This window comes from Corynebacterium sp. HMSC05H05 (assembly GCF_001807265.1).
GTDB lineage: Bacteria > Actinomycetota > Actinomycetes > Mycobacteriales > Mycobacteriaceae > Corynebacterium.
In genome coordinates, this window is record NZ_KV788411.1 from 1 (window position 1) to 54,524 (window position 54,524).

Genomic DNA, 54,524 nt, shown 5'->3' on the forward strand with positions numbered 1-54,524 from the left:
CTTCACCACAAATCCAGCCATTGTTCAACAAACCTACGGTCAGTGGTCCAAAGGACCCGAAGATCTGTCGCCGCGGACCCGCTTGAGCACATTCTCAGCAGATATCAAACACATGGGCACGCCCACCCCAGGCGTCGTGGTCGCCCCAGCGTACATCAGCGAGTCCAGCTTCCGGCTTGTGTTGGTGCCGCGCAGGAACGCGGACTGCCGCAGCGTGTGCGCGGGCCCGATGGACCCGCCGGACCAGGCGTTGTAGCGCTCGGCGAAGTCTGCGGGACCGAGCGTGTGCTTGACGACGATCCTCCGGCCCAGCCCCGCAACCCCACACCTTGACGCAATCTGCTCGATCGCCGCGTCGGTGATCCGCTGCACCTGCTCCGAGGCCTCGCCGCGGTACATGTCGCCGTGGCCCACCGAGGGATCCGCGGGCACCGGCACCAGCACGAACAGGTTCTCGTGGCCGGCAGGCGCCACAGACGGATCCGTCGCTGACGGCTTGGACACGTAGATGGACTGCGACGCCCCCAGCGGCCGGCTGGCAACGGGCCCATTAAATACAGCATCGAAGTCGTCGGACCAGTCGTCGCTGAACAGGAAGTTGTGGTGGGCCAGCTCCGGGATCTCGCCTTCAACGCCCAGCATGACCAGCACCGTGCCCAGGCCGGGGTCGCGCGGGGCGAACCAGGACTCGTCGTAGGTGCGCTGCTTCTTCGGTAGCAGGCGCGTTTCGGTGTGGTGGAGGTCCGCGGCGGAGATGGTGATGTCGGCGGGGAGCCTTTGGCCGTCGATAAGCACAACGCCCTTGTCCTCGATAACGACCACTTCGCTGTTGAAGCGGAACCGCGCGCCCTGGTCGACGGCGAGGTTGAACAGCGCGTCCATAACCGCGGCGAAACCGCCCTGCGGGTACAGCACACCCTGGGTCAGGTCGGTGTGGCTGAGCAGGTGATACATGCTCGGCGTGCGGCTCGGGTGCGAGGAGAGGAACACCGACGGGTACGTGAGCATCTGGCGCAGGCGCGTGTCCGTGAAGCGCTTGGCCACAAACCTGTCCAGGGGTTCGGCGAGGTAGCGCGCCAGGCGCCCGTACTGGCCGCGGATGCGCTTCATAGGCTCAAGGGAGCGGAAGTTGGTGTAGAGGAAGTTTTCGATGGCCAGATCGTAGGTTTCCTCGGCGCTGTCCAGGTACTCCAGGAGCTTCGCGCCCGCGCCCGGTTCGAGCTGCTCGAAGAGCTTGGCGGCGTTGTCGCGGCCGGAGTGGACGTCGATGGGCTCGCCGCTCTCCGGAAAGAGGCGGTAGGCGGGGGCGAGGGGCTGCAGGTCCAGGAGCTCCTCGGTGCGTGTGCCGAAAAGGCCGAAGAAGTGGTCGAACGCGTCCGGCATGAGGTACCAGCTCGGGCCGGTGTCGAAACGGAAACCGTCGATGGTCTCGCTGCCGGCGCGCCCGCCGTGGGTGGGCAGCTTTTCCACCACGGTGGTGTCGATGCCCTCGCGGGCCAACAGCGCCGCGGTGGCCATGCCTGCCACGCCGGCGCCGATCACGATGGCTGACTTCGGTTGCTGTTTCATTGCTTCCTTGCGTTTGCGAGCGCTTTTGCCGTGAGCGCGAACTTAATGTGGTTGGGCACGCTGACCCTGGTGGTTTGCAGCTCGGCCGCCGGGGTGGCGGCGATGCGGGCGTTGAGCTCCCGGAACAGCGCCTCCGCGGCGGCCACTCCCCCGCGCGCCGCGGGCGGCAGCAGCGGGATGGATTTGTGGGCGCGGTCCAGCTCGTCGGTGATTTGGCTGGTGAGGGTGGACTTTAGAGCGTCGTCAAGCGGGGCGTCGAAGTACGCCCGGCCGAGTGCGCGGCTATCCTCGCCCAGGTCGCGCAGGAAGTTGACCTTCTGAAACGCGCTGCCGAGCGCGCGGGCGCCCTCCTCCAGCTCGCGGCGGTACGGGGTATCGCGGCCGCGCATGAAAATGTCCAGGCACATCAGGCCGATCACCTCAGCAGAGCCATATATATAGGTATCCAGCTCTTTTTGCGTGAATGTGGTCTGGGTCAGGTCCGCGCGCATGGAGGCGAAAAAGGCCTTCACGTGGTCCGGGTTGAGGCGGCACTCACGGAACGTGCGCGCCCACGCGTGCAGCACCGGATCCGTGTGGAAACGGTGGGCCGGCGCGTGCAGAACCTGCTCTTCGTATAGGTCAAGGGCGGTTTCCGGGCACTCGTTGGCCTGGGTTGTGGTGCCGTCCACGATCTCGTCCGCGATACGCACCATGGCGTACAAGTTCCGGATGTGCGTGCGCTCCGGCCTCGGCAACGTGCGCACGGCCAGGGAAAAACTCGTGGAATACTGCGCAATCACCTGCGCCGCCGCCTTGTCCGCCATGGCGTCGAAGCGGGAGAGGTAGGTGTTCACGCCTTGGCAGCTTACCGTGCGGGAACTGCGCTACTCCTTGGACTTGTCGTACGAGGCGTTGGCGATGATCCCCTCTGCCTCATCCTGCGACAACCCCTCCCCGCGCAGGCTGACCATCTCCATGGTGGAGACGTTGCCGGTCTCCGAATTCTCCGCGGAGAGGAACAGCCCGTCCCAGTAGTCGCCGTCGTCGTCCACGGCCTCGAAGTAGCTCACGATCGCCTTATCCGCGCCGTCCACCTCGGCGTCGTCCGTGCCCCTCGGTTCGATCTGAGTGTCACCCGCAAAAATGTTGCCGTACAGCGCAATCGAATTGGTCGCGTCCGCCTCCGGCGCCACACCCGTGTCCTTGGACAGGCGGATCTGCACCGTCATCGCGTCCTCGCTGTCGCGCGCGCCCACCACCCACGGGTCCTTGATGGAATCCGGGTCGCTGGAGCTATCAAACTCCGACCAGCCCTCCGGCACCCGAACCGTCAGCGGGCCGGAGCTGACCTCCAGCACGCCGGGGTCTTGCGCTTCTTGCGTTTCCCCTGCCCCACACGCCGCCGCACCCAACGACAGCGTTGCGGCGGCAACGGCGGAGAGAATCTTTCGCTTCACGGCGGGCCTCCCATGGTGGTTTTGCCCGCGATAGTACTTAAGGGGCTGCTTCCCCGCCGGGATTCTCACTTTCACACTTTGGCTACCTGCGGATTCGTAGTTTGATTCGCAGTGTGAGAGTTGAAAGTGTGAAAGTCCTACCACAGAGCAACCGTCGCAAAGCAAAAAGCTCCCTCCGCAACCGGAGGGAGCAATCTGTGGAGCATAGGAGAATCGAACTCCTGACATCCTGCTTGCAAAGCAGGTGCTCTACCAACTGAGCTAATGCCCCGCGTACCCAAGGGTACCGTGGGCCTAGCAAGAATCGAACTTGCGACCTCATCGTTATCAGCGATGCGCTCTAACCGACTGAGCTATAGGCCCTGGGAACGAATAGGAATATTACAGAGCACCCACAACAGCTCCAAATCGCCAGCGTAAGGCACATAAATGGGCAATTGCTTATCGACGTTTCACGCGCAGGCAGGCGAACCCAACCGGCGTTTTGCAAAAGTCGGCGGCGGGGGAATGTGACCTGGGATTTTGCGGCCTCGAACGCGCCGACACGCCGACTTTTGCAAAAGCTGGGCGCGGACCAATAGTTGGGGTCACCGGGATTGTCCGCAATGCGGAGTCCCGCGGCCTGGGAGACCCCTACTTGGCCCGGTTGGACATGGTGAAGCTGACGCCGCCAACCAGGTCCGCGATGGCGTTGTACATGACCACCGTCAGCGGGGCCATGATCACCTGGAACAAAAAGCCCACCAGGCCGAACAGGCCCGCTGCGGACATGGCCAGTTTCATGTCCACCACCTGGTCGCCGCCGACGCCGCCGATCAGCGAGTTGATGGACTCGATGACCCCGGCGCGCTCCAGCCCGAAATAGACCAGCAGGCAGGCCGCCATCCAAGCGATGAAGCCCAGAAAGGCCAACAGCGTTGCCACTTTGAAGGTGGAGCCGGCGCCGATGTTGCGCACGGTCACTTTGCGGACGGCCACGGGCTACTCCTTGTCCTCGCCTGCGTCGGCGGAGCTGTCGTCGCTAAGCGCTTGCTCAATGGTCTTCTGGCCGGTGGCGACTGCGGTGGCTTCCTCCTCGCCTTCGTCCTCGACGTTGCGGTCGATGGCGAGCAGCTCGACGCCGTCGGCGAGGTCCACCAGCCGCACGCCCATAGTCGCGCGGGACGACGGGCGGATCTGGTCGACCTCGGTGCGGATCACGCCGCCGGCGGAGGTGATGGCGAAGATCTGGTCGTCCTCGGCGACCGAAAGTGCGCCGATGAGCTTGCCGCGCTTCGGGCTGTACTTGAAGGTCATCACACCCATGCCGCCGCGGCCCTGCGCGTTGTACTCCTCGATGGCAGTGCGCTTGCCGTAGCCGCCGGAGGTGGCCACCAGCAGGTACTCGCCGTCCTTGGCCACAGTCATGGCCAGAAGCTGGTCGTCGCCCTTGAAGCGCATTCCCTTCACACCGGCGGTGGCGCGGCCCATCGGGCGCAGCTGCTCGTCGTCGGCGGAGAAGCGGATGGACTGGCCCTGCTCGGACACCAGCAGCAGGTCGTCGTCCTCGCCGACCAGGGAGGCGCCGATGAGCGCGTCGCCCTCGTTGAGGTTGATGGCGATCAGGCCGGCGGAACGGGCGGACTCGTAATCGGTCAGGCGGGACTTCTTCACGCGGCCGTCGCGGGTGGCCAGGACCAGGTACGGGGCGTCCTCGTAGGTCTGGATCTGGATGATCTGGGCGATCTTCTCCTCCGGCTGGAACTCCAGCAGGTTGGCCACGTGCTGGCCGCGGGCGGTGCGGCCCGCCTCAGGCAGCTCGTAGGCCTTCAGCCGGTAGACGCGGCCGAAGTTGGTGAAGAACAGGATCCAGTCGTGGGTGGAGCAGATGAAGAAGTTCTTCACCACGTCGTCCTGCTTCAGCTCGGCGCCGCGCACGCCCTTGCCGCCGCGCTTCTGGCTCTTGTAGGCGTCCACCTTGGTGCGCTTGGCGTAGCCGGTGGAGGTGATGGTGACCACCACGTTTTCGCGGGCGATGAGGTCTTCTTCGGTGACGTCGCCGGTTGCGGCGACGATTTGGGTGCGGCGCTCGTCGCCATACTTATCGACGATCTCCTTGAGCTCGTCGCCGACAATCTCGCGCTGACGCTCCGGCTTGGCCAGGATGTCCTTGTAGTCCGCGATCTGCTTCTCGATAGCGGCCAAGTCGTCGATGATCTTCTGGCGCTCCAGGGCCGCCAGGCGGCGCAGCTGCATGGCCAGGATCTCGTTGGCCTGGATCTCGTCGACGTCGAGCAGGTTGATCAGGCCCTGGCGGGCGTCGTCCACGGTCGGCGAGCGGCGGATCAGGGCGATGACCTCGTCCAGCATGTCCAGCGCCTTAACCAGGCCGCGGAGGATGTGGGCGCGCTTTTCGGCCTCGTCCAGGCGGTACTGGGTGCGGCGGACGATGACTTCGATCTGGTGCTTGACGTAGAAGCGCAGCATCTGGTCCAGGCGCAGGGTGCGCGGGACGCCGTCGACGATCGAGAGCATGTTGGCGGAGAAGTTCGTCTCCAGCGCGGAGTGCTTGTACAGGTTGTTCAGCACCACGCGCGGCACGGCGTCGCGCTTGAGCGTGACCACGATGCGCATGCCCACGCGGTCGGAGGACTCGTCCTCAATCTTGGAGATGCCCACCATCTTGCCGGCGGTGACCTGCTCGGCGATGTTGTGGATGAAGTTGTCCGGGTTGACCTGGTAGGGCAGCTCGGTGATCGTGATGACCTGGCGGTTGCCAATCTCCTCGATCTCGGTCACGCCGCGCATGCGGATGGAGCCGCGGCCGGTGGTGTAGGCGTCCTTGATGCCCTGGTCGCCCACGATCAGGCCTGCCGTGGGGAAGTCCGGGCCCTTCACGCGCTCCATCACGGCGTCGAGGGTTTCCTTCTCCTCGGCGTCGTGGTTTTCCAGGATCCAGTAGATGGCCTCCGCCAGCTCGTTGAGGTTGTGCGGCGGGATGTTGGTGGCCATGCCGACGGCGATGCCGTTGGAGCCATTCATCAACAGGTTCGGCACGCGCGACGGCAGGACGGTCGGCTCCTGGGTCTTGGAGTCGAAGTTCGGCGCGAAGTCCACGGAGTTTTCGCGGATGTCGCGGACCATCTCCATGGCGATCGGGGTGAGCTTGCACTCCGTGTATCGCATGGCGGCCGGGCCGTCGTTGCCCGGCGAGCCGAAGTTGCCCTGGCCGTCCACGAGCGGGTAGCGCATGGCCCACGGCTGCGCCATGCGCACCAGGGTGTCGTAGATGGCGATGTCGCCGTGCGGGTGGTAGTTACTCATGGTTTCGCCGACGGCCTTCACGCTCTTGACGTAGGAGCGCTCGGGGCGGAAACCGGCGTCGTACATCGCGTAGATCACGCGGCGGTGCACCGGCTTCATGCCGTCGCGCACCTCGGGGAGCGCGCGGCCCACGATCACGCTCATGGCGTAATCGATGTAGCTGGTCTGCATCTCCTCGTTGATGTCGATTGGTTGAATGCGGTCCAAGCCGCCAGTGGTGTCATCAGCCATATGTTTGAGTCTAGCGGGCTTCTCACGCCGCGACGGAGCAGCGACGTGGTATCAAAGTGGTATGGCTATGACGCTCCGCTTGACCGCAGACGAGGACAAGGCGCTTGTTTTGTTGGCGTCCGCATGGGGGTGCTCGAAGCAGGAGGCCGCGCGCCGTGCGGTGGTCACCGCAGCATCGCGATTGCTTGACGACGCCCACGTCACCGACCTCGCCCGCACCCTCATCCCCACCTACGCCGGGATGGAATCGCGGATCCGTCAGGCCCGTTCATGAGGCGTCTCTCCGGCGAGCAGCTCCTGGCCGTCGCGGACGAGTACTGCGCGTTCCACGGCTGCCACGTCCGTTCCTTCGCAGCCCTGGCGGCCAGCGCCGCCGTGCCCGGCTCCCGGCTCCACGGCGTGCCGGTGTTCGACTCTGTGGAGGCGGCCGCTGCCGCGCTGGCTGAGACGATCCGGGCGCTGCAGCCACTCTCCGGGACCAACGCCGGGTTCGCGGAGGTCGCCGCCGAGGTGTACCGGCGCTGGGCCGAGTGAGGATTTGTAAAAGTCGGCCGATCGGGGTGCGCCGATGTCGATACTTGCAGGTCGCGCCCAGGCGGCTCGCCGACTTTTACAAACATCAGATGAAGCCGTCCCGCCGAAGCAGGTCTTCCGTCACCGCCGGGATTGAACGCAGCGTGCCGGTGGCGAAACGCAGCGGACGGATCTGCAACAGCTGGAGTTCGATGTTGATCTCGGCGTCCTTGACCCGCTGCTGCTTTGTCCAGTGGTGAATGCCGTCGTACATGAAGCCGTACCGGGGCTCCAGAAGTGCGGCGTCCAGGGTAGTGACAAGCCTGTTTCCTCGGCGCACCGGCAGCTGCTCCCGGAAAGTGAGGCCGTGTTTGTCCGCGAGCCTCTTCAGTATCAGGCGCATTTCTGTTTCTTTCGGGGAGTCTGCCAGGGCGCTCGAGGTGCTGATGACGGAGGCTAACCATCGGTCGTCGATAAGCTTGTGGCCTGCAAGAATCAGCGACTCTGGAGAGATGGCAAGAAACCGTCGGGCGGCATCCACAAGCTGCACGGCCCTGACAAAGACAGGGTCGTCCTCGACCGTTTCGACCTCCCACCCCGCCTCTCCGCGGCGGAGCGCCTTCAACGCCTGGATCGTCGCCAGCGGGGGTGTCGCCAGCTGCACAACCTCGCCGTTGAAAAACACGCGCCAGACGTCCTGGGGTTTGGGGCTGCCGCGAACCATCCCCGGCCTTGTGCTGGTGGCCAGGACTTTCCGGCCGATTTTGGGGTTGATGAGGACGGTGTCGCACATGTCTACCAGCGCGGGAAGGCCGAACAACGCCAGCGCCCCGAAACCGGACAGGGTTGTCCCCGGGTGAGAGAGCGCGTGTGCGGCGGCGCGGCAACTCGCGGGGACGCGGTAGACCACGCGCCTGGGATGAGAGGTTGCCGCCGCCGTAGCAATGGGGCCCGGGATGAGCATGTCTGTGGGCACGGAAAAGTACTGGTTAACCGGGTGCACCGGCAATCCGGGCAGGGGATCCCGCATGATCGCGTGCCCAACAGTGATGTTCATACCGTTGTAAAGGCCCATACCTTTTGGACGGTGAAAATGGTGGTTTGGATCCCTGGACGGGCAAAAATTTCGGGAGCTTTGCAAAAGTCGGCGAAAGCCCTTCCCCCGACCTGGGATTATCTACCTGAACACCCGGCGGACGGACGAGTTTTACAAAATCCGTCCAGTACAAGGCCCGCAGAATCCCCCACCGCCTAACATGTTCCCCATGAAGAAAACCGTTGCGGCGCTGGCGGCCGCCGCCCTGCTCGCCGCCCCCTCCCCCGCCTTTGCGCAGGACACGGCCATTTCGCAGCTGTCCTCGACGAGCTCGAAGGGGTCCTCCAAGCCGAATTACCGCCCGGACTACGACAAGGACGTGAACCCGCCCGAAAAGCGCGCGCTGGAGGGATCCTACACCGGCTCGGCGCCAATCTCCCTGGCTATCGCGTTTGCCGCGACGGCTGTGACGGTGCAGCTCATCGTGGATTTCGTGCCGCAGGCGCGCGAGGCGGTGGACAACCTGGCGGAGCAGTTTAATCTGACGCACGTGCCGGGCTCGTCGGAAGGCAACCGCCTGATTCCGGCGAAGGAGATCACGGCGTTCGTGCAGTCCTACGCGGACCAGTACCTGCCGCAGCTGCCCCAGCGTTAGCTCCGCCACACGGCCTGTGTTACGGTTGTGCCCGTTGTGGTTGCAGTGAACCCACGAGAGCCATGTGACTGACGTGGCAAAAGAGGTGCTGCGGTGGAAGAGCTGCAACCGAAAACGGCCGGTCCTGCACCGGCCGTTTTTCCCGTTAAACTGGCCTGCATGACTGATCTTTCCCAGCTGCTTGACGCAGCCAAGCGCCCCCAGGTCGTCCAGGAGATCACCTCCCTGGTGGACGACACCATCGCCCGCCAGTCTGGCCTCACCGGCATGGCCCTGAAATCTGCCGTCGCGGCAGGTAAGAAGGCCGACGCGGACGCTATTTCCAAGGGCGTGAACAAGTTCCTGCCGCAGATCGTGGACGAGCTGAACCCGCACTGGTCCGATTACAAGAACAGCGGCGAGCAGGACTTCGGCCGGTTCTTGGCGGGCCGTGAGGATGACGTCGTCAAGGCAATGCTCGATGCTGGCGACAAGCAGGCGGATTCCATGCCCGGCGCCATCAAGAAGGTGTACTCCACCCTGCGCGGCAAGGCCGCGAAGATCGTGGGCCCGTCGTTGCCGCAGCTCGGCGAGATCGTGGAGCGTTTTGCCTAACGACGTCTAAAGCCACCAACGCCCCAGCGAAACCATTCGCCGGGGCGTTGTTGTGTTTGGCGCTTACACGTCCAGGAAGCGCACGTCCTTCGCCTTGCGGGTGATGAAGCTGCGGCGTGCCGCGACGTCGTCGCCCATGAGGATGGAGAACAGCTCGTCGGCGCGCTGTGCGTCCTCGAGCTCCACTCGGCGCAGGATGCGGGTCTCCGGGTCCAGGGTGGTCTCCCACAGCTCCTTGGCGTTCATCTCGCCCAGGCCCTTGTAGCGCTGGATGCCGTCGTCGGTGTTGATCTTGCGGCCGGCCTCCAGGCCCTCCGCCAGCAGCTCATCGCGCTCGCGGTCGGAAAACGCGTAGCCCGGCTCGCCCTTGCCCCACTTCAGCTTGTACAGCGGCGGGTTTGCCAGGAAGACGTGGCCGTTTTCCACCAGCTCCGGCATGAAGCGGAACAGCAGGGTCAGAAGCAGGGTGGCGATGTGCTGGCCGTCCACGTCGGCGTCGGCCATGAGCACGATCTTGTGGTAGCGCAGCTTGGCGATGTCGAACTCGTCGTTGATGCCAGTGCCCAGCGCGGTGATGATGGCCTGGACCTCGGCGTTTTTGAGCACGCGGTCCATGCGGGCCTTCTCCACGTTCAGGATCTTGCCGCGCAGCGGCAGGATGGCCTGGTACATGGAGTCGCGGCCGCCCTTGGCGGAGCCGCCTGCAGAGTCGCCCTCCACGATGAACAGCTCGGACTTGGACGGGTCCTTGGAGCGGCAGTCCGCGAGCTTGCCGGGCAGGCCGCCCAGGTCGGTGGCGGACTTGCGGCGCACCAGGTCGCGGGCCTTGCGGGCCGCCTGGCGGGCCTGGGAGGAAGACACCGCCTTGTTCACGATGACCTTGGCCTCGGCCGGGTTGGCGTCGAACCAGTCGGAGATGTTCTCGTTCACCGCGCGCTGGACAAAGCCCTTGACCTCGGTGTTGCCCAGCTTGGTCTTGGTCTGGCCCTCGAACTGCGGGTCGGCCACGCGCACGGAGACCACGGCGGCGAGGCCCTCGCGGCAGTCGTCGCCAGTGAGATTTGGCTCCTTGTCCTTGAGCAGCTTGTGGTCGCGCGCATAGCGGTTCATCAAGCTGGTCAGCGCGGCGCGGAAGCCCTCCTCGTGGGTGCCGCCCTCGTGGGTGTTAATCGTGTTGGCGAACGTGTGCACGGACTCCTTGAAGGAGCCGTTCCACTGCATCGCCACCTCGGCCTCCAGGCCGTCGCCCTTCTGGTCGAAGCCGATGATGGTCGGGTGGATGGCCGTCTTGGACTTGTTCAGGTGCTTGACGTAGTCGACCAGGCCGTCCGGGTAGTAGAAGGTGACCTTCTTCTCGCGCTTCTTCTTCACGTCCGGCGCGACTTCGTCGCCCGGCTCCACCGTGTCGCCGTCGCCGTCCTGGTCCACCTCGGAGGCGTCGACGGTCTCGGTGGTGTCGTCGAACGAGTCGCCGTCGATAGCCGCTGCGGTGTCGCCCTCCTCGGCGATCGCCTCGAGCTCCAACTCCTCGTCCGTGACGCGCTGGTCCGTCAGCGTGATGGTCAGGCCCTTGTTCAGGAAGGCCATCTCCTGCAGGCGGCGCGAGATGGTGTCGTAGTTGAAATCGACGGTCTCGAAGATCTCCGCATCCGGCCAGAACCGGATGGTGGTGCCGGTGCCGCGGGCGTTGCCGCCCTCCTCCAGCTCCTCCGGCACTGCCATCTCAAACTTCTGGTACCAGTGCTTGCCGTCGCGCTTGATGTCCGCCTCAACGCGGGTGGACAGCGCGTTGACCACGGAAATGCCCACACCGTGCAGGCCGCCGGAGACCGCGTAGGACTCCGAGTCGAACTTGCCGCCGGCGTGCAGCTGTGTCATGACCACCTGCACCGTCGGGGCGCCGGACGGGTGCATCTCCACCGGGATGCCGCGGCCGTTGTCCACGACCTCGACGCCGCCGTCTTCAAGCAGGGTGACGTCGACGCGGTCGGCGTAGCCCGCCATCGCCTCATCGACCGAGTTGTCCACGACCTCCCACACCAGGTGGTGCAGGCCGCGCACACCGGTGGAACCGATGTACATGCCCGGGCGCTTGCGCACCGCCTCGAGGCCTTCGAGGATGGTGATCGATGACGCGTCGTAATGGGGTTGCTGCTCTGCCACTTTCGGGAAGCTCCTCCATGCGTGAATGTGGGCCGAATGTGTCATTCAGGCCCGTTGAACCTGTCCCATATTACACGGTGAGGGGGCCATAACGGGGAGGTGTCCAACGCGCGAGAGGGCGTTTCACGCGCGTTTTTCGCCCACCCCTACCCGTACGTGTCGCGGGGCCCGCGGCCCTTCACGTGCAGGGGCCCGTACCGCCAACTCTTCGTTTTCGGCCCGTACACGTGCAGCTTGGTCACCACGTCCGGCCCAACCTTCGCCGCGATGGCCGCGAGCACCTCGCGCTGCATGTACTTCATTTGCGTGGCCCAGGCGGTGGAATCGCAGCTGACGTGCACTTCGCCGCCCTTGATCATCTCCACGTGCGTGTGCTGGCCGATCTTCTCGCCCACCAGCTCGGTCCAGTTCCCCATAACCCAGCCGTGCGCCATCTTCTCGGTCCAGTCGCGTTTGCGGATTTCGGTGCCCAGCAGGTTGGAAAAGGAGGAGATTTTGTAGCTGCGCGGCAATGCGCGCCCGTCCAGGCCGGTGGGGATTCCCCGCACATTTGCTTTGCGACGTTCCTCCGGCACACCCGGACCAGTCTCCAGCCCCGGCACCGTGATGCTGGCCTTTGGTCCGTCGTGAAGCGATGGTCTGTTGCGCCTGGGGACGGTGCCGGTGCCCTGGCGGGACAGGTCCGGCAGGCGGCCGCCGCGCTTGCGTGCGGTGGCGCGGACGGTGTCGAAGCTGCGCTTAATCAGATCGCTCAATGGCGCTCACCCCGTCCTGCATGGTCACAGCAAAGCGTGCGGCGACGGCGTCGTCGAGGTTGCCGGGCAGGTCGTCGCCCACCGCCGCGGTGACCAGGACCTGCTCCGCGTCGGCGGCGACGTGGACGAGGCGCTCGCGGCGCTTAGCGTCGAGCTCGGCAAAGACATCGTCGAGGATCAGCACCGGGTCGGTGCCCTCGCTGGCTAAGAGCTGGTATTCGGCCAGGTGGAGCGCCAGCGCGTAGGACCAGGTTTCGCCGTGGGAGGCGTAGCCCTTCGCGGGTTGGTCGCCGAGCATGAGCGCGAGGTCGTCGCGGTGCGGGCCGACCAGGGTGGCGCCGCGGTCGATCTCGTCCTTGCGGCGACGTCCCAGCTCGGCGAGCATCGCGGCCTCGAACACCGCCGGGTCTCTTGCCGGCCCGCCGTTGAGCTCGGTGACCGCCCGGTCGAGCGTGGAGCTGTACGCCACCGACGCGGGGCGCGACTCCGGGGCGACGGACTGGTAGGCCTCGGTGATCCGGTCGGCGAGGTCGTCGACGAGGCTGAGCCTTCCCGCCACCACCTGCGCGCCGAGCGCGGCGAGCTGGCCGTCCCACACGTCCAGCGTGCTCAGCGCGCTGGCGCCGTCTTCGTCCTGGTAGCCGCGGCGCAGCGCCATGTTCGAGCTTTTCAGCAGGGCGTTTCGCTGCCGCAGCACCTTTTCGTAGTCCGCGCGGGCGCCGCCGAGGCGGGGTGCTCTTAAGGCGGCGAGGTCGTCCAGGAACTTGCGGCGCTCCGCCGGCTCGCCCGTGATCAGGCGCAGATCCTCCGGGGAGAACATCACCACCCGCAGCACGCCCAACAGCTCGCGGGCGGATTTCAGCCGGGTGCGGTTGATCTGGGCCTGGTTCGCGCCGTGCGCCTTGATCAGCAGGTGCGTGGTCAGCGCGCGGCCGTCATTGACCGTGGTTGCGGACACGCGGGCATTCTCGGCGCCGGCGTGGATGAGCGGAGCATCCGTCGATACGCGGTGGCTCGACAGCTTCGACGAATAATGGACCGCCTCGACGATATTGGTCTTGCCGTGGCCGTTGCGGCCCGCGAAAACGGTCACGCCCGGCTCAAGCTTGAGATTCAGCTCGGGCCACGAGCGGAAATCACGCAGATCAAGCTCGCGGACGTGCATAGGCTAGCCCGGAAGGCGAACCGGCATGAGCAGGTAAGTGAAGTGCGTGTCCGGGGTCGGGAACGTGCCGTCCTCGCCGCGCTCCGGCAGCTGATCCGGCTGCGGGATCATGATCGCCGGGCGGGAGGCCTCCGTGAAGCCGAACACGACGCGGTCGGTGCCGATGACCGAAAGGCCGTCGCGAAGATAGCCCGCATTGAACGCGATGAGCAGCTCATCCACGCCGGTGAACGCGGCCTGGAGCGTCTCCTGGGCGGCGCCCGAATCCGCGCCGGAGGAGAACAGCGTCAGCTCGCCCTCCTTGAAGTGCATGCGCAGCTGCGCGTTGCGGTCCGCGACTAGGCTCACGCGGCGGATGGATTCCAGCAGCGGCGCGACCTCCACCGACGCGATCGCCGTGTGCGTCTTCGGCAGCAGCGGCGCGACGTTCGGGAAATCCGCATCGAGCATGCGGGTGGTGGTTTCGCGGTTGCCGGTGTGCAGGCCGAACAGGCCGTCGCCGCCGATGTTGTCGGCCGCGCCAGCCGCGAGCTCCACCGGGTCGTCGATAGAAGTGTCCAGCGTGCGCGCGTTATCCAGCAGCGTCTTGGCCGGGATGAGCAGGTCGGCCTTGACATCCGGGCTGGTCGGCTCCCAGGTCAGGTGGCGCTGCGCCAGGCGGAAACGGTCCGTGGCGGTGAGGGTGACATTCTCGCCGTCGATCTCCACGTGGATGCCGGTGAGCATCGGCAGCGTGTCGTCGCGGCCGGCGGCGGAGGCCACCTGGGTCACCGCGCCCGTGAGCGCCGCCGGGGAGATGCGGCCGGTGACCTCGGGCAGGTGCGGCAGCTGCGGGTAATCGTCCAACGCAATGAGCGGGAGCTCGAAGCGGGAGGAGCGCGCCTTCAGCGTCATCACCTTGGAGTCGGTGGAGACCTCGATGGCGTCGTTCGGCATGGTGCCCACGATGTCCGCGAGCAGTTTGCCGGCAACCGCGACTCGGCCAGGCTCGTTCACCTCGGCGCCGATGCGCACACGGGTGGAGACCTCGTAGTCGAAGCCCGCGAACTCCAGGCCGTTGTCGTCGGCCGTAATTACAACCGCGCGCAGCACCGGCTGCGTCGACTTGGTGGGCAGGCTGCGCGCGACCCACGCCGCGGCGTCCGCGAGCTCATCCTTATGGACGCGAAACGACACATTGTTGTCCATGACTGCGCAGTCTCCTTTGGCATTTTTGGCATTTCGGGCAGAGCCAGATCGGACACCACTCTACATTTGTGATTCGCCTGCGCGCACTCTGCCTATCGACGTCCACCTCCCGGATCGCAGACGTCATTCTGGGCCGCGGCGAGATTGCACACCCTCTCTTTCTCCAGATTGAATTACAAGAAGTAAAGAGGGGAACAACAGTAGGTGTTGGGGAATCTGTGGATTGGGCCGGTTCTGCGCCGGTCGCACGGCGTGTCGGGTGTGTGATTTGGGCTGTGGATAACTTGTGGATAAGTCGGGGCTTCTGTGGATAGTTTTTCGGGGTCGTTGAAATTACACAAACGGAACCGCGTTCTTCCACCGGTTATGCACACCCTGTCCCCAGGCTCAGCTTTTGTGATGGCGGTTACATTGTGATCTACTTGGCCAAACAACATTGGTGTAATTACACAGGTGTGGATAGGACTGTGGAGAGTGGTACGGAAGTGATTGTTGTTTCCTGACCACGCGCCAAAACCACAAACCCTGGGATCGCGCGATGTTTGAGCATTCCAAGGGTTTGCCGAAATGTGGATCCCGGGACCGTGTTCCCCTCGCCTAGCGCCCCCAATCCACGGATCCAGCTATCAGCACCTCGATTTTCGCCCCCAGGAGCCGAATAGCTGGGTCCTTGTAGCTGGAAACTCGCGCGGGGGTGGGCGAAACCGCCAAAACAGCCCGAGAACCCCCGAACCCCCGGCCCGCCTACCGCGAGCGGGTGCGGGCGCGGTTCTTGATCACCTGCGTGAGTTCCTGGATCTCGTCGTAGGTGCCGCGGTTTTCCGTCATTTCCTTGCGGATCTTGCGGTCCGCGTACATGACGGTGGTGTGGTCCTTGCCGCCGAACTCGTCGCCGATCTTGGGCAGGGACAGCTCGGTCAGCTCGCGGCACAGGTACATCGCGATCTGGCGCGCGTGGGCGACCTGCCTGGTCTTTCCGGCGCCGGTGAGCTGTTCCTGGGAGACCTGGAAGTACTCGGCGGCGGCGTCCTTGATGCCGTCGGCGGTGATGTTGACGTCGCCTTCGTCGGGCAGGATGTCGCGCAGTGCGACCTGGGCGACTTCCATGGTGATCGGTTCGTTGATCAGCGACGAGTACGCCGAGACACGGATCAGCGCGCCTTCGAGTTCGCGGATGGAGGACTCGAATTGGGAGGCAATGAGCTCGAGCACGGCGTGGTCGACCTGGGTGCCGTCGGCCGCCGCCTTCTTCATCAGGATGGCGATGCGGGTTTCCAGGTCTGGCGGCTGCACGTCGGTGATTAGGCCGCTGATGAAGCGTGTCCTCAGCCGGTCCTCGAGTGTGGTCAGCTCCTTCGGCGGCCGGTCGGAGGACAGGATGATCTGCTTGTTTGCCTGGTGCAGCGCGTTGAAGGTGTGGAAGAACTCTTCCTGGGTTCCTTCTTTGCCTTCGAGGAACTGGATGTCGTCGACCATCAGGATGTCCAGGTTGCGGTAGCGCCGCTTGAAGGATTCTTGGCGGTCGTCGCGCACGGAGTTGATGTAGTCGTTGGTGAATTCTTCGGAGGAGACGTATTTGATGCGCAGGCCCGGCTGCAGCACGCGCGCGTAGTTGCCGGCGGCGTGCAGGAGGTGGGTTTTGCCCAGTCCGGATCCGCCCCAGATGAACAGGGGGTTGTAGGCCTTGGCGGGATTTTCGGCGACGGCGACGGCGGCGCCGTTGGCGAAGCGGTTGGACGAGCCGATGACGAAGTTTTCGAAGGTGTACTTCGGGTTCAGGCTGGCTTCGCGGTCCGGGTCGTGCGCGGGTTTCTCGCGGGGGATGCGGCGGTCCACGGTGGGGTGCGCATTTGCTTCTCGACGCCGCCCCGCCACCTGTGCAGCATGCATCTGCGCCAATTCGTCCAGTCCCATGGGGATCTGCTCCCCCGGCGCCGGCGCTTCGGCGTGGGATTGGGTGGGCTGCCAGCTCGGCTCCGGCGACGGTGCCGGCGGCTGAACAGGCTGAACAGGCTGGGGCTGAGGTTCGGGCTTGGGCGCAGGTTCCGGCTCGGGTGCGGCCACGGACACGGCCAGGGCGTAGGGCTGGCCGGTGTGGGAGGACAGCAGTGCCGTGATGTGGGGAGCCAGGGACTCCTCAATGACATTTTTGGCGGCTTGGTGGGGTGCGGAGAGTAGGGCGTAGCCGTCGACAAGCACGACCGGCTTCATCAGCCGCAGGTAGGCGCGCTGCTGGGGGGTAAGCGTGGGTACGGACGAGGTGGCCTGCTCCGAGAGGCGCAGCAGCTCGTCGACGACGCCGCGCCACAGGTCCTCGAGGTGTTGGTCCGCCAACGTCGTCTCCAGTCTGTTCCTGTCTACACGTGCAATTCACAACTTCGCTCGCCCGCTCGGCGCGCTGCCACCTGCTGTTCCACAGAGTTATCCACAGGTGTGGATACTCTAGCAGTGGCGGTTGTCCACAAGGCTTGCACGCCCTGTGGATAACTTAGTGTGAAGTTGTGCAGGTCTGTGACCTGCCTAAACAAGACGTTTTGGGTGAAAGTCTCAACCGGTACTTCACAGTTATCCACAGGCCTGTGCATCCCCAGGCTGTGCGATTGTGGTGATTGCTTCATTGTTACCCGCTCCGACCTTGGGCTGTCGAAACTTCGCCCGGGCCGGTTTTTGTGGATAACTTGACGCGTCGAACAGCTGTCCACATCCTGTCAGCGCCCTCGCAGGGTGCGGGGAGGATTTCCCGCCCCACCTGCGAAAAAACACACCGTTGTAATTACGGGGGTACCCGATTGCCCCTGGAGAAATTGCCGCGTGTTGATTTGGCCGGGGCGCACAAATTCGCGTAGTCTTAAGCCCGTCTTTACGTCGGTTGCACCGGCGTACATCTGAGAGCACCGCCCCCGCCGGGCACCGGGCCGCTTGATCAAGGCGAGCTGGCGAAGGCGCTGCACGCGAACTGCGCTCCACATCCGGAGCCGAACCGCAATCTCAACGCAACGTTTCACATTTGGAACGGCCACTTCCCCGGGAGGCTTAGACGAGCCGTCGGCTGTTCATGACCGCACAAGGAGTCCACCGTGTCTAAGCGGACTTTCCAGCCGAACAACCGTCGTCGCGCACGCAAGCACGGCTTCCGTGCCCGTATGCAGACCCGCGCCGGCCGCGCCATCGTTTCCGCGCGCCGCAAGAAGGGCCGCGCAAAGCTGACGGCATAGCTTAAAACCCGCGCGTGTTACCCCGCCCGCACAAACTTTCTTCCTCCGCAGACTTCAAAGCTGCGATGAGGAAGGGTGTGCGCGCGGGGTCTCGCACGTTAATGGTGCATCTGCACCAGCGGAAAGACCCTGTCATCCAGGGCGGGCCGCGCTTCGGGCTAGTGGTGTCGAAGCAGGTGGGCAACGCCGTGACGCGCCATGCCGTGTCGCGGAAGTTGCGGAATGTGGTGGTGCAGCGGGAGCTCGTCGATAAGCTTGGGCGCTCCTTCGATGTTGTGATCCGCGCCCTGCCGCCCGCCGCCGCCGCAACGAGCGACGAGCTCGCGCGGGATTTGGAAAAGGCCCTGGAAAAAGCGCTGCACAAAGCGCAAAAGAAGCGATAATGGCTTACTTCAACTTCGCCGGCGGTGAAATCCCCGCCGCGAAGGGGCCGGCCGCGAAAGCGCTGGTGGCGCTGATTCGCGGTTACCAAAAGTACATCTCACCCCTTAAGATGGGCGGGACGTGCCGTTTTATGCCAGTATGCAGTGCGTATGCGCTCGAAGCCGTGTCACGCCACGGAGCGGTGCGCGGCGGCGCAATGGCCGCGGCCAGGCTGTGCAAATGCGGGCCCTGGCACCCCGGCGGCTACGACCCAGTGCCGGGCAGCATTGAAATGAGTGAGGAGTAACACCGAAACGTGCTGAATTTCATCTATTGGCCGATTTCCTGGGTGCTGAGGTTCTGGCACGAGGTTCTCGGCTTTGTCATCCCCAAGGATTCGGGCATCTCCTGGATTCTGGCCATCGTTTTGCTCACCTGCACGGTGCGCCTGCTGCTGCTGAAGCCGATGGTCAACCAGATGCGCTCCATGCGCAAGATGCAGGAGATGCAGCCGCGGATGCAGGAAATCCGCGAGAAGTACAAGGGCGACCAGCAGAAGATCGCCGAAGAGACGCAGAAGCTCTACCGCGAAAACGGCACCAACCCGCTGTCGTCCTGCATCGTGCCGATCGTGCAGCTGCCCATCTTCATCGGCCTGCTGCACGTGCTGCGCTCCTTCAACCGCACCAGTGAGCTGGGCATGTCCGTGGAGGAGAACCGCTCCACCGCGAATTACGCCTTCCCGGCGGAAGACGTGCAGTCCTTCCTGGACGCAGACTTCTTCGGCGTGCCGCTGTCCGCGTACATGTCCATGCCGCAGGAGGCCTTCGCCGCGTTCGGCAACGTGGACCTGACCCGCGCGCAGATCATCGCCGTGTGCCTGCCGCTGGTTGTGCTGTGTGCGGCGTTTACCCACCTCAACGCCCGCATCATGGTCAAGCGCCAGGAGGCCCGCAAGGCCGCTGGCAAGGGCCCGAAGCCGCAGGGCGAGATGGCCGAGATGATGCAGAACCAGATGGGTCTGATGAACAAGATGATGATGTGGTTCTTCCCCGTCATGATTCTTGCCACCGGCGTGATCTGGCACATCGGCCTGCTGTTCTACATGCTCACAAACAACCTGTGGACGTTCTTCCAGACCATGTGGCTGAACAACAAGATGGACAAAGAAGAGGCCGCCGAGGAGGCGCGCAAGGTGGAGCTCAAGCGCACCACCGCCCCCGCCCCGGGCGCGCGCACCAAGGACCGCCGCACCAAGAAGCAGCGGAAGCAAGGTAAGTAGCAGTCGCTTATCGACGCATGTCCCGGCCCGTTTTCGGCCGGGACTTTTTCATGTCGGCGGGCCGACTACAGTGTTGTGCATGTCGGATACCTCCCCTGCAGCCGCAGCCCAAGTTTTCGGAGAACGCCTCGGATTGGCAGAGGCCTACCACCGCTCGCTGGCCACCACGGCCGCCGAGCGCGGCTTCATCGGGCCCAAAGAGGTGGACCGCCTGTGGGAGCGCCACATCCTCAACTGCGCCGTGATCGCGGAGGCGTTCGAGCCCGGGCTGAAGGTCGCGGACATCGGTTCCGGTGCGGGCCTTCCCGGTATCCCGCTGGCGATCGCGCGGCCGGACCTGTCCATCACGCTGATTGAGCCGCTGCTGAAGCGCTCCACCTACCTGGGCGAGGTTGTTTCCGAGCTGGGCCTGGACAACGTCACCGTGGTGCGCGGCCGTGCCGAGGAGCAGCCCAAGGCGGAGTTCGACGCCGTCACCTCCCGCGCCGTCGCCCCGCTGGGTAAGCTCGCCGGGTGGTCCATTCCGCTGCTGCAGGGCGGCGGGCACATGATTGCGATGAAGGGCGAATCCGTGGCTGAGGAACTCGAGCGCGACGCCAAGGCCATTACGAAGGCCGGCGGCGGCGAGGCGGAGATCTTCACCGTGGGCGAATCCGTGCTGGACCAGCCCACCACGTTGATCCGTATCCAGCGCAGAAAGAAGGGGGCGTAGATGGAAGACTACGACGAGACTCCTGTGATGGAGGCGGCGATGCGCGCGGCGCGGGTGACGTCGAGAAGCGAAGCGCTGCCGAAGCCGGACCAGCCGCGCGTGATCACCGTGGCCAACCAGAAGGGCGGCGTGGGCAAGACCACCACCAGCGTGAACCTGGCGGCCGGCCTGAGCAAGCAGGGCCTGAAGGTGCTGGTGATTGACCTGGATCCGCAGGGCAACGCCTCGACCGCGCTCGGTGCGGAGCACACCTCCGGCACCACGTCGAGCTACGAGCTGCTCATCGGCGAGGCCGAGGCCTCCGACGCCGTGCAGCCTCACCCGGAGAATCCGAACCTGTTCTGCATCCCCGCCACCATCGACCTGGCCGGCGCGGAGATCGAGCTGGTGTCAATGGTGCGGCGCGAGTACCGCCTGCACGACCAGATCCGCCGCGGATTCTTGGACGAGCACGGCTTCGACTACGTGTTCATCGACTGCCCGCCGTCGCTCGGCCTACTCACCATCAACGCGATGACCGCGGTGGACGAGGTGCTCATCCCCATCCAGTGCGAGTACTACGCGCTCGAGGGCGTGGGCCAGCTGTTGGGCAACATCGGTATGATCCGTGAGCACCTGAACAACAACCTGCACATCTCCGCGATCGTGCTGACCATGTACGACGCCCGCACCCGCCTCGCCGCCGACGTGGCTGACGAGGTGCGCGGCCAGTTCGGCCAAGTGGTGCTGAACAACGTCATCCCCCGCTCCGTGAAGGTCTCCGAGGCACCCGGCTACGGCCAAACCGTCATCGACTACGACCCCGGATCCCGCGGCGCGCTGGCCTACTTCGACGCGGCGAAGGAGCTGGCCACCCGCGGCGACTACCAGCCGCACCCCACCACCGGCCCGATCGGCGTGAGCCCCGAGGTCTACAACCAGCTCGAGGAGGAGTAATCAATGGCAGAACGCAAGGGCGGCCTCGGCCGCGGACTGGCGGCGCTCATCCCGTCGGCGCCGTCGGACATCGACAAAAACGGCAAAACCCCGGGCATCGGCGGCAGCGCCTCGGACGTGATTTTCGGGAAGCAAGCACCCAAGCCTGACGACGCACCAAAGGGTGCCCCCAAAAAAGTCCAGGGTGCCCCGACAGTGTCCGCCAAGCGCGACAAGGTGATCCAGCCCGTGCCGGTGGGCGCGCGCTACCAGGAGATCCCGGTCGGCCAGATCATCCCCAACCCGAAGCAGCCGCGCCAGGTCTTCGACGAGGACGAGCTGGCCGAGCTGGTCCACTCCATCCGCGAGTTCGGCCTGCTCCAGCCCATCGTCGTGCGCGACACGCCTGAGGGCTTCGAGCTGATCATGGGCGAGCGGCGCTGGCGTGCCTCCTCCAAGGCCGGCCTGAAGCAGATCCCGGCGATCGTGCGCGAAACCTCCGACGAGGACATGCTGCGCGACGCGCTGTTGGAGAACATCCACCGCGTCCAGCTCAACCCGCTCGAAGAGGCGGCCGCCTACCAGCAGCTCCTCGACGAGTTCGGCGTGACCCAGGAGCAGCTCGCCGACCGCCTGGGCCGCTCGCGTCCCGTGATCACCAACGCAATCCGCCTGCTCAACCTGCCCGTGGGCGTGCAACGGCGCGTCGCCGCCGGCGTGCTTTCCGCAGGTCACGCCCGTGCGCTGTTGGGCGTCAAGCTGGGCAACGACACCGCCGACGCCCAAGCCAAACTCGCCGACCGCATCATCGCCGAGGGCCTTTCCGTCCGCGCGACGGAAGAGGCCGTGTCCTTGATCAATTCAAACGGCAAGGTGCCGGACAAGCCGAAGCGCCAGCCCGCTCCGCAGCCGGAGTACCTCACCCGCGCCGCCGATTCGCTCGCCGATATTTGGGACACCAAGGTGTCGGTGACCATGGGCAAGCGCAAGGGCAAGATCGTGGTCGAGTTCGGCGACAAGGACGACTTTGAGCGCATCATGGGGCTCATCCAGGGCACCGACTAGGCGTGCTTTTCCTCCCGCAGCAGCTCCTTGAAGGAGTAGGTGCCGGTGGGCCGGTTGTCGTGGTCGAGTAGATAGAGGCGCTTCACCGCCACCACGACGGCTTCGGCGATGGCGTCGCGCTCGTTGGGGTCGGTGAGGATGGCCAAGTCGCCCGGGTTGGTCAGGTAGCCGGCCACCAGCTCCACCGACGGCATCCGGGTCATGCGCAGCATCTCCCAGGTGCGGGCGTGGTTGCGGCAGTTCTGCAGCTGGGTGCGGGCGGCGACCTCTCGCTGGATGTAGCCGGACAGCGTCTCCCCGGTCAGCGACGAACTGCCCTTTTCGGACCCGAAGTAGAAGGTGGCCACGCCGTTGGCCTTCTCGTTCGGGTAGGAGTCCAGGCGCAGGGAGATGAGCAGGTCCGCCTTGAACCCGTTGGCCAGGTCGGCGCGCTGCTGGTTGGAGGGGTTGTCGCCGCGCGGGCGAGACAGGATGGTTTCCATGCCGGCGGCGACCATGCGGCCCTCAATACGCTGGGCCAAATCCCACAGGATCTCTTCCTCGGTGATGGGGCCGTACGGGCCGTCCACGACCAGGCCGCGGTCGGTGCCACCCAAGTCCGGGTCGATGACCACGCGCTTGCCGGTCAGGTTGGGGCCGGCCTGGCGCACGGTTTCGCGCTCGCGAATGGCCTGCGCGGAGCCGCCGGTGATGCGCCGGCCTAGCAGCGACAGGGCGTGCAGCGTGTCGGGGCCGCACACGCCGTCGTCCTCCAGACCGGAGTTGAGCTGGTAGTTCATCAGCGACTCGTAGGTGCGCGGCCCGAACCGGCCGTCCACGCGGTGCGGGTAGAACCCCAGCTCGTGGAGCTGGGACTGCAGCTGCCGGACGTCGTCGCCGACCATCTCTTGGCCGGGCTGGTAGCTCAGCACGCGTGCGCCGAGGGTGTAGGACGCCTCGCGCAGTTCACGCAGCGTCGCCGAATCGATGGTCCCGGTGGGCACGATGCCGCGGGATTGTTGGAAGGCTTTGACGGCTTCGCACAGGATGTCGTCGTAAAGCATCTCGCCCTCGGTGAAGCGGCGGGTGGAGTCGATCTCGCCCTCGTAGCCGTCTATCAGGCCCAGGCGGGCTAAGGACATCCGGACCTCGGCGACCCGTGTGCTGGAGTCGCCAACGCGCAAAATGTCTTGCATGCGGGCCTTTCTATTCGGATGGACAGGGAGTTCAGTCTACGCGCCGCTAGAGCTGCGCCTGAATCTTGGAGACGATCTCGGACTTCGGGCGCAGGCCGACGAACTCGTCGACCTTCTTGCCGCCCTTGAACAACAGGACGGTGGGGATGGACATGACCTGGAACATGGCGCCGAGCGCGCGCTCGTTGTCCACGTTGACCTTGGCTACCTTGACTTGGCCGTCCATCTCGTCGGCGATCTCGTCGAGCAGCGGGGAGAGCTTGCGGCAGGGGCCGCACCACTCCGCCCAGAAGTCCACGAGCACCGGGGTGTCCGACTCGATGACCTCGTTTTTAAAGGTTGCTTGGGTCACATCAACTGGTGCGTTCATGCCGACAGTCTACAGCGCCGCCAGGTAGTGCTGTGCGTCCAGCGCGGCGCGGCAGCCGGCGCCCGCGGCGGTGATGGCTTGGCGGTAGGTTTTGTCCACCAGGTCGCCGCACGCGAACACGCCTTCAACGCTCGTGCTTGTCGACGGCTCCGCCACCTCAACGTAACCCCCCTCGTCCACGGCCACCTGGCCCTCCAGGAAGCCGGAGCGCGGGTCGTGGCCGATGGCGACGAACAGCGCGGTGGCGTCCAGCACGCTCTCCTCGCCGGTGACGACGTTGCGGATGTTCAGCCCGCCGACCTTGCCGTCTGCCTCCACCACGGAGTCCACGACGGTGTTGGTGAGGAACTCGATCTTCTCGTTCTCCCGGGCGCGCTCGAGCATGATCTTGGAGGCGCGGAAGTTCTCCGAGCGGTGGATGAGGGTGACCTTGGAGCCGAACTTGGTCAGGAAGGTCGCCTCCTCCATGGCGGAGTCGCCGCCGCCGACGACGGCGATGTGCTGGTCCTTGAAGAAGAAGCCGTCGCAGGTCGCGCAGGTGGACACCCCGCGGCCGGTCAGCTCCGCCTCGCCCGGGATGCCCAGGTGGCGCGGTGCGGCGCCGGTGGCGAGGATGACGGCGCGGGCCTGGAAGACCTCGTCGTCCACGACGACCTTCTTGATGTCGCCGGAAAAGTCCACGGAATCCACCAGCTCCTGGCGCAGGTCCGCGCCGAACTTCTCGGCCTGGGCGCGCATGTTCGCCATGAGGTCCGGGCCCATGATGCCGTCTTCGAAGCCGGGGAAGTTTTCCACCTCGGTGGTGTTCATCAGCTCGCCGCCGTACTCGTAGCCCTCGAACAAGAGCGGTTTCAGCTCGGCGCGGGCGGCGTAGAGGGCGGCGGTGTAGCCGGAGGGCCCGGAGCCGACGATGATCAGGTCGTGCACCTCGTCGGTGCTGGTGGTGGCGGCTGCGGCAGCGGGTGCCGCATCAGTTTGCGGGGTGACAAAGTTGAAGCCGGGGGAAGTCATGGTTGCAGATCTTAGCGCGCCGGCGCCGCCTCCCCTATCGCCGCGGCGATGGCCTCGCGCGCCCGGTAGCGGCGCGACTTCACGGTGCCCGGTTGTACCCCGAGTTCGGCCGCGGCGTCGCCGACGCTCATGCCCGCGACGTCGATGAGCCAGAGGGCTTTGCGCTGCGCCTGCGGCAGCACCGCCAGTGCCTGGCGCATGGCCATGGTGCGCTCCATGTTCTCCATCGGGTTGTAGGCGAGGTACTTGTTCGCGTCGATGTCGACGGTGTCGTTGTCGTCCAAGCTGTACTGCGCGCCGGCGCGGCCGTCCTTGCGCTGGTGGTCTATCGCCGCGTTGATGGTCATGCGGTGCAGCCACGTGGACAGCTTCGCTTCCCCGCGGTAGGTGTGCATGCTGCGCGCCGCTTTGAACAGGGCGTCTTGGACGATGTCCTGGGCGTCTTGCTCGTTGCGCGCGAAGTTGCGGGCCGCGAAGTACATGCGCTTGCGGTGGCGCCGCACGATGAGCGCGAAGGCCTGCCGGTCCCCTCCCAGGTAGTTCGCCACCAGCTGTCTGTCGTTGATGTAGTCCATTGTCCCCCCAAAAATTCAGTTGTCCCCACTATGCCCCGGCCCAGGGGCCCTGCCCAGGGCCGGGTGCGCATTTCAGTGGACAACCACGTGGCCCACCAGCGAGACGTTCTTCACATCCGTCTCACCGGCGACCTTCAGCACCACACGCAACAGCGGTTCGTTGGTCTCCACGTCGGCGCTGATCTGGCCGCCCCGCAGCTTGCCCTCTGCGATGACGGGCGGGTGCGCGGTCTCCTGCTCTGCTGGCACGCCGTAGAGGGTGTAGTTGGCGGAACCGGAGGCGTCGATAAGCACTTGCTCAAGCGTGAACGCCGAGCCGTCCTCGGGGGTGAACTGCACGGAGCTGTCGTCCAGGACCTCCATGGTCAGCGGGCCGATCACCACCGGCATGTCCGCGTCGCGAGTGGTGGTCGTGGGCGCGGCCGACGGGCGGTCCACCACGTTCTCACCGGAGACGAAGTCCACCAGGTAGGTGGTGAGCACGCCCACCAGCGCCGCCGCGATCACGGCGGCGAAGGTGAGCAGGCCGATGGTCACCGGGCCCATGGTGCGTCCGCCGAAGCCGCCGCGCAGCTCGTCGGGGTCCTCCACGTGCTCGACAACCGGCTCGACCGGCTCGTAGATCTCCACCACCGGGATCTCGTCCGTCGGCGCGTCCTCGTTGGGCACCGGCAGGTTCGCCGCCTCAAACAGGGCGCGCTCGATGTCGCGGAAGGCGGCCTGGTCCACCGCGTCCGCGTCCACGAGCGCGCGGGTGCGGGCGGTGACGTCGTCCAGGTCGTCGGAGCTGACGTTGCTGGTCAAAAGCGTCAGCGCGGAGGCGAAGGACTCCGCGTCCGTGGCCGGGGTGGCGTCCGGGAGCACCACCGGGAACGCCAGACGGACGTGCCCCTCGTGGTCGATGCGCAGTTGCTGGCGGTTGTCCAGCCCCAGCGGGACCTCCGCCTCGTGCGCCGCCGCCATCGCGCCGGCCAGGGGTGCCAGCGCGTTGGCCACGGCCTCGGTGTGCAACGTCTGACCGGACTCCGCGACGGCCTTGACCGAAGAGCCCTCGACCCAGTCCGCCACCACCAGGGCGCCGGAGCGGTAGGACAGGATCTCAATGTTTTCCGCCACTGCCGGCAGCTCCAGCTTGGCCAGCTTGCGGGTGCGCCGCGCCACGCCGGCGGCCTTCAGCGCCGCCTCGCGCGGGGTGGCCGGGGCCATCGGCGCGGAGCCCGTGGTGTCCACGAACGTCAGCGCCACGTTGCGGCCGGTGGCCACCTCACGCGCCTGCCAGAAGCGTGCGCCGGTGCTGGCGCCGTGGTCGCGGATCAGGCGGAAGCGACCGTCGGACACGCCCGCGCCCGGCACCAGGCGCGGCCCGCGGACCACACCGGCAGACATCGGTGGCGGCACCGGGGAGGCGTTGAAGGTGTCGGCGGCGAGGAACTGGTTGGACACGTCCCGGGGGTCCACCTCGCCCACCTCGAGCGCACGGTCCTCGTCCGGGCGGATGAAGCGGCTTAAGCCCGGGATGCGTTGCAGGGCGCGGCCCAGGTTCTGCACCTCGGGCAGCTTGGAGCGGGACAGCACCAGGCCGGTGACCACCAAAAACAGCACGCCGAGCATGGCCACCTCGATCAGGTTGCCCAGGCTGGGGGCACCGATGAGGCGTCCGATGGCTTCTGGCAGGTGCAGGCCGGCGACGTCGCGAAGCAGCCAGCGCACACCGAAGATCACCGCAACACCTACAAGTGCCGCAGCCACTGCCCAGATGGAGGTGCGCAGCACGTCGCTGGAGCGCAGGGTGCCCAGCTTGCGGCGCAGAAGCAGCGCGCCGATGAGCGCGCCGGCGACGAAGCCGAAGCCGTTGGCGGCGCCGAGCAGCACCACCACGTGGCTGGGGTCCTGCGCGATGTACGGCGCGAGCGCGGACAGCAGGATCTTCGTGCCGGTGATGCCGGCGATGATGAACGTGGGCGTCCACGCTTCCTCGCGGGCGTAGAACACGCGCAGGTGCAGCATCACCAGCGCGTACGGGATCAGGGTGAACGAGGACGCGGAGATGGTCAGGCCCAGCAGGTGCGCGGCCTGGGGGCTGAACGAGCCGTAGGCGAACAGGGCGTGGGCGATGTCGGGGCCCAGCGCCGTCATGAAGATGATGATGGGGATCAGCGCGATGAACGTCAGCTTCGTGCCCATGGTCAGGTCCGCCACCACGGCAGCGTCGTCGCCGTCCGCGGCGTTGCGGGACATGCGCGGCATGATCGCGGTGAGCAGTGTGACGCCGATGATGCCGTACGGCATCTGCAGCAGCATCCAGTGCTGCTGGTAGATAAACTGCGCCGCCGCGTCCGCGTCGAACGCGATGCGGCTGGTGATGACGTAGCCGAACTGGCTGATCGCCACGTAGGTGATGATCGCAAGCGCCATGCCGCCGAACTGCTTGAGGCGCTCGTCGATGCCCCACAGCGGCCGCAGGTCGATGCCGAGCTTGCGCAGCGCGGGCAGCATGATCAGGCACTGCACCACCACACCAGCCGTGGTGCCAAGGCCCAGCAGGAGCACGTGCGGATTGCTTATCGACGTCGGTGCGGCCGGGTTCAGCTGCCCCGGCAGCGCCATGTACGCCACGAGCACGGCGATGGAGACGACGTTGTTGGCCACCGGAGCCCAGGCGCCGGGCCGGAAGTGCTCCTTCGTGTTCAGGATGGCCATGAACAGGGAGAACATGCCGTAGAAGAAGATCTGCGGCAGCACCAAGAACGCGAACGAGGTGGTTTGGACGAGGTTGCCTTGGGAGTCCTCGTCCATCATCATCCTGGTCAACAGCGGCGCTGCCGCCACGGCGACGACGGTGACCACCGTCATCAGCGTCAGGGTCAGCGTGAACAGGCGGCGGATGAACGCCGCGCCGTGGTCCGCGTCCTCCTTCTCCGCGCGCACCAAGACCGGCACCACCAGGGCGGTGAGCACGGAGCCGAGCACGATCTCCGTGATCAGGTTGGGAAGCGTGTTGGCGGTGTTGAAGGACGCCGCCACGACCTCGCCGAGCGCCGCGCCAATGAGTACGGTGCGGATGAAACCGGTGATGCGGGAGATCAGGGTTGCCACGGCCATGGAGCCGGTGGCGCGCACGACCTTCTCCCCTCCCTCGGCGGGCTCCTCCTCGGCTGCCTGCGGCTCGGCGACAGCGACCGCCGCTGTGCCTGCCGCTACCGTGTCGGCGGTCTGCGGCGGGGCGATGGTCTCGCCCTTGGGGCTGGTGGTCAGCAGCGACTTATCCGGCGCGCCGTCCTCGAGCTCCTCGCGCGCCGGTTTGGTTTCGCGCGGCGCCGGCACCGGCGCTGGCGGCGCTGGCGTGACAATGCGCCGACGCAGTCCCTGTTCCGTCACTTGGTTCTCCGATTCTTACGTCTGCTGGCTTCTGGTTCTGGGTCGCTGTCTTTCGGCGGGCTGCCCCGCGCGCCGCGCAGCGCGATCACCACCAGCAGCCCAGCCAGCACCAGCGCTGCGACGGCCAACCAGCGCCCCACCGTGAACCGCGTGGTGCGCACGGCGATGTCCACCGGCTGCGAGATCGGCTGCCCGTTCGAGCTGGCCAGGTACAGGTTCAGGTCTGTGCTGCGGGACGTTTCCGGCAGGTCCGCGGTCATCTGCACCGTGACCGAACCGCGGGCCGGGATGCGCAGCACCCCGGGCACGTGCAGGCGGGCGTCCGCCGGCCCGGAGAAGTTGATGGAAGTCTCCACCGGCAGCGGCAGCCCGTTGCGGGCCACGATCAAGAGTGGGCTGGAGTTGGAGGTGCGGGTGTAGACGTTGCCCGGCGGGATCAGGTCCACCGCGGAGCGCAGGTTCCCCAGCGCGGCGCGGGAGGCGCCGAGGCGCTCGCTGGTGGCCTCCACCGCGTCGCTGTAGCGCGATTTGGCGCGCCGCTCGCCGATGGACAGCGCCTGCAGCAGGTCCCGGCGCAGCGGCAGGGTGAACCCGTAGCGCGTCAGCGCAATGCCGGGGTCCGGCACCATCAGCCCGGTCAGGTCGTTGATGAACCCGGCCTGCTGGGTCACCTGCAGCACCTCCGCATCGGTGAACGCGGTGGGGTCCGTGTGCTCCCCCGGCTCACTCGCCGGCGCGACATCGGCCGGCGCTTCGAGGTAGGTGCCAAACGCCATGGGGTGCGCCGCGGCTCCGGTGACCAGCTCCGCCACGGTGCCCAGCACTGCGGCGGCGGTGTCCGCGTCCCAGTTCGTGGGCGGGGCGACCAGGATCGGCTCCGGCTGCTCCTCGGACTCTTCCGTCACCCAGGCTGACTGGGTGGCCAGGCGCACCGCGGCGGCGGCGTTGGTGTCGCGCGCGGCCTTGGAGTCCACGGCGTAGTTGTAGCGCAGGTTTTCCTCGGAGAAGCCGGTGGTCTCTGGGTCTACGCCGGTGGCGGCTAGCACGGTGGCCAGGGAGGACTGGTAGCCCACCGTCATCACACCGGGCGCGATCCAGCCGTAGTTCCTGCCTGGCGCGGCGGCCAGCACGCGCACGGGCTGCTGCGGCGCGGGTGCGGCTGCACCGGAAAGGTCCGCCATGTCTGCGCGCTCCAGGGCGCTTTCAGCCCCGTCGTGCTCTTCCTGCACGCCGGCCGCCTCCGCGCGCTCCCACGCGGCCTGCATGCCTTCGTCCATGACGGTGGAGCGTGAGTGGTCCGCCCAGCCCAGCGCCGGCGCGGTGCCGTCCTCGACGTATCCAGTGCCCGTGACCACGGTGTTGAGCGTGCCGGCGGTGCCCAGTACGCGCTGCAGCACGAACGGCCCGCGTTCCACGGCCTCGCGCATGAGCCACTTGTCGCCGGTGCGCGCCACGGCGTTCAAGTCCGCGTTCGCCCACGGCAGCGAGACCACGCAGCCGGTGGCGGCGATGTGGCGTACCTTGTCCAGCCACACCTTCGCGTCCTCCGCGCCAGTGCCGGGCTCGCCGTCGGGGGCGGCCTCCCCTCCCCAGGAGTCGCGCAGACGCTTCGGTTCCTCCACCACGGCGGGGCGTTCGTCGTCGACGGTGTAGCCGTGTTGCATGCGTTCCACGGTGTCCACCAGCGCCGGGTCCAGCGCCACGCAGGTGGCGTAGCCAACTTCCGGCGTTTGCGCCGCGTCGATGTACTGGTCCACCAGTTGGCTCAGCCGACCTTCGGGCGCGAGTTGCCCGGCCAGCGAGTCGTTCGCCAGCACCAGCGGCTGCGTTTCGGGCGCCTCGCCGGTCTCGCCGGGCAGGATGTCCACGGGCGCGGTCACCGGGTACAGCGCGGTCAGCTCTGCGGCACGGATGTCATCGCGCACGCCTCTGACACCCATATGGAAGCGGTCGGTGTCGAGGGGGGCACCGGAGGCGTCGAGAAGCTGCAGCATGATGGGGTACGTGCCCACATCCGGCAGGTCGAGGCCCAAGTCCATCTCGAGCTCCAGCGAGTCGCCGGGGGCCAATTGCCTATCGACGTCACGCGCGTCCCCCACCACCCCATACTCCTGCGGGCCAGCGATGGTGGCGTAGCGCTGCTCCATCACCGAGGCCACCGCCGAGGCGCGGCGCGGGACCACGCTCAAACCCTCGAGCGGGTCGTCGGAGTGGTTGGTCACGCGAAGTTTCACGTGAAACGGATCGTGCGCGGAGATGGCGTGCGGTGCCTCGAGGACCTCCACGCTCGCCTGCTCGCCCTCGGACGGGCGCACGGTCAGGTTCGCCCACTGCTCCGTCACCTCCGGGTTATCCGGCGCCAGGGGCACGGCGGGGGCGGCGAGCACGACGGCAGCCAGCGCGGCGTACCGGTTCATCGCGGAGTTGCCCTTCCGGCCTTCTTTTCCTTCCTGGCCAGATCCGGCATCCGGTCGTACGCGATGCGGGCGAGCTTGCGCTCATCGGCGTAGGCGAGGTGCTCCATCAGGTCGCTCATGGGCACCCACGCCACCTCAGTGACCTCCGGGTCTTCGTCGTTGAACACGCCGTCGACGTACCGCAGCAGGTTGTGGTGCACCGTCTTGTGGATGCGCACGCCGTCGGAGACGAACCAGTAGTCGATCGTGCCCAAGGTGTCGAAGGCCTCGCCGGTGATCCCGGTTTCCTCCCACACCTCGCGCTGCGCGGTGACCCACTGGTGCTCGCCGTTTTCCACGTGGCCCTTCGGCATGGACCACAGCAGCCGCCCGCGACGGTCCAGGCGCCCGATGAGCGCGACGTAAATGCGGCTCATGTCCACCTTGCCGTCCTTGCCCACGGCCTCAGCCATGCCGGAGACCACCAGGCCGCCAGCCGAGGTCTCGTCGCGCGTCTCTATGGACGAATCATGCCTGTTCTGGTACTGCGACCTGCGACGATTGTGCTGCTTGCGCCCGCCGCGGGAGTTCTTCCCGCGGCGGTTGTTCCGCTTCCGCTTCGGCTTGTCTCCCTGTTGCTGTTGCTGCTCGGCGGGTTTGCCCCCGCGCCGGCGCCGCGGCCGGCGCTTACCGCCGCCGGAGCCCCCCTTGCCGTTGGAGGGCCCCGGAACCGGGCGCTGGTTGTCACTCATTCGTGTCATGCTATCGGTCTTTCGGCCGGTTGTGGTACTTCCCGCGCGGGGGTGGCGGGTATCGTGTCCCGGGTGACGCAGAAGCTCTTCGATATGCCAGACCCGACCGACCCGCTTGCCGCCCCTGCGCTGATGGCGAGGGCGCAGGATGTCGTCGTCAAGCATGCTGCTCTGCTTGAGCCCCTCGCGCAACTGTTCGCAGGCCGCGGCGAGACCTTATATATGGTCGGCGGCTCGGTGCGCGACGCGATGCTCGGCCGCGGGGTGCACGACCTCGACTTCACCACCTCCGCGCGCCCCGAGGTGATCCAGGAGATCCTGGACGAATGGGGCGAGAAAGTGTGGGACACCGGCATCGAGTTCGGCACCGTCTCCGCCATCCGCCACGGCGAAACCGTGGAGATCACCACCTTCCGCTCCGACCTCTACGACGGCGTGACGCGCAACCCCGAGGTCACCTTCGGCGACACACTCGAGGGCGACCTCATCCGACGCGACTTCGCGTGCAACGCCATGGCCATTGAGCTTTCGCTTGACGACGAGCTCCGCCTCTCCCCCACCTTCCACGACCCCGTCGACGGGCTTTCGGACCTGGTGCAGCAGGTGCTGGACACGCCGCAGGAGCCCGAGGTGTCGTTCCGCGACGATCCCCTGCGCATGCTGCGCGCCGCCCGGTTCGTCTCCCAGTTGGGCTTCACCGTGGCAGACCGGGTGTTCAACGCGATGTGCGACATGGCCGGCGAGATCGAGCGCATCACCGCCGAGCGCGTGCAGGCGGAGTTGGACAAACTCATGCTCGGCGCGCGTCCCTGGGAGGGCATCGACCTGCTCGTGTCCACCGGTCTGGCTGGGTATATTTTGCCCGAGATCCCCGCGCTGCAGCTGGAGACCGACGAGCACATGCAGCACAAGGACGTCTACCGCCACTCCCTGACCGTGCTGCGCCAGGCCACCGAACTCGAGGACGAGGGCCCGGACCTGAAGCTGCGCTGGGCGGCGCTGATGCACGACATCGGCAAACCCGCCACCCGCGCGCCCAAGGAAGGCGGCGGCGTGACCTTCCACCACCACGAGGTGGTCGGCGCGAAGATGACCCGCAAGCGCCTAAAGGCCCTGAAGTACCCGAAGCACGTCATCTCGGATGTGGGCCAGCTCGTGTTCTTGCACATGCGCTTCCACGGCTTCGGCGAGGGCCAGTGGACCGACTCCGCCGTGCGCCGCTACGTCACCGATGCCGGCGAACTACTGCCCAAGCTGCACAAACTCGTGCGCGCCGACTCCACCACCCGCAACGCCAAGAAGGCCGCGCGCCTGCAGCGCACCTACGACCACCTGGAGGAGCGCATCGCCGATATCGCCGCGAAGGAGGACCTCGCGCGCGTGCGCCCGGACCTGGACGGCAACGAGATCATGCAGATCCTGGGGCTTGAACCCGGCCCGGAGGTGGGCAAGGCATGGAAGTATCTCAAGGAGCTGCGCCTGGAGCGCGGCGAACTGGACCACGACGAAGCCGTCGCAGAGCTGAAAGCCTGGTGGGAGAGGGAAAATGCCTGAGTATTTTTACGCAGACCGCCTGTTCAACGCACTGGAGCGGGTTGAACCAGAGCCGGGCATGCTGCTCGTCTCCGCGCCCGGCATGTTCTCCCTCGAGTTCGCCCGCACCGTGGTGCTGGTGCTGGAGCACGACGCGGACCACACCCTCGGCGTGGTGCTGAACCGCCGCAGCGAGGTCGCGGTCGCCAACGTGATGGACGCGGGCTGGGCCGAATTGGCCGCCAAGCCGCAGGCCGTGCACATCGGCGGGCCTGTCAGCCCCCAGTCTGCGGTGGGTTTGGGCGTGACTGCGGCCGGCGCGCCCGAGAACCCCTACCTCAACCGTCTGGCAAACCGCCTCGTGCTAGTGGACCTGAACGCCTCCCCCGTCGAGCTCGCCTCTGAGCTCGACGGCGTCCGCATCTTTGCCGGCTACGCCGAGTGGGCGCCGGGCCAACTTGACGACGAGATCCTGCGCGGCGACTGGTTTGTCACCCCCGCCCTGCCCAGCGACGTCGTCGCTCCCGCGGGTGCGGATCTGTGGGGTGACGTGATGCGTCGACAAGCAATGCCTTTGCCGCTCTTCGCCACTTTCCCTGCGAACCTCGAGGACAACTAGTGGCTGTTTCACGTGAAACATCCGCCGAAATTCGGCTGGGGCTTCGCGACATGTGGCTCGTCGCGCTCGGCCTGATCCCTCTCGGCCTGGCGTTCTGCTTACTGATGACCCAATCCGGTTTCGCCTGGTGGTGGACCCCAATTTTCTCCACGGTGATCTACGCCGGATCCATGGAGTTTCTGGCCATCGACATGGTGATCACCGGCGTCGGCCCCGTGACCAGCGCGATCACCGGTTTCATGGTGAACTTCCGCCACCTGTTTTACGGGCTGACGTACCCGCGCTCCGAGATCCGCCGGGGAGCGCCGTCCGCCTACGCCACCTACGCGCTCACCGACGAGGTCTACGCCATCACCTCCACCCTTCGCGGCCGCCCTTCAGACGCGCGCCTGCTGACGATCTCCGTGGTCTGCCAGATCGCATGGATCGCCTCCGGCATCGTCGGTGCCCTGGCGGGTGCCGTCATCCCCGAGGGCGTGGAGGGCTTCGACTTCGCGCTGACCGCACTGTTCGCCGTGCTGGCGTTCGAGGCGTTCCAGGCCAGCCGCGACCTCTCCGCGCCCCTGATCGCTGGCGGCCTCGCTCTGGCTGCCGCCGTGGTGCTGCCGGGTCAAGTGATCATCGTGGCGCTCGTGTCCTACTTCCTCGTCCTCCTGCTACGCTTCTGGGCGCCGCGTATCGACGACAAGCTGACCTGGCGGCTGCCATGACCGTGTCGACCATGGCCAACTACGGCCTTCCCGACGGCGTCTCGCTGCCCATGGTGGCCGCGGTGCTCATCCCCGTCGGCATCGTCACCGTGCTGCTGCGCGCACTCCCTTTCTCCATGCTGCGCGTGCTCAAGGGCAGCCCGTTCATCGAGTTCCTCGCCGTGCTCATGCCCGTCGGCGTGATGACAGTGCTGGTCGCCTACACCCTCGTCGGCCACGCCGGCTCCCCCGCCCACCTCGCATCCGCGCTCACCGCCCTGGTGGCCACCCTGCTGCTGCACTGGTGGAAGCGTCGCGCCGACGTGTCGATTTTCGCCGGCACCGCGCTCTACATGTTGCTGGTGAACGTGGTTTTTTAACTTGTGTGTTTCGGGTTTAGCTACAGGTGAATAGAAATCCGGGTCCCTGCGAAAGATGTGCTTCAATGACGGTAGTCAGGTAACTGGCACCATTCTGTAAGCTTCTACCTAGGAGATCCCCATGAAGCGCTTTACCGCAGCTGCCCTGGCCGCAGCCACCGCAATGTCCCTCGCTGTCGCTCCGGCACAGGCAGCCGATGACGTCGCCTACCTGCGAGGGCTGAACAAGCCGGGTGGGTCCTCTGCTGTGACCGATACTGAGCTTGCTGGCTACGCTGTCGCTGCTGGCCTCGTCGAGGGTCTCAACAAGGCGGATCTGACGAACAACCAGGGCCTCACTTCCTCCGTGCGTGACATGGTGGAGCGCGACGAGAAGAACAACACCAACAAGTTCAATGACGCTTCTAAGGGCGTGCTGAACAGCTCCCTGAAGAACGACGCGAACAATGGCTACAAGCTCGGTACCACCTTCGAGATTCTTCTCGGCACGGGTATTGCTGCTGTCCTCCTTGCTGCTCTGGGCGGCGCTGCATACGCAGGCGTGATCCCGGGTGTGCAGCTCCCGTTCTAAGCTTCAGCGCTTAGATCCAGAATCCGAACTCCTCTCCCCCTGCTCGGGAGGGGAGTTTCCGCGTTTCCGAAGAGGTGTATATCGTCACCGACCTTCCCAGCGTTACACTTTTCAAAACGTTTGAATACCTGCGGAAACATGTGTTTTACTGGCGCCTACCCGATTCCGGGTTGTTTAACGTCAGATTCGCACGAAGGAGTTTCCAATGAAGCGCATTACCGCAGCTGCCCTGGCCGCAACCACCGCCCTGTCCTTGGCGGCCGTCCCGGCACAGGCTGAGGAGGGCAACCAGAAGGACCTTTCCGACATCGTGAGCCCGGATCGCGCCTCCGACGTCACCGATGCCCACCTCGCTGTCGCCAAGGTGCAGGCCGAGGCCCGTGAGCTCCGCAACGAAGGTTCCGGCTACTCGGGCCCGTACAAGAGCTCGTCTGAGAAGAACCTGGTGCCGAAGAGCGCAAAGTCCTCCCTGAAGAACGATGTTGCACGCGGCTACAAGCTCGGCACCACCTACGACATCCTCGTTGGCACCGGCATCGCCGCAGGCGTCTTGGCACTCGTTGGCGCCGCCGCAGCCGCAGCGGGCAAGATCCCGGGTGTCCCGGGTGTGCCGGCCGTTGAGCAGTTCTTCTAGGCCTCACTAGTCGTTGAAGGACCAGTTGCACTCCTCCATGGTCCGCATGGTGTCGTTGCGCTGCGGCAGGGAGTAGTTCGTGGACACGAAGCGCGTCCCGTCGCGGTAGACGAAGTGGATGTCTGAATGCTCCTTCAACGTCTGCAGATACCCCTCCGTAACCAGGGAGTGGCAGGCGGAGCACAGCGGCAGGAGATTCTCCAGGTCGGTGAGACCGCCGCTGGCCCAGTCTTCGATGTGGTGGATCTCGATGAAGCGCGTGTGCGTGCACCCCGGTGCCGCGCACTGCCCGCCCCACATCGTCAGCAGCGCGTTGACCTGCCCGTTCGTTGCCAGGCGCTGTTTGCGTCCGGTGTTGAGGATGAGGCCGTCGGAGTTGACCGTCGATAGGCGTATGTCCGCATTAGCCAGCAAGCTTGCAATGGCTTTCGACGGCGCGCCCACGTTGTTGGGCATATACCCGCGACCGTCCGGAGTGGCCAGAATGTTCACGTGCGCACCCGGCGTGGTCAGCGTGTTTCGTGGCGTCGTGCGGGCCATGTGGACGATGCCCATCAGCGCCCGCAGCAGCATGCGTCCAATAGGCAGCCCATAGCCGGAAACCGTTTTGCGCGCGGGGCGGTTCTCCTCCACCTCCTCGGCGCGCTCGAGGGCGATGTCGATTTCCCCGTTGACCTCTGGGTCAAGGTCCTCGAGCACCTCGTCGAGGTTGCAGTAGGCGATTTCGCCGATTTTCAGCGCGGCGACGAAAGCGGCGCCGTCCGTGGCGTTCATATTGCCGTGGAACGCGATATCTCCGTTCTCGCGCTTGTGCAGGCTCAGGTAATACTGGGGGCTGTCGTCGCCCTCCCCGTCCTGCGGCTTCTTCCCCGCCAGCGCGCATTCGAGCTCGTGGTAACCCATCCCGAGGGCGAGATCCACCAGCTCACGCTCATTTTCGGGCGTCATGTACTTCAACAGCAGCCGCACCACCGAGTAGCTCAGTGCAGCGGCAGTGAAGTGTTTGTGTAGGTAACGGAAGGGCCGCAGGCGGTGCGCGACGCTGACGTACTCGTGGGCGGTTGAGGATGACACGCCCAGGCGGCGCATGAGGAAGTGCGCGGTGGTCGTGGAGCCACATTCGATAGCGAGTGCGAGCTCGTCGAACGTCTGGATTGCGGACAACAGCTCCGCTTTGCTTTGGGTCATTGCGCGGTGAGAGTCTTCGATTTGCTGGCTTAATGCGACGGCGATGGGGTTGGGTTCTGTGGCAACTGCGGCGGTCATGTCGGGCCCCCTTGAGGCGAATGCGAGTTCGATTGCGGACATTATAAAACTTACCCCCGACATTTCTCTGACCTGCGGAAATGCAGTTTATAGCGATTGCTATAACTCGCCCGCAACTCCGCATTGCGGACAACTGGGCCTGCACCAACTATTGGCAATTGCTTATCGACGTCAGCTCCGCCTCAGCCCGCTCCGCAACTCCGCATTGCGGACAACTGGGCCTGCACCAACTATTGTGATGCGACAACGAGGGGTACAAGGAGGCGCCTGAACATGGGGAAAGGTCACCGCACCGCGTATATCTACGCGATTTTTGTGGCGGTTTGGATCGCAACACCGTTTATGGGTGACCACGTTCCCATGTGGGGCCAATGGCTTTATTGGGCTGGCTTGATCGCCGTAACTGTTTTGGGGTTTGTTATCGCGGTGCGTGAAAAGCGCCCCCTGCTGGGGATATTGTCTGTTCTTACCCTGCTTGCCTGGCCGATCACTCTCGCGGTGGCGTTGTTGTCCGGTCCGTTTGTCTGATGGGCATGTCCCCTACGACTCCGCATTGCGGACAACTGGGCCCGCACCAACTATTTAATTTTTCAAGCTGTTCTTCTCAACCACCCGGAACCAGATGCGCCCCTCCTCCTGCTTCGGCGGAATGAGTCTGACGGGAACCGGATCACGGAGCGGGAAGTCGTAGTAGTCCTCGCGGATCGCCTGGTTGATGTTGCGCTCCTCTACCGTGTCGCTGACGTTCAGGTTGTAGCGAATTTCGTGGAGTGCGCGCTTGTATACCTGTCGGCGAACTTTCGGCGCGAGATTCTTCTGCTCCACCGGCTTGTCGATGTAGCGGCGGGGTCCGCTGGGGGTCGGAACCTCGATGATCACTGAGTTGTGGCGCCAGTCGTAGGTGTCCCTGTGCTCGGATCCCTCGCTGCGCCAGTCGGGGTTGTAGCGGATCCGGACGGCCACGGCCATGCCGTCGATGAGGTCGCGGCGGAACCAGATGAAGGCCTGGCCAGGTTTCAGGGCGAAGATGAGGGCGAACCCGGCCGCGATTGGCAAAGCGAATGCGAGCATGAAGCCTGGAGGGCCGAAGATGCTCTCGAAGAGTCCGACGTACTTCTCCATGACAAACAAGATCGGCTGGCCAATGTACCGCTGGAGCAACTCAATGATGGTGTCGAAGAATCCGTCCATGGGCCAAGAATAAGCGCCCGCCGGGTGGGGCGGGCGTGGAAAACCGGAGGGACGTCGATAGGCTATTGCAACTTTGCTTGAGCCTCGGACCAGAGGCCCTCGAACTCCTCCTCGCTGAGGTGGGTGGCGGTGATGCCCTCCATGGAGTCGTAGGTGCGTGGGTGCGGAACGGTGCCCATGGGTTGGTTCGCCTGGCCGATGACTCGGCCGTCGACGTAGATGCCCGTGATGGTCTCGGCCGGGTCGAGCTCGATCATGCGGATCATGGTGCACTCGTGGGCTGAGATCTCCTCGAGCTCGGCGATATTGAGCAACTCGCCGCCGAGTTCGGGGACGTTGTAGTGGATGCGGACGAAATGTTTCACGTGAAACTCCTAGGAAATTCGGGAGGCGTACGCGGAGCAGATGACCAGTTGGCACATGTGGTAGATCATCAGCGGGATGATCAGCACGCCGAGCGAGGCGCCGCCGAAGATCACGGTGGCCATGGGCAGGCCGGTCGCGAGCGACTTCTGGGTGCCGCACATCTGGATGGCGACGCGATCCTCGCGCGGGAAACGTAGCGCCTTCGGGAGGATGCGGCTGAGCCACAGCATAGCGACGACCAGCACGCACGAGAACACCGTGAGGAACACGATCTCCCACGCGGAGACGTTGGACCAGACGCCAGAGACGACGCCGCGGGAGAACGCGGAGTAGACCACCATCCAGATGGAGCCGCGGTCCACGAGCTTGGTCGCCTTCGACTTGGCCAGCTCCCCCACCCGCGGGATGAAGTTGTGCGCCAGCTGGCCCAGGATGAACGGGAGGAGAAGCTGTAGGGCGATGTCGCCGAACACGGAGGCGTCCACGGACACCCCGTCGCCGGCGCCCATCAGCCACATCACCAAAAGCGGCGTGGCCACAACGCCGACGAGCGAGGACACCGACGCCGCCACCACCGCGCCCGAGACGTTGCCGCGCGCCACGCCGGTGAGCGCCACCGAGGACTGCACGGTGGACGGCACCAGCGACATGAACAGCAGGCCCTGGTACAGCTCCTCCGACATAAACGCCGTGGTGGGCCGCGCGAGGAGGCCGATCACCGGATAGATGACGAACGTGAACGCCAGGATCAGCGCGTGCAGGCGCCAGTTGGTCAGGCCTTTCAGCGCCTCCTGGGTGGACAGGCGCGCGCCGTAGAGGAAGAACAGCAGCGCGATGCCCAGCTTCACCGCGACGGCGAACCCGTCCGCGAACGCGCCCTGGGCGGGCAGCACGAACGCGAGTGCCGCCGCGAGAACGATGCCGACGAGAAGCGGGTCGAGCTTCTTCATCTACTCGGAAACGGAGATGTTGTCGCCGGCGTCGGTCACGGGGACCTCGCGCATGCCGGTGACGGCCGGGCCTGAGACGCGGGCGCCGTCGGCGATGCTGAATACCGAGCCGTGGGCGGTGCACTTGACGGTGTCGCCCTCAACCTTGGTGATCTTCTTCTGCTGGTGCGGGCACACGCTGGAGTACGCCACGTAGGTGCCAGCGGTGGGCTGGGCGATGATGAACTTGTCCAGGATCACCGCGGAGCCGACGGGAACGTCGGTCTTGGCAACTTCTTCGGGGGCCTCCTCTCCGCAGGCGGCGAGGAACGCACCGGCAAACGTAGTTGCGGTGCCGAGCAGGAACATGCGTCGTGAACAGGTCATGATGCGATCGTAGCGCCCTTCATGGCCCCGACGTACTCGGTCAGCGCGGTTTTCAGCGCGTCCATGTCGGTCACGCGGTTGCCGTCGATGTGCTTGTCGATGATGTTCGTGATCGCCGATCCGGTGATCGCGCCCGCGGCCCCCGCGGCGATCGCGTCGCGCACGTGCTCCGGCTTCGAGATGCCGAAGCCCAGCAGCACCGGCGGCCCGCCGAGCTTGCGCACATTATCGACGACCTCGCGCAGGCCCTCCACCGTCGCCTCCTTGTCCGCGCCAGTCACGCCGTCGCGGGAGATGGCGTAGATGTAGCCCCGCGAGTTCGTGGCCACCGCCTCGAGCGTGGCTTCCGAGGCCTTCGCCGGGGCGATGTAGATCGGGTTGATGCCGGCCGCTGTGGCGGCTGCGCTGAAGGGGGCGGACTCGCGCACGGGGACGTCGGGAAGCAAAATGCTGTCCGCACCCGCCTCCTTGAACTCGCGGTAGAAGCGCTTGAGGCCGCGCGCGTGCGCGACGTTGCCGTACACCAGCATGCCGATCGGCAGGTCCGGGTAGCGCTCGCGGATGGTGCGGATTTGCGCAAGCGCCTTATCGACGCTCGCTCCGCCCGCCAACGCCCTCACATGCGCACCCTGGATAGCTGGGCCGTCCGCGACGGGGTCGGAGAACGGAACGCCGAGCTCCACGGCGTCCGCGCCGGCGTCGACGACGGCGGAGACGATTTCCACCGCGTCCTCCGGGTTTGGGTCAGAGAGCATGATGAAGGGCACGAACGCGCCATTGCCGGCGGTGAAGAGTTTCTCGTAGCGGCTCATTTACTTCTCCTTCTTCTCTTCAAGCGTTGCTCGCACGTGGGCGATGTCCTTGTCACCGCGGCCGGACAGGGTAACCAGGATGTGCAGCGGTTCGGCATTAGACGGGTGCTCGGCGGCGCGCTTCAGGGCGTAGCCGAGGGCGTGGGAGGACTCGAGCGCGGGGATGATGCCTTCGTGGCGGGACAGGGCCTGGAAGGCGTCGAGGGCCTCGTCGTCGGTGACGGGCACGTAGGAAGCGCGGCCGGACTTGGCCAGGTGGGCGTGCTCCGGGCCGACGCCCGGGTAGTCCAGTCCGGCGGAGATGGAGTAGGACTCCTCCACCTGGCCGTCGCCGTCGCACATCAGGTACGAGTACGTGCCGTGGAGCAGGCCGGTCGTGCCCTGGGCGATGGCGGCGCCGTGGGCGCCGAGGCCAAAGCCCTCTCCCCCGGGCTCGGCGCCGATGAGCTCGACGCCGTCGTCGTCGATGAAGTCCGCGAAAGTGCCAATCGCGTTGGAGCCGCCGCCGACGCAGGCGACCACCACGTCCGGTAGCCGCTCTGTGCGCTCGAGGATCTGGGCGCGGGCCTCGGTGGAGATCACGCGGTGGAACTCCTTGACAATCTTCGGGAACGGGTGCGGCCCGGCTGCGGTGCCGAGGAGGTAGTGGGACTCGTGGAAGGTGGCGGTCCAGTCGCGCAGCGCCTCGTTCACCGCGTCTTTTAGGGTGCCCGCGCCGGATTCCACGCCGACAACCTCGGCGCCCATCAGGCGCATGCGGTACACGTTCGGCGCCTGGCGTTCCATGTCGGTTTTGCCCATGTAGATCACGCACTCCAGCCCGAGCAGCGCGCAGGCGAGTGCGGTGGCGGTGCCGTGTTGGCCGGCGCCGGTCTCCGCGATGATGCGGGTTTTGCCCATCTGTTTGGCCAGTAGCGCCTGGCCGATCACCTGGTTGGTCTTGTGCGCGCCGCCGTGGACGAGGTCCTCGCGCTTGAGGAAGATGCGCGCGTTGCCCTCGAGCGGCAGGTTGCGGCACTCGGTCAGCGGGGTGGGCCTGCCGAGGTAGTCGCGGAGCAGGCCGCGGTACTCGGCCATGAACGCCTCGTCGTTAAACGCGTCGACGAAGGCTTGCTCGAGCTGGTCGAGCGCCGGGATCAGCGATTCGGGGACGAACTGTCCGCCGAACTCGCCGTAGTACGCAGGGAGCAGGGTCATTGTGTCAGTCCTTAGTTGTGGAAGTCGCGGATAGTGGCGAAGCCGCGCGTCAAAGCGGCGGCGTCCTTGTGTCCGCGGGGGTCTTCGAAGCCGGAGTTGAGGTCGAGGCCGGCGCAGCCGGTGCGCAGTGCGTCGGTGAGGTTGTCGGGCCTCAGCCCCCCGGCGAGCAGCGCGTCGGTGGTGGGGATGCGGGACCAGTCGAACCGCTCCCCCGTCCCGCCGGCGCCGGAATCGAGCACTAGCTTGTCGACGAGCTCCGCCACCCCCGCCGCATCGTTGGGCCCGGTCATGTCGACGGCGCGCCACACCTGGACGTCGACCTCGCCGCGGATGCGCTCGATCAGCGCGCGTTCCGCCTCGAGCGAGCCCTGGTACGGGGCGTGGACCTGCACGGCGGCGACGCCGGGCTGGACCAGTTCGCCGTAGCCTTCGGTGCGTCGCGACACCGCAACGTAGTCCAGGCCCGGCTCCGCGGCGATGATCTCTGCGGCCGTTTCACGTGAAACATTGCGCGGGGAAGCTTCTTCGAAGATCAGCCCGCCGTATACCGCGCCGGCCGCCTTCGCCGCCTGGGCCGCGGATGCCGAGCGCAGGCCGCAGACCTTGTTCGGGCCGAAGACCAGCTCGCGGCAGGCCCGGTCGATGTCCGGCTGGGAGGTCAGCTGGGAGCCGACGAGGAAGCCGTCGGAGTGCCCGCCGAGGCGGCGCACGGTCGCGGCGTCGCGGATGCCGGACTCTGCCACCACCACTGCCCCGTCCGGCGCGAGCGCGGCGAGGCGCGCGGAGCGGTCCAGGTCGATGCTCAGGTCGTGGAGGTTGCGGTGGTTCACGCCGAAGATCTTCGCGCCCAACCGGGCGGCCCTCGCTGCCTCGTCCTCGTCGATGACCTCGGTGAGCACGTCCATGCGTAAAGACTCCGCCACCGAGGCGAGGTGCGCGTACTCCTCGTCCGACAGCACCGACAGCATTAGCAGCACCGCGTCCGCGCCGAAGTAGCGGGCGGCGTAGATCTGCACCTCGTCGACGATGAAGTCCTTGCACAGCACCGGCAGGTGCGGGTGGCGGCGACGGTGGCGAGGTGGTCGTAGTCCCCGCCGAAGTAGTCGGGCTCGCACAGCACGGAAATCGCCGACGCGTAGCGGGAGTACACGCTCGCGATCTCCCCCGGTTTGTAATCATCGCGGATGGTGCCGAGCGAGGGCGAGGCGGACTTGCACTCCATGATGTAGGAGGCGCCGGGGGCGGCCAGGGCATCGTAAAGGGACCGCTCAGAATAACGTAACGTGTCGAAACTAACGTGACCCATACGCCCATGTATTCCGTCAATGTGACGTTTACGGTTCGCCACGATGTCGTCCAAAATCTTAGCCACTGTAGTCCGCCTCCTCGTGGGTGCGCAGCCACTGGGACACGGAGCCGTCGGCAAGCAATTGCTTCGCATGCGCGGTGCCCGCGTCGAGCGAGTCCGCCATGCCGTAGAGGTAGAACATCGCCCCGGCGTTCACGGCCACGGCGTCGCGGTGCGCGGCCGGCCCCTCCCCCGCGAACGTCGCGCGCATGGCGGCGGCGTTCTCTGCGCCGTCGCCTCCGCGGAGGTCCTCGAGCGTATGCTTATCGACGCCAAGCTCCGCCGGCGCCACCGTATAGTGGGAGATCTCGCCGTCTTTCAGCTCCCAGACGAGGGTGTCGCCGTGGACCGCGATCTCGTCGGTGCCGGCGCCGTGGACCACGAGCGCACGGGAGCGGCCGAGCGTTTGCATGGTCTCCGCAATAGTTGGCCCCAACCCAGGGTTTGCTATCCCCATAATTTGGAATTCAGGCCTTGCGGGACTCAATAATGGGCCCATCGTATTAAACAACGTGCTCACGCCGAGTTTTTTACGTACCGGTTGTACGAACGCGATAGCCGGATTGTACGCCGGGGCGAACAGGAAGGTGAAGTTCGAGGACTCGAACTGGCGCACCGCGCGATCCGGGTCCAAGTCGAGCGGGATGTTCAACGCCTCCAGCACGTCGGCCGAACCGGACTTGGACGACACTGAGCGGTTGCCGCACTTGATCATCTTCACCCCGCCGGCCGCCGCGACGAGGGAGGCGGCGGTGGTGATGTTGATGGTGTTGGCGCCGTCGCCGCCGGTGCCCGCGGTGTCCATGATCCCCTCCCCCGTCACCGGGAACGGACGGCCCGCAGCGAGGAACGCCTTGGCGGCTCCCGCGACGTCGGCGAAGGTCTCCCCGCGGGTACGGATGGTGGCCAAAAGCGCGGCGATGTGGACATCGTCGTAGTCGCCGACGGTCAGCGGGGTAAACGCCTCAATGGCCTCCTCCAGGGTCGGCTCGGGGTTGTTGATGAAGCGGCGGAAGATCTCTACGTGGTCAGCCATTGTCGCGTCCTTTCTGCAGCAGGTGTTCCACGCAGCGCTCCAGGAGCTGGGGCCCTGCGGGGGTGAGGATGGATTCGGGGTGGAATTGGAAGCCGATGGAGTAGCCGTCGTCGGTCTCAGCGGCCATGATCACGCTGCCAATCTGCGTGTCCGTCCAGGCCAACGGCGTGATCCCTTGAGGCGCCTCGGTCGCGCCCAGGGAGTGGTAGCGGGCAACCGGCACTTCCAGGCCGGGTTGGCCGGGGGCGCCGCCGACCGTGAGGCCGTCGAAAAGCGAGTGCGGTTGAGTCAGCCGCATGGGCACCGAGGTGCCGTGCTCCGGCCCGCAAGGTTGCACGCGGCCGCCGAAGTGCTCGATGAGCGCCTGGTAGCCCAGACAAATGCCCAGAATGGGAATGCGGCCCTGGGCGCGTTCGATGACCTCCATCATGCAGCCGGCGTCCGCAGGGTAGCCGGGGCCGGGCGAGAGCACGATGAGCTCCGGGTCTGCGGCGAACACCGTGTCGGCGGACACCGTGTTGCGGTAGACCACGGTGTCGAAGCCTGCGAGCGCGTCGACGAGGTTGTAGACAAAAGAGTCCTGGTTATCCAGCAAAACGATCACTTGCGCACCTCCAATTCGCGGCCCGCGGCGAGCGCTTGGAGCACCGCGTAGGCCTTGTGCAGGGTCTCGTCGGCCTCGGCCTGCGGTACGGAATCGCGCACCACGCCGGCGCCGGCCTGCACCGTGGCAACGCCGTCGGCCACGAACGCCGAGCGGATGACAATGCAGGTGTCGAAGTCGCCGCTGCCGTGCAGGTAGCCCACCGCCCCGCCGTAGGAGCCGCGGCGCGTGCCCTCCACCCCGCGCAGCAGCTCGGTGGCGCGCAGCTTCGGGGCGCCGGTGAGCGTGCCCATGTTCATGCAGGCGCGGTACGCGTCCAGCGCGTCCAGGTCCGCAGCCAGCGTTGCGGTCACCCGGCTGACCAGGTGCATCACCCGCGAGTAGCGGTCCACCTGCAGCAGTTCGCGCACACGGCGGGTGCGCGGCTCGGCCACGCGCGCCATGTCGTTGCGGGCCAGGTCCACCAGCATGGTGTGCTCGGCCACCTCTTTGGCGTCGGTGCGCAGCTCAAGCTCCATGCGGGTATCCAGCTCGTGGTTCACCGTCCCGTCCGGGTTCAGCCCGCGCGGGCGCGTGCCGGCGATCGGGTACAGCTCCACCTGGCGGGTGGCGTGGTCGAACTTCAGGTTGGATTCCGGCGAGGCGCCGAACAGCTCGTAGCCGGGTCCGCGCAGGTAGAACATGTACGGCGAGGGGTTGGACCCGCGCAGCCTGCGGTACGCCCCGAACGCGTCCGCGCACTGCGTAGTGAACGCGCGCGCCGGCACCACCTGGTAGATGTCCCCGTTCGCGATGTGGTCTTTGAGGTCTTCCACCTGAGCGCGGAAGTCCGAGTCGGAAACATTCGCCTTGACCACGGCACGCTCCGCCGACCCGGTGGAAGGCTGGTAGGCGGGCACTGGGCCGTCGATAAGCGATGCGAGCGGCTCGAGGTCGATGCCCTCCCCTGCGGCGTCCACCCCGGCGAGGTAGGCCGTGGACGTTTCGTGGTTGACGCGCAGGAGCACCTCGGCGAGCACGAACTGGAAGTCCGGATAGGTATTCGGACCCTCGGCGACGGGCGGCAGCTGCTCGAAGGAGTCGAGGTAGTCGTAGGCGAAGCCGCCGGCGAGGAACGGGAAGTCCTCGTTGCCGTAGCCGGCGCGGGTGGTCAGCGCGCGCAACACGTCGGCGGAGGACGGCGCGGTAAGGCGCTCGCGCTCGTCCGCGGCCTCGGACGCCGGGAACTCGTAGGTGTGCTCGGCGACGCGGTAGTCGTCGAGAAGCAATCGCCCCGCGATCATCTCGCCGGACGGGGTGAGCGGCTCCACCGTCACGCGGTTGCCGCTGCAGGTCACGCGCACCGAAGCGCGCAGCACCGCCACTGACTGCAGGCCGTTGCGGGTGGTGATGTCGGCGGACTCGAGCAACACGGAATCGTCCGCGTCGAGCCCGCCGATGTGGGCGAAGAGGCTGGCCACGTCCTCGTGGTAGCGCACCTCGCGGTGGGTGTAGTGCATGTGGTCCTCGGTTCTGTCGTATTCGTCGCACCGAGGGTGAAAAAAGGCCCGCGGCGCTTGGGGTGCAAGCTGGCGGGCCGTGACTTCGTAGGTGGCGCGCCAGTTAGGCGAGCCACCACCAGTTCAAAGAAGTCATGTACGTCACAGATGACAACTATAGCGGAACCGATATTCCGCCGGGAATATTATTCAGGCAGGCGGTACTGTCCGCGCGGGGCGGCGGCGACGAGGCCGTCCACCTTTAGGCCGGTGATGGCGGCGTGGGTGGCAACCTCCGGGTTCGTGTGCGGGGCGTCCACCAGGCCGCGGCGGACAATCTCGGCGGCGATGTCCTTGTGCGCCATCGGCTCCCCCGCCTCGCGCAACACGGTCAGGATCGCTTCCTGCCAAGTCATGGGCACCTACTTCTGTTCGTCGGCGTGGCCGGCGGCTCGTCGTAAAGCATCGATGTTCACTGCGGGCTTGGGCTCCTCCGCCTGCTTCTCCCGCGCCTGCTCCACGGCCGTGGCCGCACGCGCACCGAAGTTGCCGCCGAGCGACGCCGCGACGACGGCCGCCACCAACGCCACCGCTGGCAGCACCCACATCCAGCCGGAGGCGATGAAGGAGAACGCTGCGCCGAACGCCAGCGCCACAGCGGCCAGCACCCAAAACGGGCCGGCGACCTTGTGGGCCTGGTCCCAGATCGCGCGGTCCTTGCGCACCGCCGGGACGTGCAGGCCGAACCATTTGTTGCCCGGCAGGTTGCCCATGGACGCCAGCGTGCCGGGGATGAGCAGAAGCAGGGTCAGCAGAATAAAGATGATGCCGACAACGACGTTGAGGGTGCTCATATTTTCAAACGGGCTCATGGCTTCCAAGCATACGGCCGGGACGGACGCGAAAGAAAAGCGCTCAAAAATGCAGTGTCCTGTATAATTACCGGCTACCCTAAACACATGAAAAGTAAGCTCTTAGGCTCACTGCTCTTCTGGGTAGTTGTCGCCATCATTCTCGGGTTCCTGTGCAGCCTGTTCTTCCCGGACTGGCTTGCTCGTGTCTTTATCACCTTCAACGGTCTGTTCTCCAACTTCCTCGGCTTCTTCGTGCCGGTGCTGATCTTCGCGCTCATCGCGCCCGCGATTGCGGGCCTGGGCCGCGGCGCAGGGAAGTGGCTGGGCATTACCGCGGGTGTGGCGTACGGATCCACCGTGCTTTCCGGCCTGCTCGCATGGGCGACCGGCACCTTCCTCTACCCTAAGCTGTTGGCGGGCAAGGACCTGATCACCAACGTCGCCGACCCGGAAGAGGGCGGCCTGGCCCCCTACTTCGAAGTTGAGATGCCGCCGCCACTGGCGATCATGTCCGCCCTCCTGCTCGCGTTCATCGTCGGCCTGGCCATGACGGCGGTGAAGTCCGACAACTTGTACAACGTGCTGCAGGAGCTCAACGACGTCGTGCTCAAGGTCGTGGTCACGTTCGTGATCCCGCTGCTGCCGCTGTACATCTTCGGCACCTTCCTGGGCCTGGGCATGAACGAGAACTTCGGCGACACCATGGCCGCCATGGGCGTGGTGCTGCTGTTGTCCGTGGTCATGACCGTGGTCATCGTGCTGCTGCAGTACCTGGTGGCCGGTGTCGTCGCGGGCGTGAACCCGTTCCGCGCCCTGAAGAACATGCTGCCGGCGTACTTCACCGCCCTGGGCACCTCGTCGTCCGCTGCGACCATCCCGGTCACGTACGAGTCCACGCTGAAGAACAACGTTGACGAGGACGTCGCCGGCTTTGTGGTCCCGCTGTGCGCGACGATTCAGCTGTCCGGCTCGATGATGAAGATCATGCTCTACGCCCTGTCCATCGTCTACATGGCCAGCTTGGACATCTCGGGCGGCCAAATCATCGGCTTTATCCTCCTGCTGGGCATCATGATGATCGCGGCCCCGGGCGTGCCGGGCGGCGCCATCATGGCGGCCGCGGGCCTGCTGCAGTCCAACCTGGGCTTCGACGACTCGATGCTCTCGCTCATGATCGCCTCCTACATCGTCGTCGACTCCTTCGGCACCGCCGCAAACGTCACCGGCGACGGCGCGGTCGCGCTGATCGTGAACAAGTTCGCGTCGGGCAAGATCAAGGAGCAGAAGCTTAACGACGAGCCTTCGGCCGCCACCGCCGCCGGCTCCACCGCCGTGTAGCAGTCCCCTGCTGCTGCGCTGAACCGCCCTCCGGGGCGGTTTTCTTTTGCCCGTGTTTCACGTGAAACATGGTCTGCGTCCGCGCCACCCCGCGCCCGGCGCAATCGACTACCCTCTTGCGCATGCCCTTCGAGATCGTCACCACCCACTTCGTGGCCCACGAGCGCGACCTCGAGGAGGCGTACGAGCTCTACCGCGAGCGCATCGAAACGAGCGGCGCTGTCATCTCCGCGGTCTCCCCTCGACCGCACCCCATCGAGGAGGAGTTCACCCTCTGGGACCTGCGCTGCCAGGCCGCGTACGACAACCTGCCCGCCCCGGACCAGATGCGGCTGTACGAGCTCAACGCGCTCGTGGACTTCGCCACCACCAACCGCGACAACGCCATCGAGAAATTCTTCTTCGAGGACCACGACGCGCCGACGCACCTCCCCGCCAGCCTCGGCGGCCTGACTGACCTCACGCTCCGCGACGAGCCGCACGGCACCCTGTCGCTCACCACCATCGTCTACCTCGGCTCACCCGAGCACATGCTGCGTGCGCAGAAGCTTTTCGACGACACCGTGGCCGACCTCAACGCCGTCGCCTACCAGCCGTACGTGGCCCCGCTCGAGGGCACGGAGCACGCGGGGCTGGTCGGTCCCCTGTGGCTTCGCGATGCCACGCTGAACATTATCGGCAAAGGCGACGGGTACTTCTCCCCCGGCAAGGATGCGTGGGCGGGGTGGTTGTTGACGTCGGATGGACCGGAGGACGTCGAGAGGCAATTGCACGAGCACATCGACGCCGACGCAGTGGTGATCACGCGCGCGGTGCAGGAGCCGTTTTAGACACGAAAAAGCACCGGCTCGGAGGAAGGGAAACTCCGTGCCGGTGCCTTTGTCGGCGCTGTGGTTACGGCGTCATCTGCGGGCTCAGTGGATCAACCTGCTCCGGGGCCTCAGCGCCGCCCAGCGGGGAGTCGGAAACCTCGGCGCCACCCAGCGGCGAATCGGTCATCTCCGCGCCGCCGAGACCGGTGCCGCCGGAAGCGGAGCCGCCGACCGAGGAACCACCAGCGGAGGAGCCGCCAGCGGAACCGTCGGATGCGGAGCCGCCGGAGGAAGAGCCGCCGGACACCGGGTCCTCCGAGGTGATGGCGTCGGACGGGGTGACCCCGGTGGTGTCGGTGTCGCCGTCGCTGTCATTGCAGGCGGTGAGGCCGGCGGCAGCCAGCACGAGTGCGGTAGCCGATGCGGCAATACGAGTGTTTGCAGACATAATTCTCCTTCTCGTGTCGGATTCATCCCGGGGTGTCTCGCCCGGATCACAAACTTTCTACGGGGCCTGTCTGCGAAACCCTTGTGAGCCGAGGGGGAACTCTCGTACTGCTTCGTGGCAGAAGAATAACCCGGCCCCTACGCTGCGGGAACCGGGCTATTCGGGTGCGGGATTTACATCGGCAGGCCCGGCATTGCCGGGAGGGAGAGGCCCGGGATGGAGCCGGAGAACGCCGCTGCGGCGCCGAGCAGGGCAACGAGGGCGAGCGGCACACCGATCAGCACGCCCAGGGCGGAGGAACGGTAGTCGCTGTCCTTGTGCGTCAGGCCCTTGATGCACACGCCGGAATTGGTGGAGCTGCCCACACCAGCCTTGTCGTAGGCGTCGTCCAGAGCCTTCTGGCGGCGCTCCTTCTCCTTCTCGTTCGGGGCGCTCTCGATGTACTCCTTTGCTTCTTTCTGAGCCTCCAGGCACTTCTGGTACGCCTCAGAGGAACCCATCTTCTCCTCGCCGTCGGCAGCGTATGCCGGTGCGGTGAGGGCGGACAGGGACAGGGTTGCTGCGAGAGCAGCGGTAGTGATTCGCTGCATAATCGTCTCCTTGTGTCGGTTTGATTACCTGCCAAGGAGTTAACACGTGTCTAATAGGCGCTTTCAACCGATTCGGGGAATCGTTTTCAAAATGAGACAAAAGTGGCGGATTACGCCGGCAGTTTCGGCATACTCGGAAGGGAAACGCCCGGGACTATGCCTGCAGCCGCGGCTGCTGCGCCGAGTAGCGCCACAAGGGCGAGCGGCACACCGACCAGGACGGCGATGACACCGCCGCGGTAGGTCGGGCTGTTGAGCATGCTCTTGATGCACACGGCGTCCGGGTTAGAGGAGCCGCCGTTCTGTCGCAGTTCTTCCTTCTCCTTCTCATTCGCGGAGCCAACCAGACCGCGGCAGTGCTGGTAAACCTCGGACGAGGTCTTCTCGTCCTCCGCCGCATGTGCCGGCGAGGCCAGGACGGACAGGGACAGTGTTGCCGCAACGGCAGCGGTGGTCATGCGCTTCATGGTGTTCTCCTTGTGTTGATCGGGTAGCCCGAAGCCAGAACAACACGTGTCCACAGAATCCCGCACGGCAACTCAGCAAAATGTGTCCAAACTGAGACACGAAAAACGGCCCGCCCCACCGAGGGAACGGGCCGAGAAACGCTCAGGCGAGCTGAATTAGAACGGCAGAGCCGGGAGGGAGACACCCGGGATAGCGCCGGTGAAGGCTGCTGCTGCGCCGAGCAGTGCGACGAGGGCAACCGGGACGCCGATCAGCAGGCCGAGGATGCCGGACTTGGTGTCCGGGTTGTCGATGAGCTCCTGGATGCACTCGCCGGTGGCGTTGTTGGAGCTCTTCTCCTTGCCCGGCTCAGCCTTGTCGCCGCCCTTGCCAGCGGTGGCTGCCTTGCCCTCCTCGGACTCGGCCTTCTTGCCCTCCTTGCACTTCTTGTACACCTCGGAGGATCCGACCTTCTCGCCAGCAGCCTGGTCGCCCTCAGCCTGGGCGGAGCTGCCCTGGTTCTCCTTGGCCGGGACGGTGTCGGCGTCGGCTGCGAAGGCCGGAGCGGAAAGTGCGGACAGGGACAGGGTTGCTGCGACGGCAGCGGTGGCGATGCGCTTCATGGCAATCTCCTTTAAGTAAATCGGGTACCTGCCAGGGGGTTCTGACACGTGTAGAAGTCGTATCGCCCACCCGTCACATTGCGTTACACGGGGTTACCCTGAACACATGCCAAAGATGAAAGAGATTGCTGCTGTCCTCGGTATTTCCACACTTGTGGGCCTTGGTGGCGCGGGTGCCGTCTACAGCGCCATCGACGTCCCTGAGCGCGATCAGTACACCGTCCAGGCTGCGGGGGCGCCGAGCGCGACTATCGACGACTCGCAGGACGTCCTCACCCCCGAGGACGAGCAGCGCCTCCAGCGCGACACCGCCAACATCAACGCGGCCGACGTGGTCACGGATTTCCACTACATGGTGTTCAAAACCAACCACGAGAACATCCTCGACGACGTTGAGGAGCTGCTGCGCTCGCAATACCCGGAGCTGATCGACCAGTCCAAGGGTGAAAACGGCCGCCCGGCCGACGGCGTGCTCATCGTGGGCGTCGGCCTGGATCCGCGCCAGGCGTTCATCTACGGCGGCGACGATGTCACGCAAGAGCTCATGCTTGACGACGACTCGTATCGCGAATCCCTGCTGGATGCCATGAAACCCGGCGTGAACGAAGGCAACATTCCCTCCGGCCTGTTCCGCACGGCGAACCTGGCCATGGACGCGGACGGGCTTTCGGATAGGAAGTTCAGCGACGCAGAGAACGACCGTGGCGGGGCGATTATTGGCGCAGGCATGGGCGGGTTCGGCGCTTCCACCGCGGTTGGTGCGGGTGTGGTGGCGGTGCGGAGCAATCGTCGTAAGGCAATTGCGAAAGCCCGCGAGGACTACGAGCTTGTCACCCACGAGTACACCCGCCTCGCAGGCCGCCTGGACGAGGTGGATGTGCGGGCGAACTCGCTGTCCTCGGCGTTCGCGGACGAGACGCTGCGCCGCCAGTGGGCCGAGGTGCGCGACCGCTTCCTGGGCATGAACGAGCTGGTGCACGGCGCGCAGGGGCTGAGCTCGATCAACATGGACGACGACAAGGACGTGTATAAGCACCGCAAGCAGCTTGCGGACGCCGCCGAGTCCGTGGACCACGTCTCCAACGCCGAGGACAACATCGACCGCCTCTTCGGTGTCGAGCACGGTGACCCGGCCACGCGCCGGGCGGACCTGAGCACAATCCGCGAGGACGTGCTTCGCGCCCGCAGCGAGGTGAAAGATAGCGGGCTGCGCCAGGAGTTGGACTTGTTGATGCAGCGCATCGAGGCGCTGGACGCCAACCCCTCCTCCCCCACCTTCGTGGACGACTTCGTGCGCGTGCTCGGCGATTACCGCGTGATCCTGGACCAGGTGAAGAAGAAGCAGTTCAGCGACGTCAAGGAGCGCGAGAAGCTCACCGCGCCGGCGGTGTACGAATCCGGGTTCTGGTACGGCGGGTACGTCCCGTACGTGCACATGCACGCCTGGCACGAGTCCAACGTGAAGGCGGATCAGGCGGCATCCTCGAGCAGCAGCTCCGTGTCTTCCTCGGGATTTAGCGCCGGGGGTGGCAGCTCCCGCTTCTAAAAGAGTGATTTGCCCCACTTTTTGGATTTCAACTTTCCTTTAATCAATCCGTGCTTATACTTAGACGCGGAGAAATTCGAAGCGCGGCCCGCCACCTAGAACACGAGGTGGCGGGCCACTTCTTTTTGGTGGGGGCATCGGGTTAAAACGCCAAAGAATAGCGGAATCCCCTCCGCCTACTCGCACTCTAAATGGGGGGGTGGGTGAGTGCTCAGCCGGTCTCGGGGGGGGGGATGGACCGTGGGCGGAGGGGCCCAAAAGCGAATATAGACTATCGCCACCAGTGTGTCTACATGTAGCGCGAAAAAGTTTCTCGGTGCAGGTGGGAGGGGGCTATGGGAAGATAGCCGGCATGACCATCCAGGCCCGGGCGCTGACGTATAAGCGTGAGAAGGAGCAGTCGGCCGCGATCCGGCTGTTGCACGCGGACAACGCCCCGGTGCTGCTGGCGGTAGTGGCGGAGCACTTCCCACGCGGCGCAGAGGCGAGGCCGGCGGAGCAGCTCTACCAGCTCATGGCGGACGACTTTGCAGTGCTGCGCGGCACCTTCGAGCTCCCGAAAACACCGCAAGCGTACTGCAACGACTGGGTCAAAGCCGGGTGGCTCGTGCGCAAGTCCGGCACCAAAGAGACGGGCGAGACGCTCGAGCCTAGCGAGCAGGCGCTCACCGCCCTGCACATGATGGACAGGGTCAGTGCGCCGAGATCGGCGGTGACGGCGAGCCGGGTGGCGTCGATAAGCAATGCCCTGCAAGCGCTCGCGCGGGACACGGACCCGGACATCGATTCGCGCCTGAAGCACCTCGAGGCCGAACGCACCCGCATCGAGGCGGAGATTGAGCAGGTTGAGCGCGGTGAGTTCGAGCTGCCCTCCCCTGCGACCGTGCGCGAACGGGTGGGCGACATCTTGGGCCAGGCGAGCGCGATCCCGGGCGACTTCGCCCGCGTGCGCCACGAGCTGGAAACGCTGAATTCGCAGCTGCGCCGCCAGCTGCTGGACCCGGAG

At 65.8% G+C, this 54,524-nt stretch carries 56 protein-coding genes, 2 tRNA genes and 1 pseudogene (1 of these 59 running past the window's edge); 22 read left to right on the forward strand and 37 right to left on the reverse strand.

Annotated elements, in window-relative coordinates; translation table 11 throughout:
- Positions 1–39 precede the first annotated feature (39 nt).
- The 7 genes from crtI to gyrA form a co-directional block, all read right to left on the reverse strand.
- Positions 40–1,569, reverse strand: coding sequence for a phytoene desaturase family protein (gene crtI / locus HMPREF3151_RS09715; RefSeq protein ID WP_070475366.1), 1,530 nt, complete (start codon positions 1,567–1,569; stop codon positions 40–42).
- Positions 1,566–2,375, reverse strand: coding sequence for a phytoene/squalene synthase family protein (locus HMPREF3151_RS09720; protein WP_070475490.1), 810 nt, complete (start codon positions 2,373–2,375; stop codon positions 1,566–1,568). Before HMPREF3151_RS09720 ends, crtI begins: the two co-directional genes overlap by 4 nt.
- A 60-nt stretch (positions 2,376–2,435) precedes the next feature.
- A complete protein-coding gene (locus HMPREF3151_RS09725; protein ID WP_141741397.1) occupies positions 2,436–3,008 on the reverse strand; it encodes a hypothetical protein in 573 nt (190 codons plus the stop codon).
- Between the two features lie 198 nt (positions 3,009–3,206).
- A tRNA-Ala gene (locus tag HMPREF3151_RS09730) sits at positions 3,207–3,279 on the reverse strand.
- Between the two features lie 18 nt (positions 3,280–3,297).
- Positions 3,298–3,371: transfer RNA gene (locus HMPREF3151_RS09735), tRNA-Ile, on the reverse strand.
- 270 nt (positions 3,372–3,641) lie between these two features.
- Positions 3,642–3,986 (reverse strand): DUF3566 domain-containing protein, encoded by a 345-nt coding sequence (locus tag HMPREF3151_RS09740; protein ID WP_070475371.1) that lies wholly within the window; start codon positions 3,984–3,986, stop codon positions 3,642–3,644.
- A gap of 3 nt (positions 3,987–3,989) precedes the next feature.
- A complete protein-coding gene (gene gyrA / locus HMPREF3151_RS09745; RefSeq protein WP_070475373.1) occupies positions 3,990–6,542 on the reverse strand; it encodes a DNA gyrase subunit A in 2,553 nt (850 codons plus the stop codon).
- Between the two features lie 61 nt (positions 6,543–6,603).
- Here gyrA and HMPREF3151_RS09750 point away from each other — a divergent pair, with 61 nt between their 5' ends.
- Together HMPREF3151_RS09750 and HMPREF3151_RS09755 are read left to right on the forward strand one after the other, a co-directional pair.
- Positions 6,604–6,816: a CopG family transcriptional regulator gene (locus tag HMPREF3151_RS09750; RefSeq protein ID WP_070475375.1), complete on the forward strand. Its 213-nt coding sequence runs from the start codon at positions 6,604–6,606 to the stop codon at positions 6,814–6,816.
- Positions 6,813–7,076, forward strand: coding sequence for a TetR family transcriptional regulator (locus HMPREF3151_RS09755; RefSeq protein WP_070475377.1), 264 nt, complete (start codon positions 6,813–6,815; stop codon positions 7,074–7,076). Before HMPREF3151_RS09750 ends, HMPREF3151_RS09755 begins: the two co-directional genes overlap by 4 nt.
- Positions 7,077–7,161: 85 nt before the next feature.
- Here the strand turns inward: HMPREF3151_RS09755 and HMPREF3151_RS09760 are convergent, their stop codons facing one another.
- Positions 7,162–8,112 (reverse strand): hypothetical protein, encoded by a 951-nt coding sequence (locus tag HMPREF3151_RS09760; protein WP_070475380.1) that lies wholly within the window; start codon positions 8,110–8,112, stop codon positions 7,162–7,164.
- 208 nt (positions 8,113–8,320) lie between these two features.
- Here HMPREF3151_RS09760 and HMPREF3151_RS09765 point away from each other — a divergent pair, with 208 nt between their 5' ends.
- Complete coding sequence (locus tag HMPREF3151_RS09765) at positions 8,321–8,746, forward strand: hypothetical protein (protein ID WP_070843813.1); 426 nt, start codon at positions 8,321–8,323, stop codon at positions 8,744–8,746.
- Between the two features lie 159 nt (positions 8,747–8,905).
- Positions 8,906–9,340, forward strand: a complete 435-nt coding sequence (locus HMPREF3151_RS09770; protein WP_070475384.1) for a DUF6918 family protein — start codon at positions 8,906–8,908, stop codon at positions 9,338–9,340.
- 63 nt (positions 9,341–9,403) lie between these two features.
- Here the strand turns inward: HMPREF3151_RS09770 and gyrB are convergent, their stop codons facing one another.
- The 5 genes from gyrB to dnaA all read right to left on the reverse strand — a co-directional run bounded on the left by gyrB (position 9,404) and on the right by dnaA (position 16,945).
- Positions 9,404–11,503 carry a DNA topoisomerase (ATP-hydrolyzing) subunit B gene (gene gyrB, locus HMPREF3151_RS09775; protein ID WP_070475386.1) on the reverse strand — a complete coding sequence of 700 codons (2,100 nt, stop codon included), beginning with the start codon at positions 11,501–11,503 and terminating at the stop codon, positions 9,404–9,406.
- A 146-nt stretch (positions 11,504–11,649) separates the two neighbouring features.
- Positions 11,650–12,258 carry a DciA family protein gene (locus HMPREF3151_RS09780; protein WP_070475387.1) on the reverse strand — a complete coding sequence of 203 codons (609 nt, stop codon included), beginning with the start codon at positions 12,256–12,258 and terminating at the stop codon, positions 11,650–11,652.
- Positions 12,242–13,423, reverse strand: a complete 1,182-nt coding sequence (gene recF / locus HMPREF3151_RS09785) for a DNA replication/repair protein RecF (RefSeq protein ID WP_070475389.1) — start codon at positions 13,421–13,423, stop codon at positions 12,242–12,244. The genes HMPREF3151_RS09780 and recF overlap by 17 nt, the downstream gene beginning before the upstream one ends.
- 3 nt (positions 13,424–13,426) lie before the next feature.
- Positions 13,427–14,611: a DNA polymerase III subunit beta gene (dnaN, locus tag HMPREF3151_RS09790; RefSeq protein WP_070475391.1), complete on the reverse strand. Its 1,185-nt coding sequence runs from the start codon at positions 14,609–14,611 to the stop codon at positions 13,427–13,429.
- A gap of 744 nt (positions 14,612–15,355) precedes the next feature.
- Complete coding sequence (dnaA, locus tag HMPREF3151_RS09795) at positions 15,356–16,945, reverse strand: chromosomal replication initiator protein DnaA (RefSeq protein ID WP_070475393.1); 1,590 nt, start codon at positions 16,943–16,945, stop codon at positions 15,356–15,358.
- 743 nt (positions 16,946–17,688) lie between these two features.
- Between dnaA and rpmH the strand changes: the two genes are divergently transcribed.
- From rpmH to HMPREF3151_RS09830, 7 genes are all read left to right on the forward strand, one after another.
- Positions 17,689–17,826, forward strand: coding sequence for a 50S ribosomal protein L34 (gene rpmH, locus HMPREF3151_RS09800; RefSeq protein WP_034996682.1), 138 nt, complete (start codon positions 17,689–17,691; stop codon positions 17,824–17,826).
- A gap of 14 nt (positions 17,827–17,840) precedes the next feature.
- Positions 17,841–18,209, forward strand: coding sequence for a ribonuclease P protein component (rnpA, locus tag HMPREF3151_RS09805; protein ID WP_070475395.1), 369 nt, complete (start codon positions 17,841–17,843; stop codon positions 18,207–18,209).
- Positions 18,209–18,496: a membrane protein insertion efficiency factor YidD gene (gene yidD, locus HMPREF3151_RS09810; RefSeq protein ID WP_083290295.1), complete on the forward strand. Its 288-nt coding sequence runs from the start codon at positions 18,209–18,211 to the stop codon at positions 18,494–18,496. The genes rnpA and yidD overlap by 1 nt, the downstream gene beginning before the upstream one ends.
- A gap of 9 nt (positions 18,497–18,505) precedes the next feature.
- On the forward strand, positions 18,506–19,471 hold the full coding sequence (gene yidC / locus HMPREF3151_RS09815; protein ID WP_070475398.1) for a membrane protein insertase YidC: 966 nt from the start codon (positions 18,506–18,508) through the stop codon (positions 19,469–19,471).
- A gap of 79 nt (positions 19,472–19,550) precedes the next feature.
- The gene (gene rsmG / locus HMPREF3151_RS09820; protein WP_070475400.1) at positions 19,551–20,183 is read left to right on the forward strand and encodes a 16S rRNA (guanine(527)-N(7))-methyltransferase RsmG; all 633 of its coding nucleotides are present in this window, start codon (positions 19,551–19,553) and stop codon (positions 20,181–20,183) included.
- Positions 20,184–21,119, forward strand: a complete 936-nt coding sequence (locus HMPREF3151_RS09825; RefSeq protein WP_070475402.1) for a ParA family protein — start codon at positions 20,184–20,186, stop codon at positions 21,117–21,119.
- Positions 21,120–21,122: 3 nt separating this feature from the next.
- Positions 21,123–22,163 carry a ParB/RepB/Spo0J family partition protein gene (locus HMPREF3151_RS09830; RefSeq protein ID WP_070475403.1) on the forward strand — a complete coding sequence of 347 codons (1,041 nt, stop codon included), beginning with the start codon at positions 21,123–21,125 and terminating at the stop codon, positions 22,161–22,163.
- On the opposite strand, the gene HMPREF3151_RS09835 is transcribed toward HMPREF3151_RS09830, so the two are convergent.
- The 7 genes from HMPREF3151_RS09835 to HMPREF3151_RS12195 all read right to left on the reverse strand — a co-directional run bounded on the left by HMPREF3151_RS09835 (position 22,160) and on the right by HMPREF3151_RS12195 (position 31,985).
- Positions 22,160–23,338, reverse strand: coding sequence for an N-acetylmuramoyl-L-alanine amidase (locus HMPREF3151_RS09835; RefSeq protein ID WP_070475406.1), 1,179 nt, complete (start codon positions 23,336–23,338; stop codon positions 22,160–22,162). The genes HMPREF3151_RS09830 and HMPREF3151_RS09835 overlap by 4 nt on opposite strands.
- A 46-nt stretch (positions 23,339–23,384) precedes the next feature.
- Complete coding sequence (trxA, locus tag HMPREF3151_RS09840; RefSeq protein WP_070475407.1) at positions 23,385–23,708, reverse strand: thioredoxin; 324 nt, start codon at positions 23,706–23,708, stop codon at positions 23,385–23,387.
- Between the two features lie 9 nt (positions 23,709–23,717).
- Entirely contained in the window at positions 23,718–24,719 is a 1,002-nt protein-coding gene (gene trxB, locus HMPREF3151_RS09845; protein ID WP_083290296.1) for a thioredoxin-disulfide reductase, read from the reverse strand.
- An 11-nt stretch (positions 24,720–24,730) separates the two neighbouring features.
- Positions 24,731–25,294 carry a sigma-70 family RNA polymerase sigma factor gene (locus tag HMPREF3151_RS09850; protein WP_070475409.1) on the reverse strand — a complete coding sequence of 188 codons (564 nt, stop codon included), beginning with the start codon at positions 25,292–25,294 and terminating at the stop codon, positions 24,731–24,733.
- 72 nt (positions 25,295–25,366) lie between these two features.
- Positions 25,367–28,672 carry a murein biosynthesis integral membrane protein MurJ gene (locus HMPREF3151_RS09855; protein ID WP_070475411.1) on the reverse strand — a complete coding sequence of 1,102 codons (3,306 nt, stop codon included), beginning with the start codon at positions 28,670–28,672 and terminating at the stop codon, positions 25,367–25,369.
- Positions 28,669–31,089, reverse strand: a complete 2,421-nt coding sequence (locus HMPREF3151_RS09860) for a DUF6049 family protein (RefSeq protein WP_070475413.1) — start codon at positions 31,087–31,089, stop codon at positions 28,669–28,671. Before HMPREF3151_RS09860 ends, HMPREF3151_RS09855 begins: the two co-directional genes overlap by 4 nt.
- Positions 31,086–31,985 carry an NUDIX hydrolase gene (locus HMPREF3151_RS12195; RefSeq protein WP_246815252.1) on the reverse strand — a complete coding sequence of 300 codons (900 nt, stop codon included), beginning with the start codon at positions 31,983–31,985 and terminating at the stop codon, positions 31,086–31,088. Before HMPREF3151_RS12195 ends, HMPREF3151_RS09860 begins: the two co-directional genes overlap by 4 nt.
- Between HMPREF3151_RS12195 and HMPREF3151_RS09870 the strand changes: the two genes are divergently transcribed.
- The 6 genes from HMPREF3151_RS09870 to HMPREF3151_RS09895 all read left to right on the forward strand — a co-directional run bounded on the left by HMPREF3151_RS09870 (position 31,953) and on the right by HMPREF3151_RS09895 (position 36,246).
- The gene (locus HMPREF3151_RS09870) at positions 31,953–33,374 is read left to right on the forward strand and encodes a CCA tRNA nucleotidyltransferase (RefSeq protein WP_371441217.1); all 1,422 of its coding nucleotides are present in this window, start codon (positions 31,953–31,955) and stop codon (positions 33,372–33,374) included. The genes HMPREF3151_RS12195 and HMPREF3151_RS09870 overlap by 33 nt on opposite strands.
- On the forward strand, positions 33,367–33,972 hold the full coding sequence (locus HMPREF3151_RS09875) for a YqgE/AlgH family protein (RefSeq protein ID WP_070475417.1): 606 nt from the start codon (positions 33,367–33,369) through the stop codon (positions 33,970–33,972). Before HMPREF3151_RS09870 ends, HMPREF3151_RS09875 begins: the two co-directional genes overlap by 8 nt.
- Before the next feature lie 50 nt (positions 33,973–34,022).
- Positions 34,023–34,682 (forward strand): AzlC family ABC transporter permease, encoded by a 660-nt coding sequence (locus tag HMPREF3151_RS09880; RefSeq protein ID WP_070475418.1) that lies wholly within the window; start codon positions 34,023–34,025, stop codon positions 34,680–34,682.
- Positions 34,679–35,041, forward strand: a complete 363-nt coding sequence (locus tag HMPREF3151_RS09885; protein ID WP_070475420.1) for a branched-chain amino acid transporter permease — start codon at positions 34,679–34,681, stop codon at positions 35,039–35,041. Before HMPREF3151_RS09880 ends, HMPREF3151_RS09885 begins: the two co-directional genes overlap by 4 nt.
- Before the next feature lie 121 nt (positions 35,042–35,162).
- Complete coding sequence (locus HMPREF3151_RS09890; RefSeq protein WP_070475422.1) at positions 35,163–35,612, forward strand: hypothetical protein; 450 nt, start codon at positions 35,163–35,165, stop codon at positions 35,610–35,612.
- Positions 35,613–35,817: 205 nt separating this feature from the next.
- Positions 35,818–36,246: a hypothetical protein gene (locus tag HMPREF3151_RS09895; protein WP_070475425.1), complete on the forward strand. Its 429-nt coding sequence runs from the start codon at positions 35,818–35,820 to the stop codon at positions 36,244–36,246.
- Between the two features lie 6 nt (positions 36,247–36,252).
- Here the strand turns inward: HMPREF3151_RS09895 and HMPREF3151_RS09900 are convergent, their stop codons facing one another.
- Positions 36,253–37,512 (reverse strand): HNH endonuclease signature motif containing protein, encoded by a 1,260-nt coding sequence (locus HMPREF3151_RS09900; protein ID WP_070475427.1) that lies wholly within the window; start codon positions 37,510–37,512, stop codon positions 36,253–36,255.
- 273 nt (positions 37,513–37,785) lie between these two features.
- Here HMPREF3151_RS09900 and HMPREF3151_RS09905 point away from each other — a divergent pair, with 273 nt between their 5' ends.
- Positions 37,786–38,040: a hypothetical protein gene (locus HMPREF3151_RS09905; protein WP_070475430.1), complete on the forward strand. Its 255-nt coding sequence runs from the start codon at positions 37,786–37,788 to the stop codon at positions 38,038–38,040.
- Positions 38,041–38,094: 54 nt separating this feature from the next.
- Here HMPREF3151_RS09905 and HMPREF3151_RS09910 read toward each other — a convergent pair whose 3' ends face one another.
- The 12 genes and pseudogenes from HMPREF3151_RS09910 to HMPREF3151_RS09965 all read right to left on the reverse strand — a co-directional run bounded on the left by HMPREF3151_RS09910 (position 38,095) and on the right by HMPREF3151_RS09965 (position 47,732).
- The gene (locus HMPREF3151_RS09910; protein WP_070475431.1) at positions 38,095–38,703 is read right to left on the reverse strand and encodes a hypothetical protein; all 609 of its coding nucleotides are present in this window, start codon (positions 38,701–38,703) and stop codon (positions 38,095–38,097) included.
- A gap of 62 nt (positions 38,704–38,765) precedes the next feature.
- Positions 38,766–39,068 carry a hypothetical protein gene (locus HMPREF3151_RS09915; RefSeq protein WP_070475434.1) on the reverse strand — a complete coding sequence of 101 codons (303 nt, stop codon included), beginning with the start codon at positions 39,066–39,068 and terminating at the stop codon, positions 38,766–38,768.
- Between the two features lie 9 nt (positions 39,069–39,077).
- Positions 39,078–40,019 carry a bile acid:sodium symporter family protein gene (locus HMPREF3151_RS09920; protein ID WP_070475435.1) on the reverse strand — a complete coding sequence of 314 codons (942 nt, stop codon included), beginning with the start codon at positions 40,017–40,019 and terminating at the stop codon, positions 39,078–39,080.
- A complete protein-coding gene (locus tag HMPREF3151_RS09925; RefSeq protein ID WP_083290298.1) occupies positions 40,020–40,385 on the reverse strand; it encodes a Rieske (2Fe-2S) protein in 366 nt (121 codons plus the stop codon).
- Positions 40,382–41,197 carry a tryptophan synthase subunit alpha gene (gene trpA, locus HMPREF3151_RS09930; RefSeq protein WP_070475440.1) on the reverse strand — a complete coding sequence of 272 codons (816 nt, stop codon included), beginning with the start codon at positions 41,195–41,197 and terminating at the stop codon, positions 40,382–40,384. The genes HMPREF3151_RS09925 and trpA overlap by 4 nt, the downstream gene beginning before the upstream one ends.
- Positions 41,198–42,394, reverse strand: a complete 1,197-nt coding sequence (gene trpB, locus HMPREF3151_RS09935) for a tryptophan synthase subunit beta (RefSeq protein WP_070475442.1) — start codon at positions 42,392–42,394, stop codon at positions 41,198–41,200.
- Between the two features lie 11 nt (positions 42,395–42,405).
- Positions 42,406–43,700, reverse strand: a pseudogene (trpCF, locus tag HMPREF3151_RS09940) (bifunctional indole-3-glycerol-phosphate synthase TrpC/phosphoribosylanthranilate isomerase TrpF).
- A gap of 58 nt (positions 43,701–43,758) precedes the next feature.
- Complete coding sequence (trpD, locus tag HMPREF3151_RS09945) at positions 43,759–44,778, reverse strand: anthranilate phosphoribosyltransferase (RefSeq protein WP_070475443.1); 1,020 nt, start codon at positions 44,776–44,778, stop codon at positions 43,759–43,761.
- Positions 44,771–45,382 carry a glutamine amidotransferase-related protein gene (locus tag HMPREF3151_RS09950; RefSeq protein ID WP_070475444.1) on the reverse strand — a complete coding sequence of 204 codons (612 nt, stop codon included), beginning with the start codon at positions 45,380–45,382 and terminating at the stop codon, positions 44,771–44,773. The genes trpD and HMPREF3151_RS09950 overlap by 8 nt, the downstream gene beginning before the upstream one ends.
- The gene (locus HMPREF3151_RS09955) at positions 45,379–46,881 is read right to left on the reverse strand and encodes an anthranilate synthase component 1 (protein ID WP_070475446.1); all 1,503 of its coding nucleotides are present in this window, start codon (positions 46,879–46,881) and stop codon (positions 45,379–45,381) included. Before HMPREF3151_RS09955 ends, HMPREF3151_RS09950 begins: the two co-directional genes overlap by 4 nt.
- Positions 46,882–47,066: 185 nt before the next feature.
- Positions 47,067–47,276 carry a winged helix-turn-helix domain-containing protein gene (locus HMPREF3151_RS09960; RefSeq protein ID WP_070475448.1) on the reverse strand — a complete coding sequence of 70 codons (210 nt, stop codon included), beginning with the start codon at positions 47,274–47,276 and terminating at the stop codon, positions 47,067–47,069.
- A 6-nt stretch (positions 47,277–47,282) separates the two neighbouring features.
- Positions 47,283–47,732, reverse strand: coding sequence for an SdpI family protein (locus tag HMPREF3151_RS09965; protein ID WP_246815253.1), 450 nt, complete (start codon positions 47,730–47,732; stop codon positions 47,283–47,285).
- Positions 47,733–47,819: 87 nt separating this feature from the next.
- On the opposite strand from HMPREF3151_RS09965, the gene HMPREF3151_RS09970 reads away from it, so the two are divergent.
- Together HMPREF3151_RS09970 and HMPREF3151_RS09975 are read left to right on the forward strand one after the other, a co-directional pair.
- A complete protein-coding gene (locus HMPREF3151_RS09970) occupies positions 47,820–49,052 on the forward strand; it encodes a dicarboxylate/amino acid:cation symporter (protein WP_070475452.1) in 1,233 nt (410 codons plus the stop codon).
- 122 nt (positions 49,053–49,174) lie between these two features.
- A complete protein-coding gene (locus HMPREF3151_RS09975) occupies positions 49,175–49,882 on the forward strand; it encodes a hypothetical protein (RefSeq protein WP_070475454.1) in 708 nt (235 codons plus the stop codon).
- A gap of 64 nt (positions 49,883–49,946) precedes the next feature.
- On the opposite strand, the gene HMPREF3151_RS12045 is transcribed toward HMPREF3151_RS09975, so the two are convergent.
- The 4 genes from HMPREF3151_RS12045 to HMPREF3151_RS09995 form a co-directional block, all read right to left on the reverse strand.
- A complete protein-coding gene (locus HMPREF3151_RS12045; protein ID WP_070475456.1) occupies positions 49,947–50,312 on the reverse strand; it encodes a hypothetical protein in 366 nt (121 codons plus the stop codon).
- 173 nt (positions 50,313–50,485) lie between these two features.
- Positions 50,486–50,902: a hypothetical protein gene (locus HMPREF3151_RS09985; RefSeq protein WP_070475458.1), complete on the reverse strand. Its 417-nt coding sequence runs from the start codon at positions 50,900–50,902 to the stop codon at positions 50,486–50,488.
- 110 nt (positions 50,903–51,012) lie between these two features.
- On the reverse strand, positions 51,013–51,369 hold the full coding sequence (locus HMPREF3151_RS09990) for a hypothetical protein (RefSeq protein ID WP_070475460.1): 357 nt from the start codon (positions 51,367–51,369) through the stop codon (positions 51,013–51,015).
- A gap of 156 nt (positions 51,370–51,525) precedes the next feature.
- The gene (locus HMPREF3151_RS09995) at positions 51,526–51,972 is read right to left on the reverse strand and encodes a hypothetical protein (RefSeq protein ID WP_070475462.1); all 447 of its coding nucleotides are present in this window, start codon (positions 51,970–51,972) and stop codon (positions 51,526–51,528) included.
- A 106-nt stretch (positions 51,973–52,078) separates the two neighbouring features.
- Here HMPREF3151_RS09995 and HMPREF3151_RS10000 point away from each other — a divergent pair, with 106 nt between their 5' ends.
- A complete protein-coding gene (locus HMPREF3151_RS10000; RefSeq protein ID WP_070475464.1) occupies positions 52,079–53,518 on the forward strand; it encodes a DUF5129 domain-containing protein in 1,440 nt (479 codons plus the stop codon).
- A 352-nt stretch (positions 53,519–53,870) separates the two neighbouring features.
- Positions 53,871–54,524, forward strand: the beginning of a protein-coding gene (locus HMPREF3151_RS10005; protein WP_070475466.1) for a DUF3375 domain-containing protein. It continues 813 nt past the right edge of the window; only the first 654 of its 1,467 coding nucleotides appear in the window; the start codon lies at positions 53,871–53,873; the stop codon falls past the right edge of the window.

What these genes read in the sequence shown, in the direction of transcription:
- HMPREF3151_RS09905 (WP_070475430.1), top strand. Translation starts at nt 37,786, where the DNA reads ATGGGGAAAGGTCACCGCACCGCGTATATCTACGCGATTTTTGTGGCG.
- yidD (WP_083290295.1), top strand. Translation starts at nt 18,209, where the DNA reads ATGGCTTACTTCAACTTCGCCGGCGGTGAAATCCCCGCCGCGAAGGGG.
- trpB (WP_070475442.1), bottom strand. Translation starts at nt 42,394, where the DNA reads ATGACCCTGCTCCCTGCGTACTACGGCGAGTTCGGCGGACAGTTCGTC.
- HMPREF3151_RS09885 (WP_070475420.1), top strand. Translation starts at nt 34,679, where the DNA reads ATGACCGTGTCGACCATGGCCAACTACGGCCTTCCCGACGGCGTCTCG.
- HMPREF3151_RS09910 (WP_070475431.1), bottom strand. Translation starts at nt 38,703, where the DNA reads ATGGACGGATTCTTCGACACCATCATTGAGTTGCTCCAGCGGTACATT.
- HMPREF3151_RS09850 (WP_070475409.1), bottom strand. Translation starts at nt 25,294, where the DNA reads ATGGACTACATCAACGACAGACAGCTGGTGGCGAACTACCTGGGAGGG.
- HMPREF3151_RS09835 (WP_070475406.1), bottom strand. Translation starts at nt 23,338, where the DNA reads ATGCAAGACATTTTGCGCGTTGGCGACTCCAGCACACGGGTCGCCGAG.
- HMPREF3151_RS09965 (WP_246815253.1), bottom strand. Translation starts at nt 47,732, where the DNA reads ATGAGCCCGTTTGAAAATATGAGCACCCTCAACGTCGTTGTCGGCATC.
- HMPREF3151_RS09900 (WP_070475427.1), bottom strand. Translation starts at nt 37,512, where the DNA reads ATGACCGCCGCAGTTGCCACAGAACCCAACCCCATCGCCGTCGCATTA.
- HMPREF3151_RS09830 (WP_070475403.1), top strand. Translation starts at nt 21,123, where the DNA reads ATGGCAGAACGCAAGGGCGGCCTCGGCCGCGGACTGGCGGCGCTCATC.
- HMPREF3151_RS09970 (WP_070475452.1), top strand. Translation starts at nt 47,820, where the DNA reads ATGAAAAGTAAGCTCTTAGGCTCACTGCTCTTCTGGGTAGTTGTCGCC.
- crtI (WP_070475366.1), bottom strand. Translation starts at nt 1,569, where the DNA reads ATGAAACAGCAACCGAAGTCAGCCATCGTGATCGGCGCCGGCGTGGCA.
- HMPREF3151_RS09770 (WP_070475384.1), top strand. Translation starts at nt 8,906, where the DNA reads ATGACTGATCTTTCCCAGCTGCTTGACGCAGCCAAGCGCCCCCAGGTC.
- HMPREF3151_RS09895 (WP_070475425.1), top strand. Translation starts at nt 35,818, where the DNA reads ATGAAGCGCATTACCGCAGCTGCCCTGGCCGCAACCACCGCCCTGTCC.
- HMPREF3151_RS09920 (WP_070475435.1), bottom strand. Translation starts at nt 40,019, where the DNA reads ATGAAGAAGCTCGACCCGCTTCTCGTCGGCATCGTTCTCGCGGCGGCA.
- dnaN (WP_070475391.1), bottom strand. Translation starts at nt 14,611, where the DNA reads ATGGACAACAATGTGTCGTTTCGCGTCCATAAGGATGAGCTCGCGGAC.
- HMPREF3151_RS09860 (WP_070475413.1), bottom strand. Translation starts at nt 31,089, where the DNA reads ATGAACCGGTACGCCGCGCTGGCTGCCGTCGTGCTCGCCGCCCCCGCC.
- HMPREF3151_RS09990 (WP_070475460.1), bottom strand. Translation starts at nt 51,369, where the DNA reads ATGAAGCGCATGACCACCGCTGCCGTTGCGGCAACACTGTCCCTGTCC.
- HMPREF3151_RS09765 (WP_070843813.1), top strand. Translation starts at nt 8,321, where the DNA reads ATGAAGAAAACCGTTGCGGCGCTGGCGGCCGCCGCCCTGCTCGCCGCC.
- recF (WP_070475389.1), bottom strand. Translation starts at nt 13,423, where the DNA reads ATGCACGTCCGCGAGCTTGATCTGCGTGATTTCCGCTCGTGGCCCGAG.
- HMPREF3151_RS09870 (WP_371441217.1), top strand. Translation starts at nt 31,953, where the DNA reads ATGGCGAGGGCGCAGGATGTCGTCGTCAAGCATGCTGCTCTGCTTGAG.
- HMPREF3151_RS09825 (WP_070475402.1), top strand. Translation starts at nt 20,184, where the DNA reads ATGGAAGACTACGACGAGACTCCTGTGATGGAGGCGGCGATGCGCGCG.
- rsmG (WP_070475400.1), top strand. Translation starts at nt 19,551, where the DNA reads ATGTCGGATACCTCCCCTGCAGCCGCAGCCCAAGTTTTCGGAGAACGC.
- HMPREF3151_RS09955 (WP_070475446.1), bottom strand. Translation starts at nt 46,881, where the DNA reads ATGCACTACACCCACCGCGAGGTGCGCTACCACGAGGACGTGGCCAGC.
- HMPREF3151_RS10000 (WP_070475464.1), top strand. Translation starts at nt 52,079, where the DNA reads ATGCCAAAGATGAAAGAGATTGCTGCTGTCCTCGGTATTTCCACACTT.
- trxA (WP_070475407.1), bottom strand. Translation starts at nt 23,708, where the DNA reads ATGAACGCACCAGTTGATGTGACCCAAGCAACCTTTAAAAACGAGGTC.
- HMPREF3151_RS09995 (WP_070475462.1), bottom strand. Translation starts at nt 51,972, where the DNA reads ATGAAGCGCATCGCCACCGCTGCCGTCGCAGCAACCCTGTCCCTGTCC.
- trpA (WP_070475440.1), bottom strand. Translation starts at nt 41,197, where the DNA reads ATGAGCCGCTACGAGAAACTCTTCACCGCCGGCAATGGCGCGTTCGTG.
- HMPREF3151_RS09975 (WP_070475454.1), top strand. Translation starts at nt 49,175, where the DNA reads ATGCCCTTCGAGATCGTCACCACCCACTTCGTGGCCCACGAGCGCGAC.
- HMPREF3151_RS09985 (WP_070475458.1), bottom strand. Translation starts at nt 50,902, where the DNA reads ATGCAGCGAATCACTACCGCTGCTCTCGCAGCAACCCTGTCCCTGTCC.
- HMPREF3151_RS12195 (WP_246815252.1), bottom strand. Translation starts at nt 31,985, where the DNA reads ATGCTTGACGACGACATCCTGCGCCCTCGCCATCAGCGCAGGGGCGGC.
- HMPREF3151_RS09720 (WP_070475490.1), bottom strand. Translation starts at nt 2,375, where the DNA reads ATGGCGGACAAGGCGGCGGCGCAGGTGATTGCGCAGTATTCCACGAGT.
- HMPREF3151_RS09960 (WP_070475448.1), bottom strand. Translation starts at nt 47,276, where the DNA reads ATGACTTGGCAGGAAGCGATCCTGACCGTGTTGCGCGAGGCGGGGGAG.
- trxB (WP_083290296.1), bottom strand. Translation starts at nt 24,719, where the DNA reads ATGACTTCCCCCGGCTTCAACTTTGTCACCCCGCAAACTGATGCGGCA.
- HMPREF3151_RS09925 (WP_083290298.1), bottom strand. Translation starts at nt 40,385, where the DNA reads ATGACCTGTTCACGACGCATGTTCCTGCTCGGCACCGCAACTACGTTT.
- HMPREF3151_RS09755 (WP_070475377.1), top strand. Translation starts at nt 6,813, where the DNA reads ATGAGGCGTCTCTCCGGCGAGCAGCTCCTGGCCGTCGCGGACGAGTAC.
- HMPREF3151_RS12045 (WP_070475456.1), bottom strand. Translation starts at nt 50,312, where the DNA reads ATGTCTGCAAACACTCGTATTGCCGCATCGGCTACCGCACTCGTGCTG.
- trpD (WP_070475443.1), bottom strand. Translation starts at nt 44,778, where the DNA reads ATGGCTGACCACGTAGAGATCTTCCGCCGCTTCATCAACAACCCCGAG.
- HMPREF3151_RS09880 (WP_070475418.1), top strand. Translation starts at nt 34,023, where the DNA reads ATGTGGCTCGTCGCGCTCGGCCTGATCCCTCTCGGCCTGGCGTTCTGC.
- HMPREF3151_RS09750 (WP_070475375.1), top strand. Translation starts at nt 6,604, where the DNA reads ATGGCTATGACGCTCCGCTTGACCGCAGACGAGGACAAGGCGCTTGTT.
- HMPREF3151_RS09875 (WP_070475417.1), top strand. Translation starts at nt 33,367, where the DNA reads ATGCCTGAGTATTTTTACGCAGACCGCCTGTTCAACGCACTGGAGCGG.
- gyrA (WP_070475373.1), bottom strand. Translation starts at nt 6,542, where the DNA reads ATGGCTGATGACACCACTGGCGGCTTGGACCGCATTCAACCAATCGAC.
- HMPREF3151_RS09890 (WP_070475422.1), top strand. Translation starts at nt 35,163, where the DNA reads ATGAAGCGCTTTACCGCAGCTGCCCTGGCCGCAGCCACCGCAATGTCC.
- HMPREF3151_RS09760 (WP_070475380.1), bottom strand. Translation starts at nt 8,112, where the DNA reads ATGAACATCACTGTTGGGCACGCGATCATGCGGGATCCCCTGCCCGGA.